The organism is Parasphingorhabdus pacifica (assembly GCF_054779195.1).
Window position 1 is genome coordinate 57,672 of sequence record NZ_BAAGYS010000004.1, and the last position, 57,671, is coordinate 115,342.

Below are 57,671 nucleotides of genomic sequence, written 5' to 3' on the forward strand. Positions count from 1 at the left end.
GCAAGCCGGTACAGCGGGCGATCCGGCGCGCCGTCGCCCCGCGCCTCCGAACGCAGTTGCGCCACCACCAGCTCCGAGAGCACCAGAGCGCGCGTGTCACCCGTGCTGGCGAGCGTATCGGCCAACCGGCGCAGGGCGAGCACCCCTAGTTCCCTACCACCCGTGCCCGCGTAGATGGCCAGGGCGAGGCTCACCGTCTTGCGCTTCGAACCTCCGCTGACGAGCAGGCTCACCGTACGCATCCCGCGAGCATCGGTGACCAGGACGTCGAGCGAGTCGGCCGTACTCAGGTCGACGGTTCTCGTCCCGAACGCGCGAACCGACACCTTGGTGCCATGCAGCCAGGAGGTCTTCTTCCCCTCCCCCGCCGAAAGCAGCAACAGCGGGACCGCGACGACGACCACGGTGACCCCGAAGCCGATCGGTCCGGCGAACAGGCCGATCACGCCGCCCAGCGCGGCCGCGATGATCACCCCCGTCAGCGCCACGGTCCAGGCCCGCCGCCGCAGAGTTTTGCGGTCGAGCAGATCGAGGACGACCGGATCGGTGCTCATTCCGACGCTTCCCCCGCCAACAGGTCCCGGACCTGACCGACCACCGCATCCAGCTCCACGGCTCGCTGCTCGCCGGTCGCGAGCTCCTTGAGCTGGGCCGTGCCCGCTTCGAGATCACGTTCGCCGAGCACGAGGGCGAACTTGGCACCCGACCGGTCCGCGCCCTTCATGGCTCCCTTCAGCCCCTTGCCGCCGTATGCCACGTCGACCCGCACACCCGCCGCCCGCAGTTCACCGGCCACCGACACGACCCGCCGCATACCGGCCTCGCCGAGCGGAACGCAGTAGATGTCGCAACGCGCCGGATCACCGACCGGAATGCCCTCGGCCTGGCACGCCAGCACCGTGCGGTCCACGCCCAGCCCGAACCCGATGCCCGAGTGGGGAGAACCACCGAGCTCGGCCATCAGGCCGTCGTAGCGGCCGCCGCCGCCGATCCCCGACTGGGAGCCGAGCCCGTCGTGGACGAACTCGAACGTGGTTTTCGTGTAGTAGTCCAGACCGCGCACCAGCCGCGGGTTCTCGGTGAACGGCACCCCAAGATCCGCGAGGTGTGACTTGACCCGCTCGTAGTGGTCCTTCGCCTCGACGGACAAGTGGTCGACCATCAGCGGGGCCTCGGCGACCATCTCGCGTACCTCTGGGCGCTTGTCGTCGAGCACCCGCAGCGGGTTGAGCTTCGCGCGCTCACGCGTCTCCTCGTCCAACGGCAACCCGGCCAGGAACTCCTGCAGCTTCGCCCGGTACTCCGGGCGGCAGGTGCTGTCACCCAACGAGGTCAGTTCGATTCGGTGGCCGGTCAAGCCCAACCTGCGGTACGCCTCGTCCGCGATGGCGATGACCTCGGCGTCCAATGCCGGATCGTCGACACCGACGGCCTCCACCCCGACCTGCTGCAACTGCCGGTAGCGGCCCGCCTGCGGGCGCTCGTAGCGGAAGAACGGGCCGCCGTAGTAGAGCTTGATCGGGAGCTGCCCGCGATCAAGACCGTTCTCGATGATCGAGCGGATGACGCCCGCTGTGCCCTCCGGGCGCAACGTCACGGAACGCCCGCCCCGGTCAGCGAAGCTGTACATCTCCTTGCTGACCACGTCGGTCGACTCGCCGACGCCGCGAGCGAACAGCGCGGTGTCCTCGAACACCGGCAGCTCGATGTAGCCGTAGCCGGCCCTCCGGGCAGCATCCGACAGCGTGTCCCTGACCTCCACGAAAGCCGCCGAATCCGGCGGGAAGTACTCGGGAATGCCCTTGGGGGCGTTGAAAGTGCTCATGGCTGGTGGTTCGCAGTCCTCGTCACAGGTTGGGCTGTTCGTCGCGTCCCGCCGCAGAAGCCTTCAGGCCCTCCAGGAACGGGTTTCCTTCGCGCTCGCGCCCGATGGTCGTGGTAGGTCCGTGGCCCGGAAGCACCACGGTCTCATCGTCCAACGGCAGCACCTTGTCGGACAGGGTGCGCAGCATTTGTTCATGATCACCGCCGGGCAGGTCGGTCCGCCCGATACCGCCCGCGAACAGGGTGTCGCCCGCCAACACGAGCCGCCCACCCTCGTCGGTCCCGGCACCGAACAACACCGACCCGCTCGTATGGCCGGGGCTGTGGACGACGTCGAACCGGATACCCGCCAGCTCCAGGTCCATATCCTCGGCGAGTTCGCGCACATCGGCGGGAACGCCCATCGACAGCGCACCGCCGAACAGCTCGCGCCCCTGCGGCCCGAGCGCAGCACCCGGGTCCGCCAGCATGAAGCGATCATCCGGATGGATCCACGCGGGCGCGCCGTGGGTCTCGCACAGTTCCGCGGCCGAGAAGACGTGATCGAAGTGTCCGTGGGTGAGCAGCACCGCCGCAACGGTCAGGTCGTTGTCCCGCAGCTGCTGGTCGAGCGTGGGCACGGCTTCCTGGCCCGGGTCGACGACAACGCACGGCTGGCCCTTGCCGCGGGCGAGCACGTAGCAATTGGCCTGCAGCGGTCCGGTCGGGAATCCGAGGACGAGCACGAAGTGCGACCTTTCGTTTGAACGGTGCTGACGATGCCGACGGTGTGAAGTGGCCGGTCCAGCCTAGATTATCGTCTTCGAGGTCTCGCACCTCAGCCGAACCCGATCCCAATAAACTCTCCGAGTCAACTTCATTGTGCGGACTTCAGGAGGGCAGCAGGTGCCCAACAACGAGCAGCGTCGCGAGACAGCGAAGAGAAAGCTGGAGCGTCAACTGAAGCGGCGTGCGGAGCAGGAAAAGCGACGCCGAACGATCACCATCGCCACGGTGATCGTGGTGGTCGTGGCCGTCGTGGCGGGTGTCTTCTACTTCAGCTCCACCAACGACGAACAGCAACCGTCGGCCGCCGAACCGGAACAGAACCGGCCGGAGGTGCAGATCCCCACCGAGGTCGCGTCCCCTCCGACGCGACCGGCGCCGCTGGCCGATCCGGTCTCGTGCGAGTACCGGCCCGGCGGTGAGCCGGCCAAGCCGGTACAACCCCCGGCCGACGGGGAGGTGTCCTCCACCGGCAAGGTTCGGGCGACGATCGAGACGAACGCGGGGGCCATCCCGATCACGCTCGACCGGTCACTGGCACCGTGCGCGGTGAACAGCTTCACCCACCTGGCCAAGGAGAAGTTCTACGACGGCACGAGCTGCCACCGGCTCGGCACCGAGGGTCTGCAGATGCTGCAGTGCGGCGACCCCACCGGACAGGGCACCGGCGGGCCCGGGTACGCGTTCGACGACGAAGTCTTCCCCGAGCTCGACTACGGGCGCGGGCACCTGGCTATGGCCAACTCGGGGGCCGATACCAACGGCAGCCAGTTCTTCATGGTCTACGGCGAAGCCCCGCTCGACCCGTCCTACACCGTGTTCGGCTCGATCTCCGAGGAAGGTCTGAAGGTCATCGACGAGATCGCCCGCAAGGGCCACGACGGCGCGTACGGATCGACCGGTCGCCCGAACGAGGAAGTCAAGTTCGAGAAGGTCACCGTCCGAGACGCCTGACCTCGCACGCAGGTGGCCGGGGCCGTTCGGCATGACGCCGGACCACCCCGGCCGCACCGCTTCACGGTGCCGCCGGGGTGGTCCGGCTCACGCCGCCGAGGTCACCCGGTACACGTCGTAAACGCCCTCGATGTTGCGCACGGCCTTCAGCACGTGACCGAGGTGCTTCGGGTCGCCCATCTCGAACGAGAACCGGCTGACGGCCACCCGGTCCTTCGAGGTCGTCACCGATGCGGACAGGATGTTGACTCGCTCGTCCGCCAGCACCTTGGTGACGTCCGAGAGCAGTCGGTGCCGATCGAGCGCTTCGACCTGGATGGCCACGAGGAACACCGACGACGCCGACGGGGCCCAGTGGACCTCGACCAACCGCTCGGGAGACTTGCGCAGATCGTCCGCGTTGGTGCAGTCAGTTCGGTGCACGCTGACACCGCCGCCGCGAGTCACGAAACCGAGGATCTCGTCGCCGGGCACCGGGGTGCAGCAGCGGGCGAGTTTGGACCACACATCACCGGCGTCCTTGACCACGACACCGGAGTCGCCGGGGCTGCGCCGCCGCTGCTGGACCGTGGAGGGAGTCGCCCGCTCGGCGATCTCGTCCTCCGCCTGTTCCACGCCCCCGATCAACGTGACGAGCCGCTGCACCAGATGGTGGGCCGAGACCTGCCGCTCGCCGACCGCCGCGTACAGCGCGGTGATGTCGACGTAGTGCAGTTCCTTCGCCACCGCACCGATCGAGTCGGCCGAGACCAACCGCTGCACCGGAAGCCCGAGACGCCGGACCTCCTTCGCGATGGCGTTCTTGCCGGACTCGATGGCCTCCTCGCGGCGTTCCTTCGCGAACCACTGCTTGATCTTCGCCTTCGCACGCGGGGAGGCCACGAACGACAGCCAGTCGCGGCTGGGGCCGGATCCCTCCGCCTTTGAGGTGAAGATCTCGACGACCTCGCCGTTCTCCAGCTTGCGTTCCAAGGCGACGAGGCGGCCGTTGACCCGCGAGCCGATGCAGCGGTGCCCCACCTCGGTGTGCACGGCATAGGCGAAGTCCACCGGCGTAGAACCCGAGGGCAACGTGATGACGTCGCCCTTCGGCGTGAATACGAAGATCTCCCTGGTGGCGAGGTCGTACCGCAGAGACTCCAGGAACTCGCCGGGGTCCGCCGCTTCCCGCTGCCAGTCGAGCAGCTGTCGCATCCAGGCCATCTCGTCGACGTCGACCCCGCCGTTGGCACCGTTGCGGCCCTTGGTCTCCTTGTAGCGCCAGTGCGCGGCGATCCCGTACTCGGCCGTCCGGTGCATCTCGTGCGTGCGGATCTGCACTTCCAGCGGCTTGCCCTCGGGGCCGATCACCGTGGTGTGCAGCGACTGGTACACGCCGAAGCGGGGCTGGGCGATGTAGTCCTTGAACCGCCCGGGCATCGGCTGCCACAGCGCGTGGACGACGCCCATCGCCGCGTAGCAGTCCCGGACCCCGTCGACGAGGATGCGCACACCCACCAGATCGTGGATGTCGTCGAAGTCCCGCCCGCGCACGATCATCTTCTGATGGATCGAGTAGTAGTGCTTGGGACGCCCTTCGACCCTGGCCGAAAGCCGGGCTCCCTCGAGCTGCCCCGAGAGCTCGTCCGTGACGCTGCGCAGGTAGGTGTCCCTGGAAGGGGCCCGGTTGGCGACCAAGCGCACGATCTCGTCGTACTTCTTCGGCTGCAGGATGGCGAAGGCCAGGTCCTCCAGCTCCCACTTGATCGTCGCCATGCCCAGCCGGTGCGCCAGCGGCGCGAGCACCTCGAGCGTTTCGCGGGCCTTTCGCGCCTGCTTCTCCGGCGGTAGGAACCGCATCGTTCGCATGTTGTGCAGCCGGTCGGACAACTTGATGACCAGCACCCGCGGATCGCGCGCCATCGCGATGATCATTTTGCGGATGGTTTCGGCCTCGGCAGCTGCCCCCAGCTTGACCTTGTCCAGCTTGGTGACCCCGTCGACCAGGTGGGCCACCTCGTCGCCGAAGTCCTCTCGCAACCGCTCCAGCGAGTAGTCCGTGTCCTCCACCGTGTCGTGCAGCAACGCCGCCACCAACGTGGTGGTGTCCATCCCCAGTTCGGCGAGGATCGTCGCCACGGCCAGCGGATGGGTGATGTACGGGTCGCCGGATTTGCGCCGCTGTTCGTGATGCCGCTCTTCGGCGATGTCGTAGGAGCGCTGCAACAGAGCCAGATCGGCATGCGGATGCAGCTCGCGGTGCACCGCGGAGAGCGGCTCGAGGACCTGCTTGACCTGGCCGGCGCGCTGAGCGGTCATCCGCCTGGCCAGCCTCGCCCGAACCCGCCGGGTGGCCGACGGGGGACGGGACTGGAACACCGGCTCGGTTGCCGAAGCAGGTGATTCGACTTCTTGGCTCACCGCACGCTCCCGGGCACTAGGAAGAACTCATCCCCGGGCCTCGTGGTCAACGGCCCGGGCATTGAGAATAACGCCGTTCGGGAGGCCAGCCTTCCCGGGCGTGCCGGGCGAACGCCGAACGGTCGCTCTCTGCGGCCGAGCGTCGCGAGATCTTCAGCCTGACTGGTCAGTCGCTTTTTCGCCACAATGTCCGGTTCGAAACTTCCACAGGCACGCTCGCCGGACCGCGCGGAAATCGGATCGACCCCGAATCGGCCCGGCGAACTGTGACCAATCACACCGCCAGCAATACGCGCAGCGTTTCGTCCGAGAGGCTCTCCCGACCGGCCAACGCGCTGAGTTCCAGGACGACAGCGGCAGCCGAGACCTTCGCACCCGAGCGCCGGACCAGTTCGCAGGCCGCTCCCAGCGTCCCGCCGGTGGCCAAGACGTCATCGACCACGAGCACCCGCTGACCCGGTTCGAGCGACTCGGACGGCAACTGCAGGGTGCTCGACCCGTACTCCAGGTCGTAGTCCACCTCATCGGCGACCGCGGGCAGCTTGCCCGGCTTGCGCAGACCCACCACGCCCGTGCCAAAGGACCGCGCCACCGCCGCACCGAGCAGGAATCCTCGTGCCTCCACGCCCGCCACCACGTCGAAGTCGCCGTCGCGCCCGAGTCCCTCCGCGAGCGAACCGAGCGCGTCCCCGTTCGCCAGCATCGGGCCGATGTCCCGGAACAGGACCCCGGGAGACGGGAAGTCGGGCACCTCCCGGATCAGCCCCACCGCGTCCTGGATGGTCGGATCCAGAACCCGCACCGCGTCTGACATCAGCGTCGCTTCTTCCCGCTGGGACGACCGGCCTTGCCCGCAGGCCGGTTGTTCGAGCGGCGCGCCTCCGTTCTGCTCGCCGAACTCGAAGCTCCGGCCAGCGCGTGCTCGCCGTCCCGCTCATCGTCTCGCCCGCCGGAATCGGAGCGGGCGGTGTTTGCCGAACCGTTCGCCGAACCCCGTTCGCGACGCTGCCGAACCTTCTCCGCCTGAGCCTTGTACTTCGGCTCCCGCATCTTGAAGTCCACCAGCATCGGCGTGGCCAGCAGGATCGACGAAACCACACCGGCAAGCATGCCGACGAGCTGAACGAGCGCCAGATCACGCAGGACACCGACGCCCAACATCCCGAAACCGACCACGAGCAGCCCCAGCACCGGCAGCAACGCCACGATGGAGGTGTTGATCGACCGCATGAGGGTCTGGTTGACCGCGAGGTTGGCCGCTTCCGCGTAGGTTCGACGCGTGAGCCCGAGCAGTCCCCGGGTGTTCTCCTTGACCTTGTCGAACACGACCACGGTGTCGTACAGCGAGAAGCCGAGGATCGTGAGCAGACCGATCACGGTGCTCGGCGTGACCTCGAACCCGAGGATCGCGTAGATGCCCGCGGTCACGGCTACGTCGTGCAGCAGCGCGAGCAGCGCCGCGACCGCCATCCACTTCTCGAAGTAGAGCGCCAGGAAAACGGTGACCAGGACCAGGAATACGCCGAGGGCGATCAACGCCTGCTCGGTGATCTCACTGCCCCAGGTACCGCTCACCGCGCTGTCGCTGATGGACTGCTGGTTGGGCTCTCCGTTCACCCCGATCGGCCGCAACTGGTCGAACAGTTCCTGCTTGACCTGGCTAACCTCGGGTACCGACAGCGTCTCGGTGCGGATCTGGATGCTCTGGGTAGCACCCGAGCCGACGATCTGCACGGTCTCGGCCCGCTTGCCGACCGCGTCCTGGAAGGCGTCCTGCACCTGGTCCGGCTCGATCTGCCCCTGGGCGCCCACAGCGGGCATCTGGATCTTTGTGCCGCCCTCGAAGTCGATCCCGAGGTTGAAGCCCTTGAATCCCATCGTGCCGATGCAGACCAGCAGCAGCGCCCCGAAGAGCAGGTACCAACGCTTGCGCTTTCCGACGATGTCGAACGCACCGGTACCGGTGTAGAGACGGTGCAGCACACTGCCCCGTTCCGCCTCGTTCTGCACGGCGGTGTCGCTTTCCGTTCCCGGAGTCGCCACGTCACGCCTCCCTAGGGGTAGTGGCCGACGTGTTCTTCTTCCCGGCCAACTTGCGCGCGGCCCGGTTCTTCTCGCCCATCCGCTGGACAGCGCCCAGGCCGGAGAACGCGGGTTTGGACAAGGTCTTGTGCTTCGACACCATCGCCACGAGCGGGTGTGTCACGAGGAAGACGACGATCAGGTCGAGGACCGTCGACATGCCCAGGGTGAACGCGAAGCCCTTCACCTGGCCGACCGCGAGCACGTAGAGCACGGCGGCGGCGAGGAAACTCACGGCGTCGGCCGAGAGGATGGTTCGGCGCGCTCGCGGCCAGGCCCTGGGTACCGCGGACCGGAAGGTCCGGCCCTCGCGGATCTCGTCCTTGAGCCGTTCGAAGAACACGATGAACGAGTCCGCGGTGATGCCGATGGCGATGATGAACCCGGCGACACCGGCGATGTCCAAGGTGAATCCGATCCAGCGCCCGAGCAGCACCAGTACCGCGTAGACGATCCCGCCGGAAAGCACCAGCGAGAGGATCGTCAGGATGCCCAGCAATCGGTAGTAGAGCAGACAGTACGCGGCGACGAGGATCAGACCGATACCACCGGCGATCAAGCCCGCTTTCAGCGACGCCACACCGAGCGTGGCCGAGACCGTGTTCGCCTCGGACTGGTCGAATGCCAGCGGTAGCGAACCGTACTTGAGGATCTCCGCCAGGTCCGTAGCGCTCTGCTGGTTGAACTGACCGCTGATGTTCGCGCTGCCGTCCAGCAACGCCTCGTTGATCCTCGGTGCCGAGACGACCTCACCATCGAGTACGAACGCCGCCTGCTGACCGATGTTGGTGGAGGTGAAGTCCGCCCAGGTTCCGGCACCCTCGCCCTTGAACTCCAGGTTGACCGTCCAGCCGGGCTGGCCCTGCTGAGGCGGCACCGCCATCGCGTTCGCGACCTGGTCACCAGGCAGGAACACAGGTTCGAGCACGTACTTCCTCGCGCCCTCCTGATCGCAGGCCACCAACGGGAGCTTCGGGTCGGCGTTTCCGCGCAGGGGGTCCTCGGCCGCGCAGTTGAGCTCCTGCAGGGCCTGCATCTGCACCTTGGGATCGGTGCTCTGCCGCGTTTCCTTCGCCGCGGCGATCGCAGCCTGCTGCTGCTCGGGATCCGCCGGTTCTTCGTCGCCCGGAGGCGGCGGCGCGTTCGGATCGGCCGGTACCACCATGTTCGGAACGACCTTGCGGAAGTTCAGTTCGGCGGTCTGCCCCAGCTGCTTGGCTTCCTCACCACCCTCACCCGGGACGGTGATCACGAGGTTCGTACCGTCCCGAGTGACCTCGGAACCGCTGACGCCCATGCCGTTGACGCGCGTCTCGATGATCTGCCGGGCTTGGTCGAGCGACTCGTTGGTGGGGGGTTGACCGTCCGGGGTGCGGGCCGTGAGCGTGACCCGCGTACCTCCCTGCAGGTCGATGCCGAGCTTCGGGGTCGGCTTTTGATCACCGGTGAAGAACACCAGCGAGTACAGCGCCACCACGATCAGCGCGAAAATACCGAGGTAACGCCCTGGGCGAATCTGCCCGGCCGGAGGTGCCACGGTGCGTCGGTCTCCTGTCCACATGCTTGTGTCGAAGTCGGTGTTCACCCCCGGGACGCGCCCGGAAGCTGATTCCGGTGGTGCCGTCACCACCGAAACGCGCTCGGGCAACGGCCCGAGACGATCATGACGAGGTCCTGTCTACCAGTTTTGCAGCCCACGCGTCACCGCGTTCGGACCGGGGCGACACGGCTCGCTGAAACGTTCACCGGCGCGTTCGCCAGGGCGGAATGCTCCCGGCGAACGCGCCGTGGCTGGTGCGCACCCTGATGCCGAATCCTCGGGCCGAACACCTCGGGGCGCGGCGGCCACACCGGAGCCGGCTGATGCCGATCGGACCGACCGAGGCCCCACGTCTACCGACGGGCCCCGGCCCTACTGAAACCGATCGCTCAGTTGGCCTTCTGCTTCTCGGCCTCGGCGTTCTCGGTCACGGACTCGTCGGTCTTGTCCGCGTCGCGGGTCTCGACGGCCTCGGCCGTCTCGTCCGAGTCGTCCTCGTTCTCCTCGGTGTCGGCGGCGTCGGGGTTGACCTTCTCCCGTACGGCGGCGCGCACCCAGGTCGTGACGATGTCCGAGGCGATTTCCAGATCGATGGACTCCTCGGTGGTGCCGACGACTGTGCCGTAGAGCCCCGAAGTCGTCATGACCCGGTCGCCGACGACGAGCGAGTTCTGCATCTTCTGCTGCTCTTGCATGGTCTTCTTCTGCTTGCGGGCCTGCAAGAACATCGGCACCGCGATCAGGGCGATCAGCAGGGGAAAGAACAGGGATTCCATGTTGCTCCGTTCGGCGGACGCCAGGTCCAGCCTGCGAACTACAGCGCCCGAATTGTTCGGATGTACGTTCTCCAGTGTGCCAGCAGCACCTGAGGTGCCGGGCACCTTACTACTCGGCGAAAAGGTCCGGTTGCGGTTCCCCGGGCGCCTGCGGCGGGGGGCTGACCCCCAGGTGATGCCAGCACGCGGCCGTGGCGACCCGCCCTCGTGGGGTTCGGGCGAGCATGCCCGCTCGCACCAGGTAGGGCTCGCACACCTCTTCCACCGTCGTGGATTCCTCACCCACGGCGACGGCCAGCGTCGAGATTCCCACCGGCCCACCGTTGAACGATCGGACGAGGGCGCTGAGGACCGCTCGGTCCAACCGATCGAGCCCCAGTTCGTCCACGTCGTAGACCTCCAGCGCCGACCGGGCCACTTCCAGCGTAACCGCTCCGTCCGCCCGCACCTCCGCGTAATCCCGCACCCTGCGCAGAAGTCGATTGGCGATCCGGGGAGTGCCTCGTGAGCGCCGGGCGATCTCGGTGCCACCGTCCGCGTGCAGGTCGACTCCGAGAATGCTCGCGGACCGGCGGATGACCAGTTCCAACTCGCCCGGCGTGTAGAACTCCATGTGGGCGGTGAACCCGAAGCGGTCCCGAAGCGGACCGGTGAGCGAACCGGACCGGGTGGTCGCTCCGACCAAGGTGAACGGGGCGATTTCCAGCGGAATGCTGGTGGCTCCCGGCCCCTTTCCCACGACGATGTCGACCCGGTAGTCCTCCATCGCGAGGTAGAGCATCTCCTCGGCGGGCCGGGCGATCCGGTGGATTTCGTCGATGAACAGCACGTCGCCCTCGGCCAGGTTGGAGAGCATGGCCGCGAGGTCGCCGGGGCGTTCCAGCGCGGGACCCGAAGTGACGCGAATAGAGGCCCCGAGCTCCGTGGCGATGATCATCGCCAGGCTCGTCTTGCCCAGCCCCGGCGGCCCGGAGAACAGCACGTGGTCGGGCTGATCGCCCCGGTTGAGCGCACCGTGCAGCACCAGTTCGAGCTGTTCACGCACGCGCGGCTGACCGACGAACTCCGCGAGCTTGCGCGGACGCAGGGTCGTTTCGACGTCCTGCTCCGCCGATGCCTGGTGCGGGGTCAGATCCACTTCGGCACCGTTGTCGACCGGCACCGGACCGGCGGCACCGGCAGGGCCGAGACCGGTCGAATCGTCGTCGTACATCACGCCACCCGCACGATCACGTGTCGGTTCAATTCTTCGGTCCCAACGTCGCCAGCGCCTTGCGCAGCACGGCCGATGTCTCGGCGGGTGCGTCCTCGGCTCCGAGCACGGTTTCGACGGTCTGCTCGGCCTGCTTGGCCGAGAAACCCAGCCCCACCAGGGCTTCGGAAACCTCGCTCCGCAGTCGGCCGTGGTCGGCCGCGCCGGAGGGTTCGAGGCCCGTCCCGGCGAGTGCTCCGACCTTGTCCCGCAGCTCCAGGATGAGCCGCTCGGCGCTCTTCTTACCGATGCCCGGCACCTGGGTGAGCGTGGTCAGGTTCCCGTCGGAGAGCGCGTCCGAGAGCTGGTCGGGTGAGAGCACGGCCAACGTGGCGAGCGCGAGCCTCGGGCCGACGCCGGAGGCAGTCTGCAACAAGCTGAAGAGATCCCGTGATTCGGGATCGGTGAACCCGTAGAGCGTGAGCGAGTCCTCCCGCACGATTAGCGCGGTCGACAGCTGCGCCTCCTCACCGCGCCGGAGCCCCGACAGCGTCGCGGGGGTCGCGTACACGGCCATGCCCACACCGCTGACCTCGATCACGGCATGATCCAGGCCGACGGACAGCACCGGGCCCCGCACCGAGGCAATCATCGTCGGAATCCTTCCGTTCGGTTCGAGGGGCGCTGCGTGGCCGACCGGGTCGCCTGCTGCAGCTTCGCCTTGTGGTTGCGCGCGAGCTCAGCGGCCCGCTCCTCGGCTTCGGCGAGACGACCGGCCATCGGAGCTCGCCACAGGTGGCAGACCCCCAGCGCGAGAGCGTCGGCCGCATCGGCGGGTTTCGGCGGTGCATCCAATCCGAGGATCTTCGTGATCATAGCCGTGACCTGGTCCTTATTCGCACGCCCTGATCCGCTGACCGCCGCCTTCACCTCGCTCGGCGTGTGAAATGCGACAGGTATGCCGCGCCGCGCCGCGGACAGCGCCACCACGCCGGAAACCTGAGCGGTCCCCATCACCGTGCGGACGTTGTGCTGGCTGAAGACGCGCTCGATGGCCACCACCTCGGGCCGGTGCGCCTCCAGCCATCGTTCCACCTCGTCGCCGATGTTCATCAGGCGATGGGACAGCTCCGCATCGGCGGCGCTGCGGGCCACTCCGACCGCCACGCAGGTGACCTGACGTCCGCGACCTCCGTCGACCACACCGATCCCGCAGCGGGTCAGGCCGGGGTCGACTCCCAAAACGCGCACGCGGTCACCTCTCGCCGCCGGCAGTGAACATTCGTTCGAATCTTACCCGGCCGCCCCGGAGCGAGGAGCAACGACACGCGCGCATGATCACCCGTGGGTAGGGCGGCCACGATCCGGAGCGGAACCCGCGAAGTCCGAGGGTCAGGGGCCGTCGACACCCGGTGTCCAGCTCTCCGGTGCACCGCTCTCGGTCAGCACCGGCTGGTAGGCGGCGAACCCCTCCGGCGCATCGGCGTGCCAAGGAAACCGCCCCTCCGGCGTGGCGGCGATCAGCTGCAGCGCCGGGAACCCCGGGCCCGCGTACACCGCGAACGCGCTGCCCAGGTATTCCGGGTAATGCGTTTTGGCGACCGTCTCCACCGTCATCGGGCAGCCCTGCAGGAACCCCTCGTAGAGGTACCCCGGCGCGAACCGCTCCCCCGCCCCGACCCGCTGCACGTAGGTGTTGATCACCGCGTGTGCGACGTCCTTGGGCAGACCGATCGCCACCACCTCGGGCCTGCCGAAGCGCCGCCAGGCGCCCACCGAGAACGCGTACGGCGCTCCCTGCTCATCTCCCGCCACGTGCATCACGGCCGCACCGTGGTGCTCGGCGGTGTTGATCAACCACTTGCGCAGATTTTCTTGCGTCTCGGCCACGCGGACATTCTGCCCATCCACTCCCCGAATGGGCGATAGCCGAGAACGGCTGAGTCCCGTGCCACACCGAGCGGATCACCTGCGGAAACCGACCGATCACAGTGCGTCCGGAACGAACGGAGCAGTGCAGAGACGCATCTCGGGAGAGGCAGACGCGAGTGTGGGAACTCTTCTACCGGGTCCGGTAGAAGAGTTCCCACACCCCGCCTGGACGAGTGCGCCGAGCGCGGATCGTTACGCGTTGACCTCGGCCATCACGTCGTCCGACACGTCGAAGTTGGCATAGACGTTCTGCACGTCGTCGCAGTCTTCCAGCGAATCGATCAGCTTGAACACCTTGCGGGCGCCCTCGGCTTCGAGTGCGACGTTCACCGAGGCGAGGAAGCTCGTCTCGGATGAGTCGTACTCGATCCCAGCTGCCTGCACCGCCTTGCGAACGTTGACCAGGTCGCTCGGGTCGGTGAGCACCTCGAAGCTCTCACCGAGGTCGTTGACCTCTTCGGCTCCGGCATCCAGGACGGCTCCGAGCACATCGTCCTCGGTCAGCCCGTTCTTCGGCACGATCAGCACGCCTCGGCGGCTGAACAGGTAGGACACCGAGCCCGCATCAGCCATCGAACCGCCGTTGCGAGTCATCGCCGTGCGAACGTCACCGGCCGCACGGTTGCGGTTGTCGGTCAGGCACTCGACCAGGACGGCAACGCCGTTGGGCGCGTAGCCCTCGTACATCACGCTCTGCCAGTCGGCACCGCCGGCTTCCTCACCGGCGCCACGCTTGCGGGCGCGCTCGATGTTGTCCTGCGGCACCGAGTTCTTCCGCGCCTTCTGCATGGCGTCGTAGAGGGTGGGATTGCCTTCCGGGTCGCCCCCACCGGTGCGCGCGGCGACCTCGACGTTCTTGATCAGCTTTGCGAAAAGCTTGCCGCGCTTGGCGTCGAGGGCGGCCTTCTTGTGCTTGGTGGTGGCCCACTTGGAGTGGCCGCTCATCTCTCCTCCGTCTTCGTACGGCCGCGCGAACCCGCGCGGCACGCGCATTGCTTTCAGCCCGCTCGGACGGTGCGCACGAAATAACCGTGCACGCGGTCGTCCCCGCCGACCAGCTCCGGGTGGAACGCTGTCGCGAGCACCGGCCCCTGCTGAACCGCGACAATCGTACCGGCGTCATCGCCGAGCGGTGTGACCTGCGGCCCGTTCCGTACCTTTCCGGTGGCTTCGGTCCTCGCCAACACCTCCACGTCGGCGCCGATCTTCTCCACCCACGGCGCCCGGATGAACACCGCGTGGACAGCTCCGCCATCGACTCCGGTGAAGTCGAGATCGGCTTCGAAGGAGTCGATCTGCCTGCCGAAGGCGTTGCGCCGGACCACCACATCGAGAGCCCCCAGCGGGCGGACCGCCGATCGCCCGGCGGTCTTGTCGTCGAGAACTTCACCGGCCAGCAGGACCATGCCCGCGCACGAACCGAATGCGGGCATGCCCGCCTTGAGGCGCTCCCGCAACGGCTCGTACAGCTCGAACGAGTCGAGCAGGCGCGTGATGGTGGTGGATTCACCGCCGGGCAGGACCAGGCCGTGCACAGCGGCCAGTTCTTCCGGGCGCCGCACCGGAACGGCTTCCGCTCCGCTGCGCTCCAACGCGCCGAGGTGTTCGGCCACCCCGCCCTGCAGGGCGAGGACGCCGATGACCGGTCGGGCGGTGGAAACATGTCCCATGTCGTTGTTCAACGAAACACTTCCCCATCTTCATCCATCGAATTCGGTCGTGCGCGCATCCGCGCACGGAGAACGGGCGCGGATGCTTCCCGCCCCACGCGCGCTCAGGCGAGCCCGAATGCCCTGAGCATCGCGGTGGCCACGGCTGCGGTCACCACCACCAGCACGAAGGGCGCCCGCAGCGCGGCGAGCACGCCTGCCGCGACCACCCCGGCGAACCGCGCCCACCCAGCGGGTTCGCCCGCTTCCCAGGCCGTGCTGACGACCACGAACGCACCGAGCAGCACGATCGCCGCGATCGACATCAGGGTTTCGACCCGCGCGGAGACCCGCATGCGGTCACGCAGCATCGGCCCGGCCACCCGCAGGGCGTACGTGCCGATCGCCAAGCACAGCACCACTCCGACGGTCATCGTCCGACTCCTGCCTCACTGCGGCGGCAGCCCGGCACGGGCAGGGCCGCCGCGACCCCGAGCAGCGCGCACATCACCGGGAGCCCTTCCGGCAGCAGGGGCGCGGTCACGAGGGCGATTCCCGCCCCGACGACGACCGCGCGCAGCGTCGGCCGATCCCGCAACGAGGGCATGATCAGCGCCAGGATCGCGGCTGGGAGAGCCGCGTCCAGGCCGAGGTCTGCGGGATCGCCGATGTGCCGACCGAGCAGGCCGCCGAGGAAGATCGAGGGTGCCCAGGTGCAGTACAGGACGAGCCCTGCCGTCCAGTACGCCCGCTTCTTTCTTGCCGGGTCGTCTTCGGCCAGAGCGAAGGCGACGGCTTCGTCCACCATGATGTGGCTGCCGAAGATCCTGGTCAGCTTGCCACTGCCCAGCAGGTCACCGACGGCGAGCCCGAACGGGAAGTGCCTCGTGTTGAGCATGAGACCACCCACCACGGCGGTGATCGGGGCCGCTCCACTGGTCATCAAGCCCACGGCCATGAACTCGGATCCCCCGGCGAACACGGCCAACCCCATCACGGTGATCAGCCACAGCGGGACGCCCTTGCTGACCGCGATGGCACCGAGCGAGGCGGCGACGAGCCCCATGGCGACGGCCATCGACAACACGTCTCGCCACAACGGATCCAGGGTTGTTCGCCATAACGGACTCATGGTTCGCTATGTTGAACACCTGGACGTCTGTTCGTCAAGGCGAACAAAGTGACCGGCAGGACGAACGAATGACCGACAAGTCCCAACCCACACCCCTGGAGATCATCGCCGCCGCGCTGCGACGCGAGCGGGGCCGCACGAAGTTGTCGCTGTCCGAGCTCGCCAAACGCGCGGGCGTGGCCAAGTCGACGCTCTCGCAACTCGAATCCGGCGCCGGAAACCCCAGCGTCGAGACCCTCTGGGCGCTCGCGGTGGCCCTCGGAGTGCCGTTCGGCAAGCTCGTCGAACCACCCGCACCCGAGATCCGGGTGATCAGAGCGGGCGACGCACCCGTGGTTCGATCGGAGCACTCCCCGTTCGCCGCAGCGCTACTCACCTCAGCTCCCGCCGGGTCCCGCCGCGACCTCTACACCCTGGGCATAGAGCCGGGAGCGGCTCGCGATGCCGACCCGCACATCCCGGGCAGCATCGAACACGTCATCCTCACCGCGGGCCGACTCCGCGTCGGCCCGCGCGAGTGCCCGGTCGAACTCGAACCCGGCGACTACGTGTCGTTCTCCGGCTCCGTCGCGCACACCTACGAAGCACTGACTGCCGGCACGACGGCGGTCCTGGTCATGGAGCACAACTGACCGCCACCGTGCGCGCGCTCACCAACCACGCTGGGCGTAGCGCTGCTCCTCGGGGAGGTCTTCGACGTTGAGACCGACCATCGCCTCGCCGAGCCCACGCGAGACCTTGGCCACCACGTCCGGGTCGTCGTAGAAGGTCGCGGCCTTCACGATCGACTCGGCTCGCTGCGCGGGGTTGCCCGACTTGAAGATCCCCGACCCGACGAAAACGCCCTCCGCACCGAGCTGACGCATCATCGCCGCATCAGCAGGCGTGGCGATACCGCCCGCGGTGAACAGCACGACCGGGAGCTTCCCGCTGCGGGCGACCTCTCGGACGAGATCGACCGGCGCCCTGTGCTCCTTGGCCGCGACGAACAGCTCGTCGTCGGAAAGCACGGACAGCCGCCGGATGTCGGCGCGGATCTGCCGCATGTGCGTGGTGGCCTCGACGACGTTGCCCGTTCCTGCCTCACCCTTGGAACGGATCATCGCCGCACCTTCGGAAATGCGTCGCAGCGCTTCCCCGAGGTTGGTGGCGCCGCACACGAACGGGACGGTGAACGCCCACTTGTCGATGTGGTTGGCCTCGTCGGCCGGGGTCAGCACCTCGGATTCGTCGATGTAGTCGACTCCGAGCGACTGCAGCACCTGCGCCTCGACGAAGTGGCCGATCCGCGCCTTGGCCATCACCGGGATGGACACGGCCTCGACGATGCCGTCGATCATGTCGGGGTCCGACATGCGGGCCACACCGCCCTGCACCCGGATGTCGGCGGGCACTCGTTCCAGCGCCATCACCGCCGCAGCACCGGCCTCCTCGGCGATCTTCGCCTGCTCGGGGGTGACGACATCCATGATCACCCCGCCCTTGAGCATCTCGGCCATACCGCGCTTGACCCCGTCGGTACCGGTGGCGGATGCGTTTTCGGTCGCCTTGCTGGTTGCGGTCGTCACTGCTGTCCTTCCTCGATTCGGAGCTTGCCACTACCCAAGTTAGGACCAAACTGGACCACTGACACGGGCCACTAGCGACCAATCCCGGTAGTCCACTTTGCGGGCGAGGCGAACGAGCGCCGTCCGAAACGGCATCCGGACGCCCGTTGCGGTCACCGCTCTTGCACGACCACCAGGACAGGTGTGTGATCGGTGACACAACTCTCGGCGGCCACGGCCGGACTCGGGCAGGGGGAACAATGGGCAGCAAGCAGGGCACCAACACCCAAGGGCAGGCGGCACCGGCTCCCACCGAGCCCGCGAGGATCCGCAACGTGGTGCTCGTCGGCCCCTCCGCCTCCGGCAAGACCAGCCTGGTGGAAGCACTGCTGGCCACCACGTCGACGATCAACCGCGCCGGCTCCGTCATCGAGGGAACGACCGTCTGCGACCACGAGACGGCCGCAGTCGAGCAGCAGCGCTCCGTGTCGATCTCCGTGGCCCCGCTGCAGTACGGCGACCTGAAGATCAACCTGATCGACACACCCGGATACGCCGATTTCATCGGTGAGCTGCGTGCCGGCCTGCGCGCCGCGGACGCGGCCTTGTTCGTGGTCGCGGGGGCCGAAGGGGTCGATGCCGCCACCCGCGCCCTCTGGGACGAATGCGCTGCCGTCGACATGCCCCGCGCGGTGGTGATCAGCCGGCTCGACCAGCATCGCGCCGATGTCGACGCGGCGCTGACCGCGTGCAGGCAGGCCTTCGGAAACGGTGTCGTGCCGCTCTACATGCCGACGCACGACGAAGGCGGCGAAGTCACCGGCCTCGTCGGCCTGCTCACCGGACAAGTCCACGAGCCGGGAGCTTCTGCCACCACGTCCCCGGACGAAGCGCTCCGCGAACGCATCAGCCGTCCCCGAGCCGAGCTCATCGAGGCGATCATCTCGGAGAGCGAGGATGAAACCCTCATGGACCGCTACGTGGAAGGCGAGAGCATCGACGAGGAAACCCTCATCGCGGACCTCGAAACCGCAGTGGCCCAAGGCGGCCTGCACCCACTGGTACCGGTGTGCGCGAGCACCGGGGTGGGGCTGCGGGAACTGCTGGACGGGATCGCGCGCGGTTTCCCCTCCCCCCTCGAACACCGCCTTCCCGAGTTCACCGACCCGAAGGGGCGGAACCCGCGGACGCTCACACCCGATCCGGCGGGCCCGCTGGCCGCGGAGGTCGTGCACACCTCGGTCGATCCCTACGTCGGCCGGGTCTCGCTGGCCCGGGTCTTCTCCGGAACGCTGCTCACCGAACGCCCCGTGCACGTCTCGGGACACGGCATGGCGGAGCGCGGGCACCCGGATCACGACGAGGACGAGCGGCTCGCGCACATCTACTCGCCGGTCGGTTCGAGCCTTCGTGAAGTGCCCCGATGCGTGGCAGGCGACCTGTGCGCGCTGACCAAGGTCGGCTCGGCCGAGACCGGTGACACGATTTCCGATCCGGGCGACCCGCTGCTGCTGACCCCGTGGTCGATGCCCGAGCCGTTGCTCCCGATCGCCGTCACCGCGCACAACCGCAGCGACGAGGACGCGCTGGCCCGCAACCTCAACCGGCTCATCGCCGCCGATCCGACCCTACGACTGGACCGGGCCACCGAGACCCACCAACTGGTGCTGTGGTGCATGGGTGAGGCGCACGCCGACGTGGTCCTGCAGCGGTTGCGCGAAGGCGGCGCCGAGGTCGACACCGAGCCCGTGCGCGTCGCCCTGCGCCAGACCTTTCGGCAGGCGGCCAAGGGACACGGCAAGCACGTGAAGCAGTCGGGGGGACACGGCCAATACGCCGTGTGCGACATCGAGGTCGAACCACTTCCGCGCGGCAGTGGGGTGGAGTTCCTGGACCGCGTCGTCGGCGGTGCCGTACCCAGGCAGTTCATCCCGAGCGTGGAGAAAGGCGTGCGCAACCAGATCGAGCGGGGGCTCCAGAACGCCCCGCTGGTCGACCTGCGAATCACCCTCGTCGACGGCAAGGCGCACAGCGTGGACTCCTCCGACGCCGCGTTCCAGACCGCCGGTGCGCTGGCGCTGAAGGCCGCCGCCGAGCAGGCCGGCCTGGTCACGCTGGAACCGGTCGACCACGTGACCGTGCGACTGCCCGAAGAACACCTCGGCGCCATCCTCGGCGACCTGTCCAGCCGACGGGGCAAAGTCGTCGGCACCGAGCCGGACGACACCGGCTGGACGGTGGTGCGTGCCCAGGTGCCCGCTAGCGAACTGATCCGTTACTCGGTGAACGTTCGCTCTCTCAGCTCCGGCAGCGCCACCTTCACCCGGCAGTTCGACCGCTACGAGCCGATGCCGGGTTGAAGCACTCGCGGATCTGACGCTTCCCCGCGGATAACTCCGGGGCTTGCGAACTACACCCTCTCTCGAGTCACGAGCTCCGGTGGACGGCTACCAACCGCTGCACGATGGTGATCAGCGAGAGGACCACGAGCAGCCACACGGCGAGATCGAGGACGTACGGCACTCCCAGCCCGTGCAATCCCGTACCCACCAGGACGACCACGAACCGCTCGGCGCGTTCGGCCAACCCGCCCTCGGCCCGCAGGCCGTTCGCCTCCGCCCTGGCCTTCACGTATGAGATCACCTGCGCGGCCACCAGGCAGATCAGCAGGGCCAGACCGCGCGAACGGCTCCCGTCCACGACCAGCGCCCACCACACCAACGTCCCGAACAACGCACCGTCGGCGATGCGATCACAACTCGCGTCGAGCACTCCGCCGAACCGCGTGGCCTGGCCCCCGGCCCGCGCCATCGCACCGTCGAGGATGTCGAAGAGCAGGAAAACCGCCACCACGACCGTGCCGACGAACAGCTCTCCCCTCGGGAAGAACCACAGCGCCGACCCCACACTGGCCGCGGTGCCCACCACCGTGACCGTGTTCGGGGACAGGCCGAGGCGCACCAGCCCCGCGCCGATCGGGTTGGTCACTCGGGAAAGGGAGGCCCGCGCACTGAGGTTGAACATCGCCGGAAGTGTCAGCCGCCTGCACTGGTATCGGATGGTTCCTACTCCGAGCAGAGTAGCCGCCGACGATCACGACAGCTTCCCCACTCCACCTGGGTGACCTTCATCACGACTGGAATGGGTGAACATTCAATGGAGTTGGCACCGACGCAAGACTTCACCGCCAACCGCTCGGAGGTTGCTCGAATGACCGCTGTCACCCAGATCCCCGGCTATGTCACCGGCACGTGGGACATCGACACCGTCCACTCCGAAATCCAGTTCACACTGCGCCACATGGGAGTCGGACGTTCCCGCGGACGGTTCGACTCCTTCAGCGGCGAAATCGTCACCGCGGAGAACCCGCTCGACTCGACGGTCACGGCGAACATCGATCCGTCCTCGATCAACACCGGCAACGGCGACCGGGACGCGCACGTCCGCAACGAGGACTTCTTGGACGTCGAGAAGTACCCGACCGCGGGCTTCCGGTCGACGGCCCTGCGCCAGGACGACGACGAATACGTCCTCGACGGCGAGTTGACCCTGCACGGCGTCACCAAGCCCGTCTCTCTCGAAGTCGAGCTGGGCGGCTTCACCGACGACGGTCAGGGCGGCAAAGTGCTCGGGCTCACCGCGAGCACCACGATCAACCGCACCGACTTCGGCGTCGGCCCCGACGGCGGCGCCATGCTGGGCGAGAAGGTCAAGCTCACCCTCGACATCGAGGCCACCCTCCGCGGCTGAGCACCACGCCACGAAACGGGCGCCGGGAAACACCTGATCACGTTTCCCGGCGCCCGTTCGCATGAGCGGGGCCGGGGGCACACGACGGCCAACCGTTCGTCCCGGCCAGAAGGCCGGTGCCCGCCCGCGAAAGCGAGGGCAGTATGGCTACGCGTCGTACCAGGCGTCGGCCAACAGCTGGCGCGTCTCGCCCAACAGCTGTGGCAGAACCTTGGTGTGACCGATCACCGGCATGAAGTTCGAATCACCGCCCCAGCGCGGCACCACGTGCTGATGCAGGTGCGCCGCGATCCCCGCCCCGGCGACCGGACCCTGGTTCAGGCCGATGTTGAAGCCGTGCGGCGCCGAAACCGCGCGGATCACCCGCATCGCACGCTGCGTGACCTCGGCGACCGCGATCGTCTCCTCCGCAGTCAGATCCGTGTAGTCGGCCACGTGCCGGTACGGCAGCACCATCAGGTGCCCCGGGTTGTACGGGTAGAGGTTGAGAACCGCGAACACCAGCTCGTCCCGCGCGACGATCAGGGTGTCCTGGTCCTCCTGCCCGCCTTCGAGGAGCCGGCAGAACGGGCATCCGTCGCTGGCATCGGTCGCCGGCTTGTTCTCGCCCTTGATGTAGGCCATGCGATGCGGGGTCCACAACCGCTGCAGGGCATCCGAAATGCCGATGCCCTGCTGCTCGGTCAGTTCCACGCTCTCGGGGCCGCCCTTCTCGTTCACACCAACTCCGCCTGGAAGTTCTCGGCGGTCGGCGAAGCGTTCTCCCGCCGCTCGACCCACCTGTCGAGCGCGGCGACCGCCTCGTCGACCGGTACACCGTTGATCTGCGTGCCGTCCCGGAACCGGAACGAGACCGCGCCGGCCTCGACGTCCTTGCCGCCGGCGAGCAGCAGGAACGGCACCTTCTGCGTGGTGTGGTTGCGGATCTTCTTCTGCATGCGATCGTCGCTGACGTCGACGTCGACCCGGATGCCCTTGGCCCGCAAGGCCTTCGCCACGCCGTCCAGGTGCTCGGCGTGCTCGTCCGCGATCGGGATGCCGACCACCTGGACCGGCGAGAGCCACGCCGGGAACGCGCCCGCGTAGTGCTCGGTCAGCACGCCGAAGAACCGCTCGATCGAGCCGAACAGCGCTCGGTGGATCTTGATCGGGCGCTGCTTGGCACCCTCCGAGCCCGTGTACTCCAGATCGAACAGCTCGGGCAGATGGTAGTCGACCTGGATGGTCGACATCTGCCAGCTCCGCCCCAGCGCGTCCCTGGCCTGCACCGAGATCTTCGGCCCGTAGAACGCGGCACCGCCCGGGTCCGGCACCAGTTCCAGGCCCGAGTCCGTGGCCGCTTCGCGCAGCGCCTCGGTGGCCACCTGCCAGCTCTCGTCGTCGCCGACGTACTTCTCCTCGTTACGGGTGGACAGCTCCAGGTAGAAGTCCTCCAGCCCGTAGTCCCGCAACAGGTCTAGCACGAACGTCAGCAGCGATTTCAGCTCGCCCTGGAGCTGATCCGGCGTGCAGTAGATGTGCGCATCGTCCTGGGTCATTCCCCGCACCCGGGTCAGCCCGTGCACGACGCCCGACTTCTCGTACCGGTACACCGACCCGAACTCGAACAGCCGCAGCGGAAGCTCCCGGTAGGAACGTCCGCGCGAACGGTAGATCAGGTTGTGAAACGGGCAGTTCATCGGCTTGAGGTAGTAGTCCTGGCCGGGCTTGGTCACCTCACCGGCGTCGTCCCGCTCTTCGTCGAGGTGCATGGCCGGGAACATGCCGTCCTTGTACCAGCTCAAGTGGCCGGAGGTTTCGAACAGCGCGCTCTTGGTGATGTGCGGCGTGTTGACGAACTCGTAGCCCGCGGCCTCGTGCCGCCGCCGCGAGTAGTCCTCCAGCTCCCGGCGGATGATGCCCCCCTTGGGGTGGAAGACCGGAAGTCCGGAACCGACCTCCTCCGGGAAGGAGAACAGGTCCAGCTCGGCACCGAGTTTGCGGTGATCGCGGCGCTCGGCCTCGGCCAGCAGCTCGAGGTGCTCGGCCAGCTTCTCCTTGGATTCCCAGGCGGTGCCGTACACGCGCTGCAGCTGCTGGTTGCTCTGGTCACCCCGCCAGTAGGCGGCGGCGACACGCATCAGCTTGAAGGCCGAGAGGAACCGGGTGTGCGGCACGTGCGGCCCCCGGCACAAGTCGCTCCACACGACCTCGCCGTGCCGGTCGATGTTGTCGTAGATGGTGAGGTCCCCGCTGCCGACCTCCATGACCTCGCTGGTGTCGACGTCGTCCGAACCCGATTTGAGGTCGACCAGCTCGAGCTTGAAGGGCTCGTCGGCCAGTTCTTCCCTGGCGGCCTCGATCGAATCCAGCGTGCGCCGGGAGAACTTCTGTCCGGACTTGATGATCTGCTTCATGCGCTTCTCGAGCGCCTGCAGGTCTTCCGGGGTGAACGGGTCGGCCACGTCGAAGTCGTAGTAGAAGCCGTCCTTGACCGGCGGCCCGATTCCCAGCTTGGCCTCGTCGCGCAGCTGCTGCACGGCCTGCGCGAGCACGTGAGCCGCCGAGTGGCGGATGACGCTGCGACCTTCCTCCGTGCCGGCGGCCACCGGTTCGACCTCGGCATCGGATTCGGGCGCCCACGCCAGGTCGCGGAGCTCTCCCTCGGCATCGCGGACGACCACGATGGCGTCCTCGCCCTTGTCCGGGAAACCTGCTTCCAGAACCATTTCACCGGCTGTAGTGCCCGCCGGCACCTTCACCCGGGGCACGTGCTGGGCGGCGGAGGGCAGTACGGACACGGTTACTCCTAGAGCGGTTCCGGCCGGTGAGCGGCTCGGGCGACTGCGGTTGACACTTCGATGCTATCGGCCGGACCACAGGACGTTCCCCGCAGCTCCGATGTGGCCCGGCGCCGGGAGCCGATCACCGGGAACGCACCTCCTCGGCGATCATGGACTCGATCTCCATCGCCGAGGCCGTCCCGCCCGTGTACTGGCCCTGCACCCCGTGAACACCGAGGTCGCCGAGCCGCTTCGCCTGCAGGTCGGTATCCACTCCGCTCGCGACGACCGGGAAGCCGAGCAGGTGGGCCGAACGCACGAAACTGGCCACCAGGTGTTCGTCGAGCGGAGGCGGTCCGGCTGGATCGTCGAAGCTCTCCAGGTACTCTCCGGTGATCTTGACCGCGCTCACCGGCAGACCCCGGAGCCGGGCCACCCTGCCGTACTCGCGCCCGAAGTCCCGGACGCCGACCCGCAGTCCGATGTCGTGACAAACCTCCACCGTGTCGACCACGAGGCCCTCCCGGTCGAACAGGGCATCCTCAGGAACGCCGAGGACGAGCGAATCGACCGGTAAACCCGTGGTGGTCAGCACCCTGCGCAGGTCTCCGACCAGTTCGGGATCGTGGAAGTGGCGGCGCGTGATGCCCAGGCCAACCCGCGGACTCGCCGAGCCGAAGCGTTCCTGCCAGCGCACCGCGTGCTCGCACACGCGCTCCAACACCCAGCTGCCCAGACGCGTGATCAGTCCGGTTTCTTCAGCGAGCCCCAGGAAACGCTCCTGGTCCAGTTCACCGAGCTCATCGTGGTCCCAACGAACCCTCGCGTCCACCCCGACGATGCGCATGTCCTCCAGCCAGACGATGGGCTCGTACTCGACGAACATCTCGTTCTGCTGCAGGGCGGCGGGCATGGCCGCCGAGAGTTTGAACCGTTCTCGGGTCGCGGCGTTGTGCTCCGGGTCGAACAGCACCCACTGGGCCCGGCCGTCGGCCTTCGCCCGGTAGAGCGTGACGTCGGCATCGCGCAGCAGCTCATCCGGCGTCGTTGCGGCCACCTCGCGCTCGACGACGCCGACGCTGGCCAGCGCGTTGAGCTCGTGGCCGGCGATGTGCACCGGAGCGGTGATCTCCTCGAGCATCCGCTCGACCATCGCGACCAGCTCCGAGATCCCCTTCGAATCGGGCACGAGTACGACGAACTCGTCGCCACCCATCCTGGTGGCGAGGGATTCCTCCGCTGCGGTCACCGTGTTCAGGCGTTGGGCCACCGACCTCAGCAGCTGGTCTCCGATCGGGTGGCCGAGGCTGTCGTTGATCGCCTTGAACCCGTCCAGGTCGAAGTAGCACAGCCCGACCCTCCTCCCCGGATGAGTGGGCTCCAGCGCCGTGTCCATCCGGGTCTTCAGGAGGGTGCGGTTGGCCAGGCCGGTCAGTGGATCGCGCGTGGCCTGGCGCCGGAATTGCTCCTGGAGCATGTGTCGCTCGGTGATGTCCTCGTAGACGAACACCTGGTAGTCGGGTTCGCCGGAGCCGTCTCGCACCAACGATGCCGACAATTGCGCCCACGTGTGGGTTCCGTCGGCGTCGCTGAACCGGGTCTCAGCCTGGAAGCGCTCCATGTCTCCGGTCGCCAGACCGTTCACCGACAGCCGCAAGTCGTCGAGCCATTCCGGGTCGACGAGGTCGAAGACCGCGTTGCCGACCAGATCGAACCCCTCGGTCGTGAAGATCTGCGACATCGCGGCATTCACCTCCTCGATCAGCCCATCGAGGTTGACGATCGCGATGCCGAGCGCCGAGGAGGTGAACACGGCTCGCAACCTGGCCTCGCTGGCGCGAAGTGCTTCTTCGGCGGCGTCGCGGGCCTGCAGCACGGCTTGCTTGATGACTTCCTGCTGATCGAGCGTCTGCTCCCGCAACTGCCCCGCGAATCCCGCGGCCAGTTCTCCGATCGCCGCCATCAACCGCCCCGACACGTCGCCGATCGGAACGGGAAGCAGCGGCGGCAGTTCGGTCGCCAACAAGAACAGGGTGCGCTGCAAGGCAGCCGTACCGGTGAAGTGGGCGCGGACCATCTCGGTGCCCACCCGGGCCGCGGCGCTGCCCGAGAATTCCTCGGCGAACAGCGAGCCGACCAACTCGTCGAAGCGCTCGGTCAGGAACGCCTCGACGTCCTGTCTGGCCATCGGAACGTAGCTGGTGCGGCTCACCTCACGCGTCCACAGCCGGACGAACTCGTGCCGACCGGATTCCGCGACCGTGGGCGGCACCGCCGCTCGCGGACCGTCGTCGGCTCGCTTCGGGTCCGGGCCGTTGTCACCCATCGATCACACCTCGCGTCCGACCGCGCCGTAAACGATCGAGTCGGGTTCGTCCCTGCTCAGGCAGTAGTTGACCCCACGCGCCAGGCCCTGGTCGACGGCGAAGTCGTGGGCACCAGCGAGGAAGTGGGCGTACCATCGGGCCGCGCTGGGTCGGGCCGGGTCCCCGTCGTTCGGCAACCACCTCGGAAGCTGCTCCATCCTCCCCCTCTCGGGTCACGCAGGAACCCTCCGAGGATGCCACGACCACCCTTGTCATGATCAAGAACATGTCAGCCGACCTCACTCGGTTCGCCATCACGGGATCCTACGGGGATGTCCACGATCGGTGACACCGCGGACACCCAGCGTCGACTCCGGGCGGTGAGCCGACCCCGTATGACGCTTCTCACCAGTCCGCATACCGGGATCAGGGGTTAGGTATCCCTAAGCTAGAACGGTCATGGTGCACGCACCACGCGCTCAGCCGTAGGCGGGATCTGGGGTCCCGCCCGGAGAACTCGGCGAGGTTGCGAACGAGCAGAAGGAGAATTCATGACTCGCCCACTGCGAGTAGCGATCGTCGGGGCAGGACCGGCAGGCGTCTACGCCGCCGACACCCTGACTAAGTCCGAGACGCCAGTGGACATCGACCTGCTCGACCGGATGCCGGCCCCTTACGGTCTGATCCGGTACGGCGTCGCACCGGACCACCCGCGAATCAAGGGCATCGTCAAAGCACTCCACAACATCATGGAGAAGCCCGAGATCCGTTTCCTCGGCCACGTCAACTACGGCGTGGACCTCAAGCTGGACGACCTGCGTCATCACTACGACGCGGTGATCTTCTCGACCGGCGCGGACAAGGACCGGTCACTGAGCATCCCCGGCGCCGACCTGCCGCACAGCCACGGCGCCGCCGACTTCGTGTACTGGTACGACGGTTACCCGGACACCACGCGGGACTGGACCCTCGACGCCGAGCAGGTCGCGGTCATCGGCGCGGGCAACGTCGCGCTCGACGTTGCCCGGATCCTGGCCAAGCAGGCCGACGACCTGTTGAGCACGGAGATCCCGGACAACGTCTACCAGTGCCTGAAGGCTTCCACGGCGACCGACATCCACCTGTTCGCCCGGCGCGGTCCCGCCCAGTCGAAGTTCACCCCGCTCGAACTGCGGGAGCTGGACCACCAGCCCGGCGTGGAACTCATCGTGCACCCGGAGGGCTTCGAGCTCGACGACGCCAGCGAAGAGTCCATCCGGACCAACAACCAGGTCAAGACCATCGTCAAGACCTTCCAGGACTGGGCGCTGCGGGACGAGCAGGGCGACACTCCCCGCCGGCTGCACTTCCACTTCCTGCGCGGTCCCGTCGAGATCGTCGGCACCGACCGGGTGGAAGGACTGCGCACCGAGATCATGGAGCTCACCGGTGACGGCAACGTCCGAGGCACCGGCGAGTACGAGACGGTCCCGGTGCAAGCCGTCTACCGCGCCGTCGGCTACCTCAGCTCACCGCTGGCCGACATCCCGTTCGACCACGACAGCGGTACCGTTCCCAACGACGGCGGCCGGGTGCTGGACCTGGATGGCGAACACATGTCCGGCGTCTACACCACCGGCTGGATCAAGCGCGGTCCGGTCGGCCTGATCGGGCACACCAAGGGCGATGCCATGGAGACGATCAACAACCTGCTGGCCGACGCGGAAACCATGCCGCAGGCAGAGGAGCCGGACGCCGACAGCATCCTGCAGCTGCTCGACGAACGCGGTGTCGAGTACACGACCTGGGACGGCTGGAACCGCCTCGACGAGCACGAGCGGTCGCTGGGCGAGCCCCACGGACGCGAGCGCGTCAAGGTCGTCCCCCGCGACGAGATGGTGCGGATCTCCCGCACGCAGAGCTGACCCGCGATTCGGCCGAAGGGCCCGTGCACACCGCACGGGCCCTTCTTCGTGCGTGCGGCGTGCACGGGACGGCGTGTCAGTCCGTTCGACGGGGGCGGTGCGCCGAAACCGTCACCGACGCGGTCACCTCGACCCGATCCGGCAACGCCGCGATTCGCTCGTGAACGGCGTCGGTCGAGTGCCACGCACTCGGCCCCATCGCCACCAACGCATCGACTTCGTCGCGCCCGAGGGACAGCTCGAATTCGCACACGTGCTGGTCCAGCGGCTCGAACCGGCTGCCGAGCTGGTCGGAGAGGCGTTGCGGTTTGCGTTCGTCCACGCTGAGCAGACCGAGCCGGGCGACCAGGGCACCCAGGTGGCCGGCATTCGGGGTGACCACCACGAGCAGGCCGTCCTTCCGCAGCACCCGATGCGTCTCGGCCGGATTTCGCGGGGCGAACACGTTCAGCACGGTCGACACGCTGCCGTCGCGCACCGGCAGCCGCTGCCAGGCATCGGAGACGACCGCGCCGATGCGCGGATGCGCCTTCGCCGATCGGCGGCAGGCGTACTTGGACACGTCCAGCGCCACGCCGGCGGCTTCGTCGAGCCGTTCCAGGACGCGTGCCAGGTAGTACCCGGTTCCGGCACCGATGTCGAGTACCGGGCCGGGATGCTGCGCACGCCGGACCCGCGCGGCGACCTGCTCGGCGATCGGGGCGAAGTGTCCGGCCGCCAGAAATCCTTCCCGCGCCCCGACCATGGCCGCGGTGTCGGCGGTACCCGTCCGGCTGCGGCCGGACAGCAGGCTGACGTAGCCGTGGCGGGCGAGGTCGAAGGAGTGGCCCGCCGGGCAACGCAGGCCACGGCAGGCGATGGACAGCTCCGCACCGCAGTACGGGCAGGCCAGCACCTCCGCCACGTCTTCCAGCACGCCACTCCCCGTTCGCCCGTTCACCGGGAAGTCTATGCGCGCCCACCTCGCGTACCCACGGGAGGCGCATGATCACATCGGACCACGGGCACCCTCCGGGTGCGCGCTAGATAGGCGGGTCAGGCGAATCGTTCCGCCGGACCGCGTTCGGTGCAGCCGTTCGGTACGTTCCGGCGTTCCTGGGAGGCGACGGATGAGCTGGGATTGGTTCGTGGCACCGGACTACTGGTATGCCCGAACCGTCGTGCAGCACCTGCTGTCCGCGCTGTACCTGATCGCGTTCGTCAACGCCGTGAACCAGTTCCGGCCGCTGCTGGGTGAACACGGCCTCACTCCGGTGCCACGCTTCCTCGCCCACGTGGGTTTCCGGCGAGCCCCGAGCATCTTCCACTGGCACTACTCGGATCGCTGGTTCGCGGTCGTCGCCTGGGGCGGCGTGGTGCTCAGCGCGGTCGCCTTTACCGGGGTTCTCGACCTGCTCGGGATCTGGGCGACGATGTCCCTTTGGCTCGCCCTGTGGGTGCTCTACCTGTCCATAGTGAACGTCGGGCAGGTCTGGTACGGCTTCGGCTGGGAATCGCTGCTGCTCGAAGCCGGTTTCCTGGCGGTCTTCCTCGGGCCCGCCCACATCACCCCGCCTGCTCCGGTGCTGTGGCTGCTGTGCTGGCTGCTGTTCCGCGTCGAGTTCGGCGCCGGGCTGATCAAGTTGCGCGGCGACCCGTGCTGGCGCGATCTGACCGCGCTGTACTACCACCACGAGACCCAGCCGATGCCGGGGCCGTTGAGCCGCTGGTTCCACCGGATGCCCAAGCCGCTGCACCGGATCGAGGTGCTGGCCAGCCACACCACGCAACTGGTCGTGGTGTTCGGGTTGTTCGCGCCCCAACCGTTCGCCAACGCGGCGGCGGTCATCATCGTCATCACCCAGGGCTGGTTGTTGCTGAGCGGGAACTTCGCCTGGCTCAACGCGGTCACCGTCACGCTGGCCTTCGCCGCGATGGACGATTCCCTGCTGGGCTTGGTGATCCCGGTCGGGCAACCGGTGCTGGTCGAGCCGCCCCTCTGGGACCTGGTGCTGGTCAGCGCCGTCACCGTGGTGGTGATCGTGCTGAGCTACTGGCCGGTGCACAACATGCTGGGGCGCCGCCAGGTCATGAACCGCAGCTTCAACCAGCTCCACTTGGCCAACACCTACGGCGCGTTCGGCTCCATCACCCGAACCCGCTACGAAATCGTGTTCGAGGGCGCGGCGTCCTCGACCGCACCGTGGCAGGAGTACGAGTTCCGCGGCAAGCCGGGTGATCCGCACCGGCGCCCGCCGCAGATCGCCCCGTACCACCTCCGGCTGGACTGGTTGTTGTGGTTCTGCGCGATCTCGCCCAGCTACGGCAGGTCCTGGCTTTCGCGACTGGTCAAGGCGATGTTGCGGGACGAGCGGCACATCCTCGCCCTGTTGCGCGAGAACCCGTTCGCGGAGGCGCCGCCCGCCCTGGTCCGCGCCCGGATCTACCACTACCGCTTCAGTGATCAGGACGAACGGCGCCGAACCGGTCAGTGGTGGATCCGGGAACCGACCGGAGAACTGATCCCGCCGGTGTCACTGTCCGAAATGGGCTGAGGCCGCGTGCTCACCAGTCCGGCCGCAACGGCATGCCCGAGCGACCGTCGTCCAATCGCACGCCGAGGATCTGGTGCAGCTGGATGTTGTTGGCTTCGAATCCCAGTCGGGATGCGGCCATGTACAACCGCCAGATCCGCGCCCGGGCGACGCCGACCTCCTCGACCGCCTCCTGCCAGTGCGCGTCGAGGTTCGCGCACCAGCCCGCCAGCGTCAACGCGTAGTGCTCGCGCAGGTTCTCCTCGTGCCGGACCTCGAATCCGTTGTCGTGCATCGCGGAGACGAGCGTGCCCGGACCTTCCAGCTCCCCGTCCGGAAAGACGTACCGGGAGATGAACTTGCCCGGACGCGTCCCGGTGAGGCCGTTGGGCCGGGTGATGCAGTGGTTGAGAATTCGCCCGCCCGGGCACAGTTTGCCGTGGAGTTCGGCGAAGTAGCTCGCCAGGTTCGCCTGTCCGATGTGCTCGGTGAGGCCGATCGAACTCACCGCGTCGAACCCGGTTTCGGTCACGTTCCGGTAGTCCATGTACCGGACTTCGGCGAGGTCCGCCAAGCCTCGTTCGGCGATGGTCTTCTGCGCCCACTGCGCCTGCTGCCGGGACAGGGTCACACCGAGGGCATGCACCCCGTACTGCTCGGCGGCGTGGATGACCATGCCGCCCCAGCCACATCCGACGTCCAACAACCGCATACCGGCCCGCAGGTCGAGTTTGCGCGCCACCAGGTCGTGCTTGGTGAACTGCGCTTCCTCCAGGCTGGAAGTGCTCTCCGGGTAGACCGCGCAGGTGTAGGCCATCGACGGCCCCAGCACCCAGTTGTAGAACCGGTTCGACACGTCGTAGTGGTAGGAGATGACCTTGCTGTCCCGCTGCTTGGAGTGGAGTGAGCCCCTGGGGCGGAACTCCTGTTCGGGCACCCGGACGGGCCACCAGAGGCGGCGCGCGGCGAGCGTGGCCATCAGCCGCAGCCGCAGCCGAGGTGGAACCTCGTCGAGTGCGATCGACGGCATCCGGGACAGCGTGGCGTACATGTCCCCGTGCACGTCCATGGCACCGGTGATGTAGGCCCGGGCGAGACCGAGCTCGTCCGGGGAGGCAGCCAGGTGCGACAACGCCAATGGTGACCGGATGTCCAACCTGACATCGGCCCCCGGAGCGCCCGCGCGGCTGCCGTCGTAGGCGCGGATCTCCACCGGCAGATCCGACCCGAGAATCCGTGGCAACACCCCTGCCAACCCCATCACCGGTTCTCCCTTCTCCTACTTCTCCCCCACGCATTTCTCGTACAAGCCGGGGAGTCGTCCCTCGGGGTCATAGCGCTCCTTGAGCCGCTGGTACACGGGCCGGTTGTAGAGCCGCCAGAACTCGTCCGGTTCGTAGTAGGAGGTCGAGTACAGCGACTTGTGCCCGTCCAACGCGCTCACGGCCTGTTCGATCGCCCGGTTGTAGGTGCCTGCCGCCTCGCCCTCGCCAAGCGGTACCGAGGACCAGAATCCGACATTGACGTAGAGGGTGTCGGGGTCCATCGGGTAGAGCGGCCAGCCCTTCCGGTCTCGCAGTCGAACCGGGCACAACCACACCGGCGAGATACCGATCCGTTCGTGGAAGAACTCGAGGAATTCGGCCAGCCGGTCGACCGGGATCTCCACGTCCTGGATCACCGGCTCGTTCCCGCCTCCCCCGCGCCTGCGGGCGAGGTGGTCGGTCAGGCCGAACCTGCGGTCCCAGGCGACGACCTTGCGGTACACGTCGGAACGCCGGTACCGCTTCGGCCACAACGGCCGGACGAGCGGGTGCTGGACTCCCAGTGCCCGCGAGCACCAGAACCAGTCGGTGTCCCAGCGCCACAGGTAGTCGCGGATGCGCATGTGGTCGGCCATCCGCTGCCGGATCGAGTGGTAGTAAACCCGCTGTCCGGTGTAGTCGCTGACCGTGGGCGCCCGGTCGGTGCGAGAACCGAGTGTCAGGTACTGCTCCCCCGGCCCGAAGACGGTGCCGTCGATGAAGTCGACCGCATGGCCCTCGAATTCGCGTTGCTCGCAGATCTCGGTGATCGCCCGGGCGCATTCCGCGGCCGTTCCGAAACGCACGTGCCGCAGTTTCACGAACGGGGCCACCGGCTCGGTCTCGATCACGAGACGGAGGGCGTAGCCCAGGGTTCCGTAGGAGTTGGGGAAGCCGCGGAACAGCTCGGCATGCTCGTTGTCCGGTGTCGCCACCACGACTTCGCCGGAGCCGGTGAGGACCTCCATCTCTCGTACGGATTCGTGCGGGAGCCCGTTGCGGAAGGAGGTCGATTCGATGCCCAGCCCGGCCACGGCACCGCCGAGCGTGATGGTCTTGAGCTGGGGAACCACCATCGGCATCTGCCCGGCGGGCAGGAGCGCGTCAGCCAGCGCCTCGTAGGTCGTCATGCCTTGGACCTCGGCGGTTCGGGCGGCCGCGTCGACGTTCAGAACGCGGCCGAACCGTCCGACATCGAGCCCCGGAGCGCTGTCCGGGGTGCGGAAGCGGAACAGGTTCGAGGTGGACTTGGCCAACCGCACCGGCTGACCTTCCGGGAGTCGGTCGTACTGCGCCCGCAAGGCGGTCACGTCGTCGTCATGGGTCCGCGAACCGAGTGCTCCACGATCGGCCATGCATCGACCCTATTGCGAGCGACCGTCCCCGGCATCCCGCGCGGAGCCGGGGTAACTCGCACTGCGTTGACTCCGAACGGCGGAAAACACCCACCCGAATAGACTTCATGTTTAACGGGCTTAACAGCAGCCGCCGAGCGTGCTTCGGCGGAAACCGCAGGCAGAACGCCACCCCGCCACTCATTCGCGCCCGTAAGGCGGACTGCTATCCGACCGACAACCCAGCGAAAGCGATTTTCGTCACATTTCTCCTCTCGCGGGTCGAACGCGCCGTTCCGCCGCTGGGGGCTAAGCGGCGCGCCGCAGCGCCCACGCGCGCAGCCCACGAAAACCCTGCACCTTCGTCGGCCCGATCGACGTCAGCGAATACTCCTCGGTCTCGCGCAGCGCACCGGCCAATTCGCGGTCGACCAGGACGGAAGCGGGCCTGGCCACCGAAGTCAGCCTGCTCGCGATGTTGACCGTCGAACCGTAGACATCACCGAACCGAGCCAGCACGGTTCCCTGCGCGAGACCGATCCGCAACGGAGGCAACCGCGAAGCAGAATCGATCTTCTCGTTCAGCGTCAACGCGATCTCGGCAGCCGCCAGCGCGTCGTCGGCGACGAACAGGACCTCATCGCCCACCGTCTTGATGATCCGCCCGTGGTTCTCGGCGACCACACCCGTGGCCAGCTCCTCGAACTCGTCGATGAGACGGGCCAGCTCCATCTCGTTGAAGTCGCGGATGAGCCGGGTGTACCCGACGATGTCGGCGAATCCGATCACCTGCTTGTGCAAGTCGGCCTTGGCATCGCGCTCGGTGAGTTCTCTGCTCGCGGTCGCGGCGAGGTGCCGCCGCCAGACGTAGCCCTGCAACCGCTCCATCACCGGCATGATCGCCTGGGCGAACTGCGTGGTGGTTTCGAGGTCCTCGGCGAACCGCTCCCCCAGGACCGACTTGAAGATCCCGATCTCCCACTCGGCGAGCCGCGACATGGCCTGCGCCAGCGAGCGCGCCACCGCCGTCTCCACCTCGGGTGTGATCACTTCCGCCGAGACGAGCTGCACCAGCATGCGCAGGGCCTCGACATCGGCGTCGGTGAACACGACGGCGTCTTCCTCGACATGAGCAAAACCCATCGCCTGCCACAGCCGTTCCGCTCGGGCAACGTCGACACCGACGGCCGCTGCGACGTCTGCCTTGCGGTAACGCGGGGCCCCGCCAAGCAGGGCTTCCTGGATTACGCGTTCGGCTTCCACAGAACTACCGAGAAGTCCGGACGACGAGCACATCGCAGTCGGCGCGGCGCGAGACCTCCGACGGCACGGAACCGATGATCCGTCCCTTCAGCGAGTTCAGACCGCGGCTACCGACAACGAGCAGATCGGCTTCCCACTTGCCGGCCACATCGATCAGCGTGTTGATCGGCGCGCCGATCACCGCGGTCGTGTCGATGTCCGCGGCACCGGTGACCCGGGCCAGATCGGCGGCCTCGCGCAGCGTGTCCTCGGCCGGCGCCGAACCGATGACCTGGAACGCCTCGTCTCCGAGTTCTTCCCTGGCGCGGTCAACTTCACGTTCCTCGTTCGGGTAGTAGGCGCACACCACGACCAGCTTGGCCACGGAATCCCGCGCCACCTCGGCAGCGCGCTGAACGGCCAGCATGGACGGGGGCGAGCCGTCCGTTCCCACGACGACGCTGCGGTAACTCGACATCGACCTCTCAGCCTCCACTGGTCTCAGAGCACGCTACGCGCGGACGTGAACCCTAACGATCGCGCGAGCCCGGCGTCACGCGCGGCGGTCAACTCGGTCCGGTCGTCCGAGTGGAGCGGGCGTCCCGAGAGCGGGTCTCGCCCTGATCGACACCGACCCTACCGGTCCGGCGCGCCCGCCCGGTGGTCCACGCTCTGCGGAACGTCGTGCGAGGTGACGCCGGGCGGCGCGAGGCCGCGTAGCGGGCCGGAGTCGCGAGGATCACGACCGATCAAGGCAAACCGACCGCGTTTCGGTGGACTGCGTCACAGCGCACGTAGGCCTCGGAGATCTAGTGTCACCCTGCCGTCCGTAACTGCTCGAACGGTACGCAAGGATTGTCCGCGGGGCCTCAACGCCGAGGGGTATGTGTGCGCGTTCGTGAATTGAGCCCGTACGTCGAGCTGCATCGCGACCAGTGGCGAGAACTGCGCAGTTCCATGCCGCTTCCACTGTCCGAGCAGGAGCTCGCGGACCTGCGCGGCCTGGGGGAACAGGTCGACCTCGAAGAGGTGGCGGACGTGTACCTCCCGCTGTCCCGGCTCATCAACCTGCAGGTCTCAGCACGCCAACGGCTGCACTCGGCCACGACGACGTTCCTCGGCGACGACCTGCAGAACACACCGATGCCGTTCGTCATCGGCATCGCGGGGAGCGTCGCGGTGGGCAAGTCCACCACCGCTCGGCTGCTGCGCACGCTGCTGGCCCGCTGGCCGGACCACCCCACGGTCGACCTGGTGACCACCGACGGCTTCCTCCACTCCCGGGACGAGCTGGTCCGGCGCGGGATCATGCACCGCAAGGGGTTCCCGGAGAGCTACGACCGCCGGGGGTTGCTGCGCTTCGTCACGGATGTGAAATCCGGGGCGAGCGAGGTCTCCGCGCCGGTCTACTCACACACCGACTACGACATCGTCCCCGGCGAACGCCAGGTCGTCCGCCGCCCCGACATCCTCATCGTGGAGGGGCTCAACGTCCTCCAGCCGGGCCCGAGCCTGGCGGTCTCGGACCTGTTCGACTTCTCCATCTACGTCGACGCCCACACCGAGCACATCGAGCGCTGGTACATCGACCGGTTCCTGGCCTTGCGCGAGACCGCCTTCACCGACCCGAGGTCGCACTTCCACCACTTCGCGGGACTGTCGGACGAAGACGCGATGATCGAGGCGCGCCATCTCTGGCACACGATCAACCTCCCCAACCTCGTCGAGAACATCCTGCCGACGCGCCCGCGGGCAACGCTCGTGCTGCGCAAGGACGCCGACCACGCGATCAACCGGGTGCGGCTCCGGAAGCTCTGAAGTTCCCTGGCCCTGGCCCCTGAGCAGCACAGGTTCCCGAGCCCAAGTCCCCCGAGCGGCTCAGGTTCCCCGGGCGGCTCAGGTTCCCCGGGCGCGTCGGTCACGTTCCGCACGTCGGACGACCATGAGCTGCAGTTGCGCGTTCAAACGTTCGGTGGCGTCACCGAGGTCGATGCCGCTGACCTCGCCGGCCCTCCGGAGCCGATGGCGCAAGGTGTTCGGATGGATGTGCAGCCGCTCTCCCGCGGCCCGCACATCACCGAACGCCTCCAAGTAGACCAGCAGTGAGCGAGCGAGTTCGCTGCCGTGCTCGTTGTCGTGCTCCACGAGCGCGGTGATCCGCGGATCACCGGCCCGGTCATTGGTGCGCAACATGGTCAGCACCTCGCTGACGATGACCTGGGCGCGCACGTCGGCGATGGTGGCCGTCTCGGTGTTCAGGTCCTGCGCCATCGCGTCGAGGATCCGGTCGGCTTCCCCGCGCGAGACGGCCACGTCCTCCAGCGTGCGTACCGCCGAACCGACTCCCGCCTGCACGACCGCCCGCACATGTTGCTTGGTGGCCGCCACGATCTCGCGGGTCAGTCCCAGAGCAGCCGATGCGGCGGAGCGTTCCGGCAGGTCGGGCAGCAGCACATACACGCGTGAGCCGATCGTGGTCACCAGAGCGCTTCGCCGGTAGGCCGCCGCGTGCACCGAGATCAGCCCCGCCAGCTCCGAGCGCTGGAGCTGCATCTCCGACCGGTCGGAATGCGGATCGCGCGGGCGCAGGGTGAACACGGTGACGACGCCCGGCTGGTCCGGATCGGCCCCGATGTTGTCGGCGACCGACGCGGCATCGACCCGACCGCCGAGCAGTCCGGCCAGCAGGTCTTCCCGGAACCTCGGGGCTGCGGTCGACTCGGTGCGCTGGCGGATCAGTTGCAGCGCCGCGACCCGCGCGGCGCCCAGCAGGGCCTGCTCAGAACGCTCGTCGAGCGGGCGGATGCCTTCCTGCACCCAGATCGTGCCCAGCGGCTGCGCCCCCGCGTGGATCCCCACCGCCATCCGCCGCCGGATCCCCAGGTCGGCGCGTTCACCGATGCGCACCACCTCTTCACTGCCGCGCAGTCGCTGGTAGACGCCCCATTCGCGGAGCATCGCCAGGAACGACTCCGGCCCCCGCCGGCCAAGGATGGACAACCTGCGCAGCTCGTCGACCTCGTCATCGGAGCGCGAGTAGGCCAGTACGCGACTGGCGGTGTCCTCGATGCTGACGTTGCCGTCCGTCATCGCCGCCACCGTTTGCGCCAGTGAGAACAGATCGCCGTGCACCTCACCGAGGTCGGCGTCGCCCTCCATGCGCGCGTTCTCGACGGCCGAGCGGGCGAAGTACTCGAGCTGTTCCCAGCGGACTTCCGGGCTGACCCCGAGCAGGGCTATCCCGCCGTCGATGGCGGTGTCCCGCAGCAGGCGTGCGTCCTGCTCGCCGTCGACCTTGACCGCAACGGCGGTGGCCCCGGAACGAGCTGCCGACCGCACCATCCGCACCGCCGAACGGCCGCGGGCCCCGATCACCAGGACCAGGCCCAACGAACTCGTGCCGGACTCGTCCTCAGGGTCGACAATGACGACATCGCGAACATCGCCTTCGAAACCGCGCGGTGCCGCGAGCACGTCCACCAGTGGCTCTCCGACCGCGATCAGGAGCTGGCTCAGCGGAACGCCGGCCGCTTCGCCGCCGACCTCGTCCATGTGTCCTCTCCGCTCCCACGTCGTGGCCGACAACCGAACACCCTTGTTCGACCCGACAAATCGACATCTCCAACATTAGCTGATCGGACAACCCTGGCAGGCACCAGAACTCCTACTCTGACCAGGAGAAGGCCATTCCGGGCCAGGTCAACGGCCCGCACCCGATCCCTCGCGAGGAGGCGAATGATGGACGCCATCACTTCGGTCCCGGTCCCGACGAACGAACCGGTCCTGTCCTATGCGCCCGGGTCTCCCGAACGGGAATCGTTGCAGAAGCGCATCGCCGAACTCGAATCCAACCGCATCGACCTCACCTCGACCATCGCGGGTGAGCAGCGGATGGCCGGCGGGGAGCGTTTCGACGTGGTCCAGCCGCACAAGCACCGCCACGTACTGGGTACTGCCGCGCAGGCCACTCGCCAGGACGCGGCCGACGCGGTCCGGGCGGCCAAGGACGCGGCCGCCGAGTGGGCGGCGACTCCGTTCGACGAGCGCGCCGCCGTCATCCTGCGCGCCGCCGACCTGCTCGCCGGACCGTGGCGCGACACGATCAACGGCGCGACCATCCTCGGCCAGTCGAAATCCGTCCAGCAGTCGGAGATCGACGCGGCCTGCGAACTGATCGACTTCCTCCGTTACAACGTGCACTACGCCCGCCGGATCATGGCCGAGCAGCCGAACTCCGTGCGCGGCGAGTGGAACCGCATGGAGTACCGGCCGCTGGACGGGTTCGTCACCGCGATCACCCCGTTCAACTTCACGGCCATCGCAGGCAACCTGCCGACCGCGCCCGCGCTGATGGGCAACACCGTGGTCTGGAAGCCGACGCAGTCCCAGCAGTTCGCCGCGCACTACACCATGCGCATGCTCGAAGCCGCGGGCATGCCTCCCGGCGTGATCAACATGGTCACCGGGGACGGGCAGGCGGTCAGCGAGGTCGCACTGCCCGACCCGGACTTCGCCGGGCTGCACTTCACCGGCTCCACCGCCACCTTCAAGAAGCTGTGGAAGACCGTCGCCGAACACCTCGACACCTACCGCTCCTACCCGCGCATCGTGGGTGAGACCGGCGGCAAGGACTTCATCGTCGTGCACCCGTCGGCCGATCCGGCACCGCTGGCCACCGCGGTGGTCCGGGGCGCATTCGAGTACCAGGGCCAGAAGTGCTCGGCTGCGTCGCGCGCCTACGTCCCCCGGTCCATCTGGGAGTCGGGCCTGCGCGAACAGCTCGCCGACCTCACCCGCACGATCAGCTACGGAGATGTCACCGACTTCTCGCACTTCGGCGGCGCCGTGATCGATGCCCGCGCGTTCGCCAAGCACAAGGCCGCGTTGGACCGCGCCGCCAACACGCCCTCGCTGGAGATCCTCGCCGGTGGAGGCTACGACGATTCGGAGGGCTACTTCGTGCAGCCCACCGTGCTGGTGGGAAGCGATCCGCTCGACGAGGCCTTCACCACCGAGTACTTCGGACCGATCGTGGCCGTGCACGTCTACGACGACAGCAAGTACTCCGAGATCCTCGACGTGGTCGACTCCTCCAGCCCGTACGCCCTGACCGGTGCGGTGTTCGCGACCGACCGCGGCGCCATCGAGGAGGCGCACCAGAAGCTCCGGCACGCGGCGGGCAACTTCTACGTGAACGACAAGCCCACCGGTTCGATCGTGTCCCGCCAGCCGTTCGGCGGCAGCCGCGCCTCCGGGACCAACGACAAGGCGGGGTCGATGTTCAACATCCAGCGCTGGACCAGCCCCCGCGCCATCAAGGAAACATTCAACGCCCCGGTCGAGCACACCTACCCGCACATGCGCTGAGCCCGGCTGCAGAGGAGAGAGCATGATGCTGCGCACCCCCCTTCTGGCCGCGGCCCGCTCAGCGCGGATCCGGCAGCTCGTGGAGGCCAATCCGCTGACCCGTACCGTCGTCGACCGGTTCGTCTCCGGAACGACCTCGCTCGATGCCGTGACCACCACCCGGGAACTCGCCGACCAGGGCATGCTGGTCACCCTCGACCACCTAGGTGAGGACGTGGCCGATGCCGGGCAAGCTGCCGAGACTGTGCTCGCCTACCGCCAGGTACTCACCGACCTCGCCGATGCCGGGCTCGCCGATCGGGCCGAGGTGTCGGTGAAACTGTCGGCCGTCGGCCAGTTCCTGCCCGTCGACGGGGAGAAGATCGCGCTGGACAACGCCCGACGCATCTGCGAGAAGGCGAGCGAGGTCGGCACGACCGTCACGCTGGACATGGAGGACCACACCACCGCCGATTCCACCCTGGGCATCCTCGACGACCTGCGCGTCGACTTCCCCTGGGTCGGTGCGGTGCTGCAGGCGTACCTCAAGCGCACCGAGCAGGACTGCCGTGACCTCGCGACCGCCGGCTCGCGAGTGCGGTTGTGCAAGGGCGCCTACGACGAGCCCGCCTCGGTCGCGTTCCGGGACAAGCAGGAGGTCGACCGCTCGTTCGTCCGCTGCCTCCGGGTTCTCATGGCCGGTGACGGTTATCCGATGGTCGCCAGCCACGACCCGCGGATGATCGCGCTCACCGGAGAACTGGCCGAGCGCAATCACCGCGCACCGGAGAGCTACGAGTACCAGATGCTCTACGGGATCCGCAGTGACGAGCAGCGCCGGATCGTCGCCGACGGCGGCAAGCTCCGCGTGTACGTCCCGTACGGCAACGAGTGGTACGGGTACTTCATGCGGCGGCTGGCGGAGCGACCGGCGAACGTCGCGTTCTTCCTCCGCTCGCTGGCGACCAACGGCTGAACCGAATCGCCGGGTGGGTCACGCCCTCGAAGGCACCGAAGATCCGCCCGGCGCGGTTCCGCCGGTCAGCCGTCCGGCTCCCCCGTGACGGCCCGCGCATCCCCGGCCCGCGTGCCCCCGGATCGCGCTCGGCGGGCGTGCATCTCGCGAATCAGGCCCGTCGACTTTCCGCCCAGCCCGGTGACGAGGAACCGGTCGAGCCCGAAGCGTTCCGCGAGTCCCAGCGCGGCCCGGCGCATCCACAACCGGCGGCGCGAGTCCGGCAGGAACCAGGTGACCATGTTCCGGCCGACCTTCTGCTTCTCCTCGACCACGGGACGCCACGCCCGCTCGTAGCGTTCCAGCGCCCCCTCGACGGTGTCGGCATCGGCCAGCTCGGCCGCGAGCACGTAGGCACCGGCGACCCCCAGTGAAGCGCCTTGCCCGGCCAGCAGCGAAACCGCCTGGCAGGAGTCCCCGAGCAGGACGACGCGCCCACTGCTCCAGCGCTGCATCACGACCTGCGCCACGTCGTCGTAGTACACCTCGGACGCGGGCGGGCAGTTCTCGACCGCCCGAGGCATGAGCCAGCCGAGCGACCGGTACGCCTTCCGGATCTCGGCCTGCGGGTCTTCGGGCAGTGCATCCGAGCGCCGCTGCACGGCGAACGATGCGACCCGCCCGTCCCGCAACGCGTAGAAGCCCATCTGGCGGTCGATGCTGTCGGTGACGCAGAACCGCCCGCGCACCTCGTCGTGAATCACCGGGTCGTCGAAGACGAAGGCGGCGGTGTGAAATCCCAGCGACCGCACGTACCGGTGTTCCGAGCCGAACACCATCCGGCGCACCGTCGAATGGATGCCGTCGGCTCCGACCAGGAGGTCGGCCTCGATCGTGTCCCCGTCGACCAAGGTCACGTGCACGCCATCGCCGGTGTCGGTCACCTCGGCCGGGCTCGTCGAGTAGCGCAGGTCTACGTCGCCCGAAAGCCGTTCCCGCAAGAGCTCTTCGAGGTCAGGGCGCATGATGCTCACCAGCCGCCCATCGAGGGCCTCGGCGAACTGCGCGAGCTTCAACCCGGCTCGCGGCCGTCCCGCATGATCCGTGTAGCGGAGCTCGTCGACCTGGTAGCCGAGTTCGTGCAGTCTCGGCAGGGCGCCCATCGCCTCGATCGCGTCGTACCCGGCGCCGAAGAAGTCGATCATGTAGCCCTGCGGGCGGGGCCCGGGGGCTTTCTCGAGCACGGTGACGTCCCAACCGAGTTCGTCGAGCCGGTTCGCGAGGGCCAGCCCCGCGATCCCGGCACCGCAGATCACGATCTTCATAGCTCTCCTCCTGTCGTCCCCACCGTGTCGTCCGCACTGTTCGCGGACCCGAGAACTCGGCGCAGTACTGGAGCGACGGTTCCGGCGGTCATGTCAGGGTCCAGTGCGCGATGCAGCATGACGCCGTCGAGCGCCGAGGCCAGTACCGCGGCAGTCGCTTCCGGTTCGGCCACGCCGTGGTCGCGCAGCACCGGGACCAGCATTCCGCGCACGTCGTGGAGCACGCTTCCGACCGCGCGGCGCAGGTCGTCGTCCCGCGTGGCGGCTAGGAACGTCTCGATGAACAGCAGCGAGGCCGGATCCCGGCCCGAGTACTCGTCGAGCGCCCCCAGCATCACCTCCAGAACCGCCTCCGGCGTGTTCGCTTCTTCGAGGACAGCTCCGATACCGGTGACCATTCCGCGCATCTCGCTGATCGCGGCTTCGCCGAGCAACGCCTGCAACGACGCGAAGTGGTAGTGCACCAGTCCCGGAGCGACGTCCGCCCGCTCGGCGAGGTTGCGCGTGCTGACCCCTTGCCAACCGCGCTCGGGAATGAGTTCGGCAGCGGCTTTGAGCAGTCGTTGCCGCACCTCGCGACCACGCTCGGCCGCCGTGGAAGTCGTCATGATCACTCCTGTTCGCGGAACCGCGCCCCGGCTCCGGGCACCCGCTGGTCCGTCGTTGTTCAGCGCCTTGAACGGCCCGTCTTGGTTGGGGCTCGTTGGTTGGTCAGATACCTTGGTCGGTTGCCTTGGTCGGTTGCCCAATTCCAGTGTGCCACCGGTCCCGCGTTCACACCAGAACCTGCCCGGAAACTGGTGGTGCCGCCCCGAGCGGACCTCGCCATGTCACGATACGAATCCGTGAACACCAGTCATTCTTCTCGGCCGCAGCTGATGCGCCCAGAGGGGCCGCGCCGGTCGGAAGCGGCCCCGATCGAACTGTTTTTCGATCTCGTATATGTTTTCGCGATCGTCCAGGTATCGCACACACTCCTGGCAGACCTGAGTTGGTCGGGCGCCCTGCGCGTGGCCGTGCTGTTCGGCGCCGTGTGGTGGGCGTGGAACTACTCGGCATGGGCGATGAACTGGCTCGATCCGCGCAGCGGACTGGTGCGGCTGCTCAACGCCGTGCTCATGCTCGCCGCCTTCGGGATGTCCCTCGCACTACCCCACGCGTTCGACGAGGACGCCCTACTGTTCGTGGGCTGCTACGTCGGGGCGCAAGTACTGCGCGCCGGGTTCATGGCGGTGGCGATGCGCGGACATGTGCTCGCCAAGAACTACACGAACCTGCTGGCCTGGAGCGCCGCCGCCGGCGTCGTCTGGATCGTCGGCGCCTTCTTGGAACCCGACTTGCGTCTGCTGGTGTGGCTGGTCGCGCTGATCATCGATGTCTCCGCGCCGCGGTTCAACTACCGGTTCCCCGGCCTCGGCGCCGCACCGATGAGCACCTGGCCCACCGACCCGGAACACCTCGCCGAGCGCAATCGGCTCGTGTTCATCATCGCCCTCGGCGAGTCCATCCTGATCATGGGCTTCACACTCTCGGAGCTCGACCCCGTTCCGCCGGGTGCCGTGCTCACGGTCCTCCTCGGCTTCGCAGGCCTGTTCGTGCAGTGGTGGAACTACTTCGCGCTGGCCGGACCCGACACGCAGGCCAGTCGGGGCCACGGCAGCACGGCCGCGTTGCGCTCCGCGTTCGCCTACGCCCACGCCCTCATGGTCGCCGGTGCCATCATCGTGGCGGTCTCGATCGAAGTGCGGATCACGCATCCCGAGACCGAGCCCGCACTCGTGCTCACGAGCGTCGGGGGGCCCCTCGTCTATCTGCTCGGCAACGTTCTCTTCCTCCGTTCCCGAACGGGGGCCGTCGCCCGCTCCCGTTACGGGGCGATGCTCGCGCTGGCGCTCATCGGCGGTGCGGGTCTGCTGCTCGGGCACTCGGTGCCGTCCCTCGTCATCAGCCTCGCCACCATCGCTGTCATGGCCTCCCTGGCCTTGCTCACCCAGCTCTCGTCCACGCGGAAGCGGAAATCGGCCGAACACTCCCCCGATGCCACCGAGGATTCGTGATCCCCGGAACCACGCGGAAGTGCAGGACATCGCCGGGACCCGCTGCGCGGCCCGCCCTGATCGGGAGGGGGAGTCGCGCGGGGGGTCACAGCCGCAGCTGCGGCCAGTTCGCGGTGTCGCGGAGGAGCTGCCTGTCGTGGGTGGCCACCACAATCGCCGCCGGGGTCGCCACCAACGCTTCCGTGAGCTCGTCGACCAACGTCACCGACAGGTGGTTCGTCGGCTCGTCCAGCAGCAGCACGTGCGGGCGCGCGGCCAGTGCGATCGCGACGTGCAGGCGGCGTTGTTGGCCGATCGACAGTTCGGCGACCGGCCGGCCGACGGCAGTGTCCGGTAGAAGTCCGAGATCCGACAGCGGAACCATTTCACCGCCGAGCTGCCCGGACACGACGAGCTTGTCGACGGCCTCCTCGTAGACCTCGCCCGCGGTCAACCGTGGCGGAGCAGGCGATTCCTGAGCCAGCGATGCGATCCGCGCCGCGTCGTTGCGCGCCACGACACCTGACGTCGGCTGGAGCACCCCCGCGAGCAGGGACAGCAGGCTCGACTTCCCGGCGCCGTTCCGGCCGGTGACGACGAGTCGATCACCGGATCGCAGCAGTAGTGAACGCGGCTGCAGCAACCGTCCGCGCAGGGTCACTTCTTCGGCGTGCAGGAGCGGAACTCCCGGCATGTTCCCGAGTTCCGGGGCCTGGAACCGAAGCGGAGGCGCGGGCACGTCCACGCCGTGCGCGTCGAGGTCCTCCTGACGACGGTGGACCGCCCGCACGAGCGCAGGCGCGCGGGTGGCCCGGGTGTGCTTGCCGGTGCCCTTGATCGGCCGCCACCCGGTGGACAGCCGGTCCTGTGCCGCGGCGAGGTCGTCGGAAAGCCGCTGGTGCTCACGTTGTTGTTCGCGGTAGTCGCTTTCCCAACGCTCGCGTTGGGCTCGTTTCCCTTGCTGGTAGCCGACATACCCGCCGCCATAGGTCCGTGGACGCCCGTCCCTGGTCGGATCCAGGTCGAGCACCGCGGTGACGATGTCGGCGAGCAGTGCGCGGTCATGACTGACGAGCACGACCCCACCCGGATGTTCGCCCAACCGCGCGGTCAGATGTTCCAACCCGCCCGCATCGAGATGGTTCGAGGGCTCGTCGAGGAGCAGCAGGTCGTGTCCGGCTCCCAGCAGACAGGCCAATCGGACCCGATAACGCTGCCCGACCGACAGGGTGGCCAACGCTCGAGAGCGGTCGGTGACGGCACCGAGCGCGGCCAGCGAGATGTCGACCTGGCGGTCGGCGTCCCAGGCGTTCAGTGATTCCACAACGGTCAGTGCTTCGGCGTATCGCTCGTCGGCACCGGAATGTTCCTCGACCAACGCCGTGGTGGCCGAGTCGAACTCCTGCAGAGCTCGGCGCACATCGGCGAGTTCGAGATCGATGAGATCACCGACTGTGCGGCCGTCGTCGACCGGAATCTCCTGGTCCGCGACACCGACGGTGCCGACCCGCCGCACGGTGCCGCTATCGGGAACCAGGTTTCCCGCGAGCGCTTGCAGCAAGGTGGTCTTTCCTGTTCCGTTGCCGCCCACTACACCAAGCCGGTCACCTGGTGAAACGGACAGGTCGACGCCGGTCAGCACGGCGCGGCCGCCCCGGGTGAGGTGTACTTCGGTCGCGCCGAGGTGGGATCGGGCGCGGGCGGGTAGGACGATGCGAGTGGACACGATTCCTCCGAGAACGGATCCACGCGCACATCGGGCACAGCTCTGCGCTGGCGATGCGGGATCCGGAAAGTGCGTTCAACGACCGACGCGTTCAGCGCGGACATACCTCAAGCAGTCCGCAGCCGAGGTCGGCGCTCTCAGCGGAAGTAGTGGAATCGCACGCATCGACCATAGCACCTCGGCCCGGAACGACCGTGCCGATCGAATGTTCTCGATCCGCGCGAAATCAGGACCCCAATCGGTGAGGATCACCAGACGGGGCCCGGATCAGGTCTCATGCACCGAATCGGTCGGTTTCCGAGTGCGGTCGCCGGGCCCTGCCGGGCGACCTCGCGGATGTCCTCGACCACGGTGAACACGCGTTGCCGGTGCACCGCGACCTGCTCGGCAAACCCGCCGAGCCGTCGTCGAGGGCGTCTATCACCTCGGAGCCGACTATGTGCGGTAGCGAACAGATAAGCCCCCGCCGACGAAAATCGTCGACAGGGGCTTATCTACTCATCTTTGGTGCGCGATACTGGGATCGAACCAGTGACCTCTACCGTGTCAAGGTAGCGCTCTCCCGCTGAGCTAATCGCGCGAGGCGGAGGCGGGAATCGAACCCGCGTACAGGGCTTTGCAGGCCCTTGCCTAAGCCACTCGGCCACTCCGCCGTAAATGCGGGAACCAACCCGCAAGAACTATCAGAGCGGATGACGGGATTCGAACCCGCGACCCTCACCTTGGCAAGGTGATGCGCTACCGCTGCGCTACATCCGCCTGCAGCTGCCTCGGCGAAACCCTGGCCGTATCGAAACCTCGTCCGTACGGCTCGGTACCCCTCAGCGCGTTGCACGGAGAACTTTAGACCACCGGGCCAACGGCGATCAAACCGGGGGTGCCCGAGCGTCCGCGCTCACCCCGAGCCGACTTCCGGCCCGGTCCCGCGCCGACTGATCGAACCGCCGTGACCCGTCAGGACAGGTCGTGCGGCTCAGGACAGGTCGTGCGGCAACAACCGGGTCAGCGCATCGTCGACGTTGACCCACAGGTTCTCGTTGCCGGGCACCACGACGTCGTAGGTGCGGTCGAGAAAGTCGGCCAACTCCTGCGCAGAGGCCTCGAACACGGCGTGACCCGACGGCGAGCTGAGCTCGATCGCGACCACCTCGGGATCGTCGACCGCAGGACGAATGACCACGTCCCCCTCGCCGGCATGCGCGATCAGACCATCTGCGAGCAGGTCTCGGGCGAACACCCATTCGACCCATCCCGCGCGACCGGTGCGGAACGCCGCCACCACCGCGTAGGGGTCTCGAGTGTCGTAGCGCAGTTCGACCTGAACCGGCACCGCAGGGGTCTGCGGGGCCAAGAGGTCGAACACCGCCGTCGAACGGAGTGTCACGTGATCGTTGCGCATCGTCCTCGCCTTTCTCTCCCTCCCGGTCCTTATATCGACCGAGCACTACTTTTGTGACGCGCTTTCGGTGCCTTTTGCTCGCGACTCGGCCATAGATCACCCGTACGGGGCATACCCGAATGCACAGGGCAACCAAGGCAATGCGCTGCGTATTCACATGCTCGGTCAGACAGCGGGATCACAGGCCCTTGTTCGCCAGTCCTGAACCGCCCCGCTCGCCTCAGCTGGACCACCGCTCCATGGTGGCGGCGACCCGCCAATCGGTCGATCACCCCAACGGACGACCACCGAAGCTGGCTGCGTAACCGTTCGCGATTGCGTTTGGCTTGAGTACCCTCATTTCACGCCCCGAGGCCGCCGCCCTGGAAGCCCTCTACCCGGATACCCATCGTTCGCTCGGGCGCAACTTCCAGGATAAGTGATGGACTTCCGCGAAATCGGCCGCTCAGCAGGGCAGATGAGACGCTCGCCACGCTCGTTCCCCGGGACGGACTAACCCCAGCGCCCACCCGGTCCGCCCTTCAGGCGTGGCGACCGACCGCCCACCGAGAGCGAGGTCACAGTGTGACCAGGATCGAAGGCGCACCAACAGGGCCGAACGCCCGTACCGGCCCCCGGCCGACATGAGACCGGTCACATTCGAGCCGCGCGCCGGGAGTTCCCCGACGCCTCGACACGAGCACGCAACACGAGGGCGTCGCTCGCCGCACCTTCGCCGGTCGATTGCAGCCCCTATCCTGTTGGCACACGGCCGGTGCGGGACCGGTCGAGAATCGATCACGTACGGCCAGCGGCAGGTGGACCCTGAGCAACACAGCCGACTCCGACCGCCACCGGACGGAGCAGCGTCCGGTGCACGACGTCGACGAGCACTCGTCGATGCGCATACGTGCGCACTCGTTGCGGGTGCGACTGCACGTTCACCGCGACCGAATCCGAGCCCGGCGGTCGCTGAACACCACGTACCGGTTCGTGCTCGGCACGTTCGGCACGCTGGTGCTCATCGCGGGCGTGCTGATGATTCCCTACCCCGGGCCGGGGTGGCTCGTGGTCTTCGCGGGTCTCGGCATCCTCGCCACCGAGTTCCACTGGGCCCACCGGGTCAACATGTTCGCCAGGCGGCACTACCACCGCTGGATCGACTGGCTGCACCGCCAGTCGGTGGTGGTCAAACTTGCCGTCATGTCCGGGACCGGCGTGATCGTGCTGGGGACCCTCTGGCTGCTCGGCACTTTCTCCCTGGTCGGCGATCTGTTCGGCGCCCACTGGTCCTGGCTCGCCTCCCCCCTTTTCGGGCCCTGAGAACGATCGTGTAATCTTCTTCTTGTCGCCGGGAACGGCGGCGAACCCGGGCGATTAGCTCAGCGGGAGAGCGCTTCGTTCACACCGAAGAGGTCACTGGTTCGATCCCAGTATCGCCCACACAAGAAAGACCCTGGTCAGAGCTCCACGCGGAGATCAGACCAGGGTCTTTCTTTTTCGGTCAGCAGGCCGGGACCAAGCATCCGATCATCGCGTGTTCGACGCAGAAATTCCGCCCTTATCGTCGTCATCGCCTCGAAGCGCGCCTCCAGAATGCGATCACCGCCGTCCCTGCGACGCGTGTAGAGATCCAGCGTTGTTGACGACCTTTCGTGCCCGAGCACCCGCTGAACCATGTTCACCGGCATTCCGTCGTCCACTAGCCACGTCGCGCAGGAGTGGCGGAGGTCGTGGAACTTCAGCCCACCCGCGGCTTGCTTGGCGACAGCTTGAACAGCCTTCGCCTCGGTGGGGTGTGCTTCTCGCTGCCTCCGATGCGGTCCTACAACGAACCTCAATCCAGCGAGGCTACGCACTGGTGATCTGGCGCGCCACCACGTCGTCGAGCCGTTCGAGCTGACCGACGCCGAGGCTACCGCCCACTGGCAGGACGTCCTAACAGTCGCGCCAGCGTTGAGCACCTTCTAGCAGCCGCTCAAAATTGCACTACGAAACGCTGGGCAACACCGTGCGGCTGCACACCCACTTGTTGCCGCGCTACCAACTAGCCGCGCATGCAGCCGCCCTAAGTGACCTCCTGAGCTGATCCAGGGCCCGCGTCATGCATCGGTGTCGTCCGGTGTCAATTGATTTATGGACACTTTGGCATCAGTTGACGGGGACCGTCGGGCTAGGTTGCCTGCTGGTTTTGGGCCCGGTACTTCTCGATGCTGTCGACGGCCTTGTGAGCCGGGATCAGCAGGAGCCAGCAGACGGTCGCCCAATTGGGGTCCAACAGTGCTACCGGAATGGACCCGACGAAGATGACGATCGTGACCGCCGATGGCGCGAATGCCGTCATGGCAGATGTCCCGAGCCGGAGACTCCCGGCGTGACGGGCGAGCATGACGACAACTAGCTGCAACGTCGCGATCGCTGTGACGTTGGCGGCGTAGCCGATCACTGCCACCGGTTCGTCGCCGTAGTTGGCGAGCAGAGACGAGGGGAACGGCAGCAGTGCAACGAAACCCAGCAGCACTACGTTCACCGCAGCAACCCCAGGCTGAACCCGCCGGATGTACCCGAACAACTCGCGGTGTCCCAGCCATAGCAACCCGATGACAAGGAACGCGATCGCATAGCCGAACATGGCGGGGACCAGCGCGCGCAGCGCGTCGTGCAGACTGCTCGTGTTCAGCCCTTCCGGCACGCGCAGGTCAAGCGCCAGAAGGGTTGCCGCGATCGCGAAAACGCCGTCCGACAAGGCGAGCACCCGCGCGTCCTGCCCCGAATCGTCGTCATCGACCGCCACATCCCGAGACTGACCGAAATCGCACCGGCAAGCATGGTGATCTTGGCTCGCGCCGGCGCACCCGCGGCAGACGTGACGTCGAAGCTGTTACCCGCCATCTGAAGTAGCTTGTTACGCGCGGCCTGCGCCTGAGAGGCGTCCATGGCAGCCGCCGAGGCCGCCGAATACGCATTGGCTGCCACCCTCGCCGCCTCATCGGCCGCACTGGCCGCGTTGATCGCCGTGCGGGCCGCGGCAGCGGCACGCTCCGCGGTGTCCGCCGCCTCGGCTGCCGCAGCAGAGGCACGCACCACATCCCCCTGTGCCGCCTCGGTTTCCGCACGGGCCCGCTCGGCAGCGATCTTAGCCTGCTCCGCCGCATTCAGCGCCCGTTCAGTGGCCTGCTGCGCCGCCACCGTGTGCTCCCGAGCCTGCCGTCCGGCCTCTTCGGCGCGCTCGACCAGCTCGGTGACCGTCGCTTTCTCCACATCCCGAGCCTGAGCCACCTCCCAATCGTGTTCGAGGAACCGCGTGAGAGCTTCATCGGTATCAGCGTCCAAAGCCCGCTCAGCCGCCGCCTTCACATACTCACCACCGGTGTACTTCGCACACAGAACCATTTTCCAACTAGGATCCGATCTCGGGAGAGGTCCACGATCTGATGTCTTTAGCAACCAGAGCTGGCTCGGGCACAATGAAAAGCTGTGCAGGCCCATCGCGAAGGTCGATCTTCAGCCGCTTCCGAAGTCCCCCACTAAAGAGATCTGCCAGATTTTGACGAACTATATCAGCGCCTGTGACATCTTCACGCAGCGCCCACCATTTTCTCCCTCCTAGGTTTGCGTTTATCAAATTGGGCGAAAACAAGATTCGATGGCTCGACAAATACAACGTTCCACCAGAGTTCATCCACCTATTCTGCGTCCGGTTCGCCCAATAGCTTGCGAGTATGTACTCACCCTCAAACGGGAAAACATTCTTAGGGAACTCTAGATTCTGTGACATTTGGCAAGCTTTCCAGTTTGATGGATGACGTGAACTTCACTAGTTGACTACGGCACAATCGATACTGTGCCAAATTTCAAAATTCCCCGACTGTGATCGATAACTAGAGATATTTCTTTCTTCTAGTAGATGATAAAACTATTGACAAATCCTGCGCCCGCACCGGCGAGAGCGCCTACGCCAGCCGAAGGTAGAGTCGCGCCTGGAAATAATATCGATCCCCCTATAGTACCTCCGACAGCCGCACTAACCGAAGTAGTAACTGTAGTTTTAAGCGCACATTTGCCCCAGCTGGGCTTTTGTTCCTCGAGTGCTTCCTCGACCGCTTCGGTGATCTTGGTGTGCTCTTGCCTGCTCTCTTCTAGGGCAATTCGGGTGCACTCGTTTAGGAATGTCACTACCGCTAGCTTTTCTATGCATTCTTCGGAGATAGTGAGATCGTGTGCGACCAGTTCGATGTCGGCGTCGGTGACGTCACCGAACCAGTCTTGTCGTGAGTCCTGGAACTCCTGCGCGCGGAGTGCGATTTCTTCCTGCCTGGCCTGATCGGCAGCGGTTGCCGCCGCCTGCGCGTCCAACCCGTTCGATTCGATATCCCCCGAAAACTTTCTGCCGCAAATGCCACTGTGCTCGTTGAGTCGATAACCCATTCCCAAGTCCAGCCCCACACAGATCACTAGATTTCCTCTTTTGGGATAATCCAGGACTTAACCTCTTGGGCGACTAAAGCTGGCTGGTTCACAACGAAAATCTCTGATGAGCCATCGGACAGATCAACCTTCATTCTACTTCGAAGCCCCCAGCTAAGAATTTTAGCCGGATCTATACCGGCAAACTCGGCATTTGCTACATCTTCGCGCAGCACCCACCATTTCTTTCCTCCGATTTTTGTATCCAGCTTATGCGGCAAAAACAAGAGACGATGACTCGTCACATGCAGCCTTCCACTGATCGCATACCCGACCGCATATCCGACCGCACGCCACGTCTGCCTACGGTTTGCCGGATACCGAGCAAGAACATTTTCCCCCTCAAAAGGGAGAATGCCTTCTGGGAAGGTCAACTTGAATGACATTATGTCGAAACCTCCAGCTAGACAAACTTGACATTCGGGTAGATATATCACACAGAATCCATGCAGCACGCTCGCCACTCACATCGACGCTCGCGACGAACTCGCCAATCCTGTCCGTGACGACCTCCCCGCTATCAACAGCAAAGCAGGCGCGCCAGCCGCGACCGTGACGGCAACAAAACCGCGACCTCGGCCCACCCGGTGTGCCTTTTCGTTAGCAGATGATAAAACTATTGACAAATCCCGCGCCCGCACCGGCGATAGCACCCACGCCAGCCGAAGGAAGGGCCGCTGCTCCAAACAGTACCGTTCCACCTACAAGGCCGCCGACAGCTCCACTAACCGAAGTGGTAGCCGAAGTTTTAAGCGCCCATTTGCCCCAGCTGGGCTTTTGTTCCTCGAGTGCTTCCTGGACCGCTTCGTCGATCTTGGCGTGCTCTTGCCTGCTCTCTTCTAGGGCAATTCGGGTGCACTCGTTTAGGAACGTCACTACCGCTAGCTTTTCTATGCATTCTTCGGAGATAGTGAGATCGTGTGCGACCAGTTCGATGTCGGCGTCGGTGACGTCACCGGACCAGTCTTGTCGTGAGTCCTGGAACTCCTGCGCGCGGAGTGCGATTTCTTCCTGCCTGGCCTGATCGGCAGCGGTTGCCGCCGCCTGCGCGTCCAACCCGGCAGCCAAGGCGTCGGCCCGCGCCTGATCGGCGGCACTGTAGGCAGAGTTCGCGTAACTGTGCGCGTCATCCGCGGACCGGTATGCCTGCACCACAGACGCATTCGCGTCCGGAAAACTTGCCGTCGCAAGACGCCGCAGCGCTTTTCGCTCGATATCCCTATCCCAAGCCCGGGCCCAAAGGTCATTAGATTCCTTTTTCGGAAAGTTCCACGAACTTGACCTCTTGGGCAACTAGAGCTGGCTAATACACAACGAAGACCTCTGATGAATCATCGGAAAGATCAACCTCGACAAATCGAGCGACTACACTGCTCCATATTGAGTTGTTAGGTACAACTAGTTCGGAATCCATTCCCTTATCTCCTCAAACACCCTCGCTGGCCGATACACCAGAAAGAGCTCCGCAGACCCGTCACTGAGACCAACTTCCAATCTCGCCCCAAATCCCCCAAAAAATGACTTTTCTATTCTTGAGTCGGCGAATTGCACACTCGTGACGTCTTCACGCCTGGCCCACCAAGCGTGGATTCCTCGCGCTCTCTCAAGGAGGGCAGGGACACGCAAGAGCCGATGACTGGTCAGATACAACCACGCCCCGACCTCGCGACGTGCACCAGAATGTTGAGCCGCAAGGTGCCGAACAAGGACCTTTTCGTTTTCAAGGGGTGGAACAACTCTCGAGAATGGCAATTCAGACGACACTTACCCTCACACCTGACCCGGTTAGTAACTAGAAACTTTGATTTCACAGTAAGGGACACAGCCGGGGCTCCACAGGCACTAAGCAGCCCCGGCCACTTCAAATTCCGAGAAAGCACGCTAGCGTCAACACACAAGCAATCCGGCCGTGAACCCTCCGGCTGACCCCAGAACCGCCCCTACTGCCCAGTCTGGAACAACCCCAACACCGGGAACGGTAACTCCCACCGCTGAAGCACCGACGTAGCCGGAAACAATACCATTCGATAAGGTTGTTGTGCCAACACATGGCCAGTACGAAGCTTCTTCTTCTTCGAGTGCTTCCTGGACCGCCCGATCGATCCTCGCCTTCTCTTCCCACTGCTTTTCCAGCTCCCCCCCCGAAACAGTGGAATTGGGGAACTCCATCCACAATGTTTATTGTGCATTCGTCCTCGGCAGAACTGAGATCGTGTGCGACCAGTTCGATGTCGGCGTCGGTGACGTCACCGAACCAGTCTTGTCGTGAGTCCTGGAACTCCTGCGCGCGGAGTGCGATTTCTTCCTGCCTGGCCTGATCGGCAGCGGTTGCCGCCGCCTGCGCGTCCAACCCGGCAGCCAAGGCGTCGGCCCGCGCCTGATCGGCGGCACTGTAGGCAGAGTTCGCGTAACTGTGCGCGTCATCCGCGGACCGGTATGCCTGCACCACAGACGCATTCGCGTCCCGCGCACTCTGCTGAGCGGACTCCGACGCCTTCTGGGCGGTGACCATGGCCGTTTCGGCCCGTTCCGCGGATGCTCGGGCTTCATCGGCCGAGGCCTGCGCCTGGCTGGCGAAATCGGCCGCCTGGCCGGCCGAGGTCTGGGCCTGCTGGGCATAGCCTGCGGCTTCTTCGGCTGCCTTCCGTGCCTCGGCCGCGGACTTGGCGGCCGTGTAGGCATCCTGCATCGCTTCCGCGGCCGCCTGCATACCGCGACTGACCAGCCGTTCCATCTCCGCCGAGTGCGCGGCGGACTGCTCGTCGCGCTGTTTGTAGAGGTACTGCCCCGACTGGACGAAGTTCTCGGTCCAGCCCGGTGGGCCCTGCAACGCGGCTTCCGCCGCTGCCTGCGTCCGCGGTCCACCCTCAGCCTTGACTTGAAGCGCGACGAACCGCGTGTCGGTCTTCCGAGCCGTAAACTGGCCTTCTTCCAAGAACTGACGCACGTCCTCCGGCGTACCATCCAACGCTGCCTCAGCAGCCTCGGACACCGCTGGCCCGATCGCATCGTGCTTGATCCGGAGGGTCTGTACTCGGTCGTCGGTCACCCGGCCCTCATAGTCCTGATTGGCCAGAAACTCCCGCACGTCCGCATCCGTGCCATTCAGCGCAGCTTCAGCAGCCTGCCGCAACCCATCCCGATCATCCAGCTCGGCGATGCGAGCCACCCGCGCCCGATCGTCCTGCACCGCGGCGGCCTCCCGACCGGAGGTGACCCAGTGGCGCACATCGGCGCCCGTACCGGACAGCGCGTGCTGCGCAGCCTGACGGCTCCAGGTGCTACCAGTGGTCAGCACGTTGACGGCCGCTTGGCGTCCGTTGCTCAGCACCGTCTCAGGGGCGGCGTCCGGTGCGGTGGCCGCGTCGAGCAGCTGCCGGGTCTGCTCATTGATCCGCGCCTCTTCCTCGGCATCCCAGGCCTGGACATCCTGTCGGTTCTCCCAGATCTCATGTCCTTGCTGGGCAGCATCGATCAGTTGCTGCTTATCCTGCTCGACCCGTTCTGCCTCGACTTCCCGCGCCAGGTCCACAACCTGCCGGGCCTGTTCAGCCGCCGCCACGGACGCTTTGGCCGCCTCGATCGCGGCATTCGCGTGCGCGGTGGCCTCAGCCGCCGCGTCCGCGGCTTCGCCGGCGTGCTCGGCCGCGTCCTCGGCGGCGACTGCCGCGTTGTTGGCATGCTGGGCTGCGGAACGCGCCGCCGAGGCCGCGCTGTTCGCCGCGGCCCGCGACCGATTGGCCAGATCCGTGGCAGCATTGGCGGCCTGCTGCGCCCGCTCCGCCTGAGCCCGTGCTTCCGCACCCGCCGCTGCGGCACGCTGCGCCTGCTCATCAGCGACTCCGGCGTACTGCCCGGCTTCGGCGGCCGCCGTGCCCGCCGCGGCCGCATTGCCCGCGGCGCTCGCCGCGGACTGCGCAGCGGTGGCCGCTTGCTCGGACGCCTCCCCCGCGGCATCAGCCGCATCGGCCGCGGGGGTCGCCTCGGCCGCCGCGTTCCGCGCAACCGCTGCGGCATCACGCGCGGCCTGCGCCTGAGAGGCGTCCATGGCAGCCGCCGAAGCCGCCGAATACGCTCGCGCCGCAGCCTCACCGGCCATCCCCGCAGCCGACGCCGCCTGCGACGCGGCATTGGCTGCCACCCTCGCCGCCTCATCGGCCGCACTGGCCGCGTTGATCGCCGTGCGGGCCGCGGCAGCGGCACGCTCCGCGGTGTCCGCCGCCTCGGCTGCCGCAGCAGAGGCACGCGCCACATCCCCCTGTGCCGCCTCGGTTTCCGCACGGGCCCGCTCGGCAGCGATCTTGGCCTGCTCCGCCGCATTCAGCGCCCGTTCAGTGGCCTGCTGCGCCGCCACCGTGTGCTCCCGAGCCTGCCGTCCGGCCTCTTCGGCGCGCTCGACCAGCTCGGTGACCGTCGCTTTCTCCACATCCCGAGCCTGAGCCACCTCCCAATCGTGTTCGAGGAACCGCGTGAGAGCTTCATCGGTATCAGCGTCCAAAGCCCGCTCAGCCGCCGCCTTCACATACTCACCACCGGTGTACTTCGCACACAGAACCTGCACTCGCAGATCGGTGTGGTGTGGTTGTTTCCACCCGTCCTCCAGGAACGCTTCCAACGCCTTCTCGGTGTCGGCGTCCAGCGCTTCCTCGGCCGCCTGCTGAACCTGGCCCCCGCCGGCGTTTTTGGCCTGCAGGGTTCGGAATCGCAGATCACGGTGATAGTGCGGGCGAAAACCCTCCTGAAGGAGGAAGGACTCCAACGCTTCGATGGTGTCGACTTCCAACACCTCGTTGCCGGCGACCCGCATCGCCGGCCCACCGGTCTCCATCATCCAGCCGACCCGGTCGCGCAGATCCTGATGTCGAGCCTCATCCGCACCGCTGTCCAGAAACTCCCGCAACTCGACATCGGTTCCCGTCAATGCCGCACCCGCGGCATTGCGCATGGTTTCCCCGCCGTCCAGCCACAGCTGCATTACCGCAGCTCGGTCTTCGGCGGTCACCATCTGCTCTTGGGCCAGGGCGATCGGAGCAGCACCGAGCATGCTCACAGCCAGGCTGACGGCAACTCCACACACGAGCCCCGCGCGACTGGCCACGCGTCGTCTCCGCTGTCTGTGTCCGGTTATTGCCACGTCAATATCTCCCGCTCGTCGTTCGCCGCTTTTCCCGGCTCGTCGGGACAGGATTCAGCGGACGATATTCGCGATATTCGCGATCGAGCACAAGCACATCAACCTATTTATCTATTTTTTGGTGACACTCGACACACAAGGCAACCAAATCGAAAAGCGGGTAAGTGTGATATGGATCATGCGCTATTCGCTGGCGGCGTTATGTCCGCTTTGTTACGGTTTGCCACCGTTCCGAAAGCTAGCCATCTGGAGCAGGATGAAGCATCCAGCAAAGCTCGTCGGGCTGTTTTTGCTGACCCCAATCGTGGCCGCGTCAACGGGCACGGCGACCGCACTGAGCAGTGAAAACAGTTCGTCGATCGCAGCAGTACCCGACACTCCTCCGCCCGCAGTGGA

The 57,671-nt window shown here is 66.8% G+C and carries 51 protein-coding genes, 4 tRNA genes and 1 pseudogene (2 of these 56 cut by a window edge); 13 read left to right on the forward strand and 43 right to left on the reverse strand.

Going from position 1 to position 57,671, the window contains the following annotated elements:
• The 3 genes in view from ACYVAN_RS04230 to ACYVAN_RS04240 are tightly spaced (at most 22 nt apart) and all read right to left on the reverse strand, a layout consistent with a single transcriptional unit that may run on beyond the window.
• Positions 1-554, reverse strand: the 5' portion of a protein-coding gene (locus tag ACYVAN_RS04230; protein ID WP_460955836.1) for a hypothetical protein. The gene continues 79 nt to the left of window position 1, outside the view; only the first 554 of its 633 coding nucleotides appear in the window; its start codon is at positions 552-554; its stop codon lies off the left edge, out of view.
• Positions 551-1,825, reverse strand: coding sequence for a histidine--tRNA ligase (gene hisS, locus ACYVAN_RS04235; protein WP_460955838.1), 1,275 nt, complete (start codon positions 1,823-1,825; stop codon positions 551-553). The genes ACYVAN_RS04230 and hisS overlap by 4 nt, the downstream gene beginning before the upstream one ends.
• Before the next feature lie 22 nt (positions 1,826-1,847).
• The gene (locus ACYVAN_RS04240; protein ID WP_460955840.1) at positions 1,848-2,549 is read right to left on the reverse strand and encodes an MBL fold metallo-hydrolase; all 702 of its coding nucleotides are present in this window, start codon (positions 2,547-2,549) and stop codon (positions 1,848-1,850) included.
• A gap of 160 nt (positions 2,550-2,709) precedes the next feature.
• Between ACYVAN_RS04240 and ACYVAN_RS04245 the strand changes: the two genes are divergently transcribed.
• Positions 2,710-3,543, forward strand: coding sequence for a peptidylprolyl isomerase (locus ACYVAN_RS04245; protein WP_460955842.1), 834 nt, complete (start codon positions 2,710-2,712; stop codon positions 3,541-3,543).
• Positions 3,544-3,630: 87 nt separating this feature from the next.
• On the opposite strand, the gene ACYVAN_RS04250 is transcribed toward ACYVAN_RS04245, so the two are convergent.
• The 13 genes from ACYVAN_RS04250 to ACYVAN_RS04310 form a co-directional block, all read right to left on the reverse strand.
• Complete coding sequence (locus ACYVAN_RS04250; RefSeq protein ID WP_460955845.1) at positions 3,631-5,943, reverse strand: RelA/SpoT family protein; 2,313 nt, start codon at positions 5,941-5,943, stop codon at positions 3,631-3,633.
• A 274-nt stretch (positions 5,944-6,217) separates the two neighbouring features.
• Positions 6,218-6,757, reverse strand: coding sequence for an adenine phosphoribosyltransferase (locus tag ACYVAN_RS04255; protein WP_460955847.1), 540 nt, complete (start codon positions 6,755-6,757; stop codon positions 6,218-6,220).
• Entirely contained in the window at positions 6,757-7,986 is a 1,230-nt protein-coding gene (gene secF, locus ACYVAN_RS04260) for a protein translocase subunit SecF (protein ID WP_460955849.1), read from the reverse strand. The genes ACYVAN_RS04255 and secF overlap by 1 nt, the downstream gene beginning before the upstream one ends.
• 1 nt (position 7,987) lies before the next feature.
• Positions 7,988-9,562, reverse strand: a complete 1,575-nt coding sequence (gene secD / locus ACYVAN_RS04265) for a protein translocase subunit SecD (RefSeq protein WP_460955851.1) — start codon at positions 9,560-9,562, stop codon at positions 7,988-7,990.
• A 392-nt stretch (positions 9,563-9,954) separates the two neighbouring features.
• Positions 9,955-10,341: a preprotein translocase subunit YajC gene (gene yajC / locus ACYVAN_RS04270; protein WP_460955853.1), complete on the reverse strand. Its 387-nt coding sequence runs from the start codon at positions 10,339-10,341 to the stop codon at positions 9,955-9,957.
• A 109-nt stretch (positions 10,342-10,450) separates the two neighbouring features.
• Entirely contained in the window at positions 10,451-11,554 is a 1,104-nt protein-coding gene (gene ruvB, locus ACYVAN_RS04275) for a Holliday junction branch migration DNA helicase RuvB (protein WP_460955855.1), read from the reverse strand.
• Between the two features lie 28 nt (positions 11,555-11,582).
• Positions 11,583-12,185, reverse strand: a complete 603-nt coding sequence (ruvA, locus tag ACYVAN_RS04280; RefSeq protein WP_460955857.1) for a Holliday junction branch migration protein RuvA — start codon at positions 12,183-12,185, stop codon at positions 11,583-11,585.
• Positions 12,182-12,784: a crossover junction endodeoxyribonuclease RuvC gene (locus ACYVAN_RS04285; RefSeq protein ID WP_460955859.1), complete on the reverse strand. Its 603-nt coding sequence runs from the start codon at positions 12,782-12,784 to the stop codon at positions 12,182-12,184. Before ACYVAN_RS04285 ends, ruvA begins: the two co-directional genes overlap by 4 nt.
• 141 nt (positions 12,785-12,925) lie before the next feature.
• A complete protein-coding gene (locus ACYVAN_RS04290) occupies positions 12,926-13,423 on the reverse strand; it encodes a DUF4262 domain-containing protein (protein WP_460955861.1) in 498 nt (165 codons plus the stop codon).
• Positions 13,424-13,657: 234 nt separating this feature from the next.
• A complete protein-coding gene (locus tag ACYVAN_RS04295) occupies positions 13,658-14,410 on the reverse strand; it encodes a YebC/PmpR family DNA-binding transcriptional regulator (protein WP_460955863.1) in 753 nt (250 codons plus the stop codon).
• Between the two features lie 53 nt (positions 14,411-14,463).
• On the reverse strand, positions 14,464-15,147 hold the full coding sequence (gene pdxT, locus ACYVAN_RS04300; protein ID WP_460955865.1) for a pyridoxal 5'-phosphate synthase glutaminase subunit PdxT: 684 nt from the start codon (positions 15,145-15,147) through the stop codon (positions 14,464-14,466).
• Positions 15,148-15,239: 92 nt separating this feature from the next.
• On the reverse strand, positions 15,240-15,548 hold the full coding sequence (locus ACYVAN_RS04305) for an AzlD domain-containing protein (protein WP_460955867.1): 309 nt from the start codon (positions 15,546-15,548) through the stop codon (positions 15,240-15,242).
• Entirely contained in the window at positions 15,545-16,246 is a 702-nt protein-coding gene (locus ACYVAN_RS04310; RefSeq protein WP_460955869.1) for an AzlC family ABC transporter permease, read from the reverse strand. Before ACYVAN_RS04310 ends, ACYVAN_RS04305 begins: the two co-directional genes overlap by 4 nt.
• Before the next feature lie 68 nt (positions 16,247-16,314).
• On the opposite strand from ACYVAN_RS04310, the gene ACYVAN_RS04315 reads away from it, so the two are divergent.
• The gene (locus ACYVAN_RS04315; protein WP_460955871.1) at positions 16,315-16,878 is read left to right on the forward strand and encodes a helix-turn-helix domain-containing protein; all 564 of its coding nucleotides are present in this window, start codon (positions 16,315-16,317) and stop codon (positions 16,876-16,878) included.
• A gap of 18 nt (positions 16,879-16,896) precedes the next feature.
• On the opposite strand, the gene pdxS is transcribed toward ACYVAN_RS04315, so the two are convergent.
• Entirely contained in the window at positions 16,897-17,814 is a 918-nt protein-coding gene (pdxS, locus tag ACYVAN_RS04320) for a pyridoxal 5'-phosphate synthase lyase subunit PdxS (RefSeq protein WP_460955873.1), read from the reverse strand.
• A gap of 239 nt (positions 17,815-18,053) precedes the next feature.
• Between pdxS and ACYVAN_RS04325 the strand changes: the two genes are divergently transcribed.
• Positions 18,054-20,153 carry an elongation factor G-like protein EF-G2 gene (locus ACYVAN_RS04325; RefSeq protein ID WP_460955875.1) on the forward strand — a complete coding sequence of 700 codons (2,100 nt, stop codon included), beginning with the start codon at positions 18,054-18,056 and terminating at the stop codon, positions 20,151-20,153.
• 67 nt (positions 20,154-20,220) lie between these two features.
• Here ACYVAN_RS04325 and pgsA read toward each other — a convergent pair whose 3' ends face one another.
• Positions 20,221-20,817: a phosphatidylinositol phosphate synthase gene (gene pgsA, locus ACYVAN_RS04330; protein ID WP_460955877.1), complete on the reverse strand. Its 597-nt coding sequence runs from the start codon at positions 20,815-20,817 to the stop codon at positions 20,221-20,223.
• Positions 20,818-21,003: 186 nt separating this feature from the next.
• Here pgsA and ACYVAN_RS04335 point away from each other — a divergent pair, with 186 nt between their 5' ends.
• On the forward strand, positions 21,004-21,543 hold the full coding sequence (locus ACYVAN_RS04335; RefSeq protein ID WP_460955879.1) for a YceI family protein: 540 nt from the start codon (positions 21,004-21,006) through the stop codon (positions 21,541-21,543).
• 147 nt (positions 21,544-21,690) lie between these two features.
• On the opposite strand, the gene ACYVAN_RS04340 is transcribed toward ACYVAN_RS04335, so the two are convergent.
• The 4 genes from ACYVAN_RS04340 to ACYVAN_RS04355 all read right to left on the reverse strand — a co-directional run bounded on the left by ACYVAN_RS04340 (position 21,691) and on the right by ACYVAN_RS04355 (position 26,829).
• On the reverse strand, positions 21,691-22,263 hold the full coding sequence (locus ACYVAN_RS04340) for an HIT family protein (protein ID WP_460955881.1): 573 nt from the start codon (positions 22,261-22,263) through the stop codon (positions 21,691-21,693).
• A complete protein-coding gene (gene thrS / locus ACYVAN_RS04345) occupies positions 22,260-24,323 on the reverse strand; it encodes a threonine--tRNA ligase (protein ID WP_460955883.1) in 2,064 nt (687 codons plus the stop codon). The genes ACYVAN_RS04340 and thrS overlap by 4 nt, the downstream gene beginning before the upstream one ends.
• 124 nt (positions 24,324-24,447) lie before the next feature.
• Positions 24,448-26,631 (reverse strand): putative bifunctional diguanylate cyclase/phosphodiesterase, encoded by a 2,184-nt coding sequence (locus tag ACYVAN_RS04350; protein WP_460955885.1) that lies wholly within the window; start codon positions 26,629-26,631, stop codon positions 24,448-24,450.
• Positions 26,632-26,634: 3 nt separating this feature from the next.
• Positions 26,635-26,829, reverse strand: coding sequence for a hypothetical protein (locus tag ACYVAN_RS04355; protein WP_460955887.1), 195 nt, complete (start codon positions 26,827-26,829; stop codon positions 26,635-26,637).
• Positions 26,830-27,162: 333 nt separating this feature from the next.
• Between ACYVAN_RS04355 and ACYVAN_RS04360 the strand changes: the two genes are divergently transcribed.
• Positions 27,163-28,515 (forward strand): FAD-dependent oxidoreductase, encoded by a 1,353-nt coding sequence (locus tag ACYVAN_RS04360; RefSeq protein WP_460955889.1) that lies wholly within the window; start codon positions 27,163-27,165, stop codon positions 28,513-28,515.
• 76 nt (positions 28,516-28,591) lie between these two features.
• On the opposite strand, the gene ACYVAN_RS04365 is transcribed toward ACYVAN_RS04360, so the two are convergent.
• Positions 28,592-29,431: a putative RNA methyltransferase gene (locus ACYVAN_RS04365; protein WP_460955891.1), complete on the reverse strand. Its 840-nt coding sequence runs from the start codon at positions 29,429-29,431 to the stop codon at positions 28,592-28,594.
• Positions 29,432-29,624: 193 nt separating this feature from the next.
• Here ACYVAN_RS04365 and ACYVAN_RS04370 point away from each other — a divergent pair, with 193 nt between their 5' ends.
• Positions 29,625-31,049, forward strand: a complete 1,425-nt coding sequence (locus ACYVAN_RS04370) for a lipase maturation factor family protein (protein ID WP_460955893.1) — start codon at positions 29,625-29,627, stop codon at positions 31,047-31,049.
• A gap of 10 nt (positions 31,050-31,059) precedes the next feature.
• On the opposite strand, the gene ACYVAN_RS04375 is transcribed toward ACYVAN_RS04370, so the two are convergent.
• The 4 genes from ACYVAN_RS04375 to ACYVAN_RS04390 all read right to left on the reverse strand — a co-directional run bounded on the left by ACYVAN_RS04375 (position 31,060) and on the right by ACYVAN_RS04390 (position 35,386).
• Positions 31,060-32,289: a class I SAM-dependent methyltransferase gene (locus ACYVAN_RS04375; protein WP_460955895.1), complete on the reverse strand. Its 1,230-nt coding sequence runs from the start codon at positions 32,287-32,289 to the stop codon at positions 31,060-31,062.
• A gap of 18 nt (positions 32,290-32,307) precedes the next feature.
• Positions 32,308-33,687 carry an FAD-binding oxidoreductase gene (locus ACYVAN_RS04380; protein WP_460955897.1) on the reverse strand — a complete coding sequence of 460 codons (1,380 nt, stop codon included), beginning with the start codon at positions 33,685-33,687 and terminating at the stop codon, positions 32,308-32,310.
• Positions 33,688-33,975: 288 nt separating this feature from the next.
• Positions 33,976-34,929, reverse strand: coding sequence for an adenylate/guanylate cyclase domain-containing protein (locus tag ACYVAN_RS04385; RefSeq protein WP_460955900.1), 954 nt, complete (start codon positions 34,927-34,929; stop codon positions 33,976-33,978).
• A gap of 4 nt (positions 34,930-34,933) precedes the next feature.
• On the reverse strand, positions 34,934-35,386 hold the full coding sequence (locus tag ACYVAN_RS04390) for a universal stress protein (RefSeq protein WP_460955902.1): 453 nt from the start codon (positions 35,384-35,386) through the stop codon (positions 34,934-34,936).
• A 410-nt stretch (positions 35,387-35,796) separates the two neighbouring features.
• On the opposite strand from ACYVAN_RS04390, the gene coaA reads away from it, so the two are divergent.
• Positions 35,797-36,726, forward strand: coding sequence for a type I pantothenate kinase (gene coaA / locus ACYVAN_RS04395; RefSeq protein WP_460955904.1), 930 nt, complete (start codon positions 35,797-35,799; stop codon positions 36,724-36,726).
• Between the two features lie 78 nt (positions 36,727-36,804).
• On the opposite strand, the gene ACYVAN_RS04400 is transcribed toward coaA, so the two are convergent.
• The gene (locus ACYVAN_RS04400) at positions 36,805-38,460 is read right to left on the reverse strand and encodes a PucR family transcriptional regulator (protein ID WP_460955906.1); all 1,656 of its coding nucleotides are present in this window, start codon (positions 38,458-38,460) and stop codon (positions 36,805-36,807) included.
• Positions 38,461-38,646: 186 nt separating this feature from the next.
• Here ACYVAN_RS04400 and pruA point away from each other — a divergent pair, with 186 nt between their 5' ends.
• Together pruA and ACYVAN_RS04410 are read left to right on the forward strand one after the other, a co-directional pair.
• The gene (gene pruA / locus ACYVAN_RS04405) at positions 38,647-40,275 is read left to right on the forward strand and encodes an L-glutamate gamma-semialdehyde dehydrogenase (RefSeq protein ID WP_460955907.1); all 1,629 of its coding nucleotides are present in this window, start codon (positions 38,647-38,649) and stop codon (positions 40,273-40,275) included.
• A 22-nt stretch (positions 40,276-40,297) separates the two neighbouring features.
• Complete coding sequence (locus ACYVAN_RS04410) at positions 40,298-41,230, forward strand: proline dehydrogenase family protein (RefSeq protein WP_460955909.1); 933 nt, start codon at positions 40,298-40,300, stop codon at positions 41,228-41,230.
• A gap of 65 nt (positions 41,231-41,295) precedes the next feature.
• On the opposite strand, the gene ACYVAN_RS04415 is transcribed toward ACYVAN_RS04410, so the two are convergent.
• Both ACYVAN_RS04415 and ACYVAN_RS04420 read right to left on the reverse strand, forming a co-directional pair.
• Positions 41,296-42,534 (reverse strand): FAD-dependent monooxygenase, encoded by a 1,239-nt coding sequence (locus ACYVAN_RS04415; protein WP_460955911.1) that lies wholly within the window; start codon positions 42,532-42,534, stop codon positions 41,296-41,298.
• Complete coding sequence (locus ACYVAN_RS04420) at positions 42,531-43,142, reverse strand: TetR/AcrR family transcriptional regulator (RefSeq protein ID WP_460955913.1); 612 nt, start codon at positions 43,140-43,142, stop codon at positions 42,531-42,533. The genes ACYVAN_RS04415 and ACYVAN_RS04420 overlap by 4 nt, the downstream gene beginning before the upstream one ends.
• A gap of 237 nt (positions 43,143-43,379) precedes the next feature.
• On the opposite strand from ACYVAN_RS04420, the gene ACYVAN_RS04425 reads away from it, so the two are divergent.
• Entirely contained in the window at positions 43,380-44,591 is a 1,212-nt protein-coding gene (locus tag ACYVAN_RS04425) for a low temperature requirement protein A (RefSeq protein WP_460955915.1), read from the forward strand.
• Positions 44,592-44,676: 85 nt separating this feature from the next.
• Here ACYVAN_RS04425 and ACYVAN_RS04430 read toward each other — a convergent pair whose 3' ends face one another.
• The 5 genes from ACYVAN_RS04430 to ACYVAN_RS04450 form a co-directional block, all read right to left on the reverse strand.
• Entirely contained in the window at positions 44,677-46,296 is a 1,620-nt protein-coding gene (locus tag ACYVAN_RS04430) for an ABC-F family ATP-binding cassette domain-containing protein (protein WP_460955917.1), read from the reverse strand.
• Positions 46,297-46,801: 505 nt separating this feature from the next.
• Positions 46,802-46,876, reverse strand: a tRNA-Val gene (locus ACYVAN_RS04435).
• A 1-nt stretch (position 46,877) separates the two neighbouring features.
• Positions 46,878-46,949: transfer RNA gene (locus tag ACYVAN_RS04440), tRNA-Cys, on the reverse strand.
• A gap of 34 nt (positions 46,950-46,983) precedes the next feature.
• Positions 46,984-47,055, reverse strand: a tRNA-Gly gene (locus ACYVAN_RS04445).
• A 214-nt stretch (positions 47,056-47,269) separates the two neighbouring features.
• On the reverse strand, positions 47,270-47,695 hold the full coding sequence (locus ACYVAN_RS04450; protein WP_460955919.1) for an SsgA family sporulation/cell division regulator: 426 nt from the start codon (positions 47,693-47,695) through the stop codon (positions 47,270-47,272).
• An 852-nt stretch (positions 47,696-48,547) separates the two neighbouring features.
• Between ACYVAN_RS04450 and ACYVAN_RS04455 the strand changes: the two genes are divergently transcribed.
• The gene (locus tag ACYVAN_RS04455; protein WP_460955921.1) at positions 48,548-48,997 is read left to right on the forward strand and encodes a TIGR02611 family protein; all 450 of its coding nucleotides are present in this window, start codon (positions 48,548-48,550) and stop codon (positions 48,995-48,997) included.
• A 48-nt stretch (positions 48,998-49,045) separates the two neighbouring features.
• Positions 49,046-49,117 (forward strand) — tRNA-Val (locus tag ACYVAN_RS04460).
• 17 nt (positions 49,118-49,134) lie between these two features.
• Here ACYVAN_RS04460 and ACYVAN_RS04465 read toward each other — a convergent pair.
• The 8 genes and pseudogenes from ACYVAN_RS04465 to ACYVAN_RS04500 form a co-directional block, all read right to left on the reverse strand.
• Positions 49,135-49,638, reverse strand: a complete 504-nt coding sequence (locus ACYVAN_RS04465; protein ID WP_460955923.1) for a tyrosine-type recombinase/integrase — start codon at positions 49,636-49,638, stop codon at positions 49,135-49,137.
• Between the two features lie 209 nt (positions 49,639-49,847).
• Positions 49,848-50,429 carry a TMEM175 family protein gene (locus tag ACYVAN_RS04470; protein ID WP_460955925.1) on the reverse strand — a complete coding sequence of 194 codons (582 nt, stop codon included), beginning with the start codon at positions 50,427-50,429 and terminating at the stop codon, positions 49,848-49,850.
• Positions 50,351-50,935 carry a hypothetical protein gene (locus ACYVAN_RS04475; protein ID WP_460956382.1) on the reverse strand — a complete coding sequence of 195 codons (585 nt, stop codon included), beginning with the start codon at positions 50,933-50,935 and terminating at the stop codon, positions 50,351-50,353. The genes ACYVAN_RS04470 and ACYVAN_RS04475 overlap by 79 nt, the downstream gene beginning before the upstream one ends.
• Before the next feature lie 24 nt (positions 50,936-50,959).
• Positions 50,960-51,163 (reverse strand): annotated as a pseudogene (locus ACYVAN_RS04480) (ALF repeat-containing protein); the annotation flags it as partial.
• Positions 51,164-51,574: 411 nt separating this feature from the next.
• A complete protein-coding gene (locus ACYVAN_RS04485; protein ID WP_460955927.1) occupies positions 51,575-52,120 on the reverse strand; it encodes a hypothetical protein in 546 nt (181 codons plus the stop codon).
• Between the two features lie 8 nt (positions 52,121-52,128).
• Complete coding sequence (locus ACYVAN_RS04490; RefSeq protein WP_460955929.1) at positions 52,129-52,527, reverse strand: hypothetical protein; 399 nt, start codon at positions 52,525-52,527, stop codon at positions 52,129-52,131.
• 214 nt (positions 52,528-52,741) lie between these two features.
• Complete coding sequence (locus ACYVAN_RS04495) at positions 52,742-53,296, reverse strand: hypothetical protein (RefSeq protein WP_460955931.1); 555 nt, start codon at positions 53,294-53,296, stop codon at positions 52,742-52,744.
• 706 nt (positions 53,297-54,002) lie between these two features.
• Complete coding sequence (locus ACYVAN_RS04500; RefSeq protein ID WP_460955933.1) at positions 54,003-57,239, reverse strand: ALF repeat-containing protein; 3,237 nt, start codon at positions 57,237-57,239, stop codon at positions 54,003-54,005.
• A gap of 157 nt (positions 57,240-57,396) precedes the next feature.
• On the opposite strand from ACYVAN_RS04500, the gene ACYVAN_RS04505 reads away from it, so the two are divergent.
• On the forward strand, positions 57,397-57,671 hold the 5' portion of the coding sequence (locus ACYVAN_RS04505; protein ID WP_460955935.1) for a hypothetical protein. Its footprint extends 82 nt past the window's final position; 275 of the gene's 357 nt are visible here — the first part of the coding sequence; the start codon lies at positions 57,397-57,399; its stop codon lies off the right edge, out of view.

Excerpts from the sequence above, each read along its gene's own strand:
- hisS (WP_460955838.1), bottom strand. The coding sequence starts at position 1,825 with ATGAGCACTTTCAACGCCCCCAAGGGCATTCCCGAGTACTTCCCGCCG.
- ACYVAN_RS04255 (WP_460955847.1), bottom strand. The coding sequence starts at position 6,757 with ATGTCAGACGCGGTGCGGGTTCTGGATCCGACCATCCAGGACGCGGTG.
- yajC (WP_460955853.1), bottom strand. The coding sequence starts at position 10,341 with ATGGAATCCCTGTTCTTTCCCCTGCTGATCGCCCTGATCGCGGTGCCG.
- ruvB (WP_460955855.1), bottom strand. The coding sequence starts at position 11,554 with ATGTACGACGACGATTCGACCGGTCTCGGCCCTGCCGGTGCCGCCGGT.
- ruvA (WP_460955857.1), bottom strand. The coding sequence starts at position 12,185 with ATGATTGCCTCGGTGCGGGGCCCGGTGCTGTCCGTCGGCCTGGATCAT.
- ACYVAN_RS04295 (WP_460955863.1), bottom strand. The coding sequence starts at position 14,410 with ATGAGCGGCCACTCCAAGTGGGCCACCACCAAGCACAAGAAGGCCGCC.
- ACYVAN_RS04305 (WP_460955867.1), bottom strand. The coding sequence starts at position 15,548 with ATGACCGTCGGAGTGGTGCTGTGCTTGGCGATCGGCACGTACGCCCTG.
- ACYVAN_RS04310 (WP_460955869.1), bottom strand. The coding sequence starts at position 16,246 with ATGAGTCCGTTATGGCGAACAACCCTGGATCCGTTGTGGCGAGACGTG.
- ACYVAN_RS04315 (WP_460955871.1), top strand. The coding sequence starts at position 16,315 with ATGACCGACAAGTCCCAACCCACACCCCTGGAGATCATCGCCGCCGCG.
- ACYVAN_RS04325 (WP_460955875.1), top strand. The coding sequence starts at position 18,054 with ATGGGCAGCAAGCAGGGCACCAACACCCAAGGGCAGGCGGCACCGGCT.
- pgsA (WP_460955877.1), bottom strand. The coding sequence starts at position 20,817 with ATGTTCAACCTCAGTGCGCGGGCCTCCCTTTCCCGAGTGACCAACCCG.
- ACYVAN_RS04335 (WP_460955879.1), top strand. The coding sequence starts at position 21,004 with ATGACCGCTGTCACCCAGATCCCCGGCTATGTCACCGGCACGTGGGAC.
- ACYVAN_RS04350 (WP_460955885.1), bottom strand. The coding sequence starts at position 26,631 with ATGGGTGACAACGGCCCGGACCCGAAGCGAGCCGACGACGGTCCGCGA.
- ACYVAN_RS04355 (WP_460955887.1), bottom strand. The coding sequence starts at position 26,829 with ATGGAGCAGCTTCCGAGGTGGTTGCCGAACGACGGGGACCCGGCCCGA.
- ACYVAN_RS04360 (WP_460955889.1), top strand. The coding sequence starts at position 27,163 with ATGACTCGCCCACTGCGAGTAGCGATCGTCGGGGCAGGACCGGCAGGC.
- ACYVAN_RS04370 (WP_460955893.1), top strand. The coding sequence starts at position 29,625 with ATGAGCTGGGATTGGTTCGTGGCACCGGACTACTGGTATGCCCGAACC.
- ACYVAN_RS04375 (WP_460955895.1), bottom strand. The coding sequence starts at position 32,289 with ATGGGGTTGGCAGGGGTGTTGCCACGGATTCTCGGGTCGGATCTGCCG.
- ACYVAN_RS04380 (WP_460955897.1), bottom strand. The coding sequence starts at position 33,687 with ATGGCCGATCGTGGAGCACTCGGTTCGCGGACCCATGACGACGACGTG.
- ACYVAN_RS04390 (WP_460955902.1), bottom strand. The coding sequence starts at position 35,386 with ATGTCGAGTTACCGCAGCGTCGTCGTGGGAACGGACGGCTCGCCCCCG.
- ACYVAN_RS04400 (WP_460955906.1), bottom strand. The coding sequence starts at position 38,460 with ATGGACGAGGTCGGCGGCGAAGCGGCCGGCGTTCCGCTGAGCCAGCTC.
- pruA (WP_460955907.1), top strand. The coding sequence starts at position 38,647 with ATGGACGCCATCACTTCGGTCCCGGTCCCGACGAACGAACCGGTCCTG.
- ACYVAN_RS04410 (WP_460955909.1), top strand. The coding sequence starts at position 40,298 with ATGATGCTGCGCACCCCCCTTCTGGCCGCGGCCCGCTCAGCGCGGATC.
- ACYVAN_RS04415 (WP_460955911.1), bottom strand. The coding sequence starts at position 42,534 with ATGAAGATCGTGATCTGCGGTGCCGGGATCGCGGGGCTGGCCCTCGCG.
- ACYVAN_RS04420 (WP_460955913.1), bottom strand. The coding sequence starts at position 43,142 with ATGACGACTTCCACGGCGGCCGAGCGTGGTCGCGAGGTGCGGCAACGA.
- ACYVAN_RS04450 (WP_460955919.1), bottom strand. The coding sequence starts at position 47,695 with ATGCGCAACGATCACGTGACACTCCGTTCGACGGCGGTGTTCGACCTC.
- ACYVAN_RS04490 (WP_460955929.1), bottom strand. The coding sequence starts at position 52,527 with ATGTCATTCAAGTTGACCTTCCCAGAAGGCATTCTCCCTTTTGAGGGG.